This is a genomic window from Notoacmeibacter sp. MSK16QG-6 (assembly GCF_024158145.1).
In the GTDB taxonomy this organism is placed as follows: domain Bacteria; phylum Pseudomonadota; class Alphaproteobacteria; order Rhizobiales; family Rhizobiaceae; genus Notoacmeibacter.
The window spans coordinates 57,672-115,048 of sequence record NZ_JAMYXM010000004.1 but is presented as its reverse complement, the minus strand read 5'-3'; the positions used below and the strand labels follow the sequence as shown (position 1 = coordinate 115,048).

General features: G+C 60.1%; 53 protein-coding genes (2 of these 53 cut by a window edge). 27 read left to right on the top strand and 26 right to left on the bottom strand.

Translation table 11 applies throughout. The annotated features are described in order from the left end of the window. Positions 1-617, top strand: the 3' portion of a protein-coding gene (locus tag NIM86_RS13035) for an SDR family NAD(P)-dependent oxidoreductase (protein ID WP_253382777.1). Its footprint begins 157 nt before the window's first position; 617 of the gene's 774 nt are visible here — the last part of the coding sequence; the start codon falls outside the window, past its left edge; its stop codon occupies positions 615-617. Positions 618-673: 56 nt separating this feature from the next. Here NIM86_RS13035 and NIM86_RS13030 read toward each other — a convergent pair whose 3' ends face one another. Beyond that, positions 674-901 carry a hypothetical protein gene (locus tag NIM86_RS13030; RefSeq protein WP_253382775.1) on the bottom strand — a complete coding sequence of 76 codons (228 nt, stop codon included), beginning with the start codon at positions 899-901 and terminating at the stop codon, positions 674-676. A gap of 74 nt (positions 902-975) precedes the next feature. After that, on the bottom strand, positions 976-1,473 hold the full coding sequence (locus NIM86_RS13025) for a hypothetical protein (RefSeq protein ID WP_253382773.1): 498 nt from the start codon (positions 1,471-1,473) through the stop codon (positions 976-978). A gap of 261 nt (positions 1,474-1,734) precedes the next feature. On the opposite strand from NIM86_RS13025, the gene rpsU reads away from it, so the two are divergent. After that, positions 1,735-1,962: a 30S ribosomal protein S21 gene (rpsU, locus tag NIM86_RS13020; RefSeq protein WP_094077559.1), complete on the top strand. Its 228-nt coding sequence runs from the start codon at positions 1,735-1,737 to the stop codon at positions 1,960-1,962. Positions 1,963-2,203: 241 nt separating this feature from the next. Then, entirely contained in the window at positions 2,204-2,980 is a 777-nt protein-coding gene (locus NIM86_RS13015; protein WP_253382956.1) for a tetratricopeptide repeat protein, read from the top strand. A 90-nt stretch (positions 2,981-3,070) separates the two neighbouring features. Here the strand turns inward: NIM86_RS13015 and NIM86_RS13010 are convergent, their stop codons facing one another. From NIM86_RS13010 to NIM86_RS13000, 3 genes are all read right to left on the bottom strand, one after another. After that, positions 3,071-4,501 carry a trypsin-like peptidase domain-containing protein gene (locus NIM86_RS13010; protein WP_253382772.1) on the bottom strand — a complete coding sequence of 477 codons (1,431 nt, stop codon included), beginning with the start codon at positions 4,499-4,501 and terminating at the stop codon, positions 3,071-3,073. Between the two features lie 221 nt (positions 4,502-4,722). Further along, entirely contained in the window at positions 4,723-4,950 is a 228-nt protein-coding gene (locus tag NIM86_RS13005) for an aa3-type cytochrome c oxidase subunit IV (RefSeq protein ID WP_253382771.1), read from the bottom strand. Between the two features lie 121 nt (positions 4,951-5,071). Then, positions 5,072-6,424, bottom strand: coding sequence for an ABC transporter substrate-binding protein (locus tag NIM86_RS13000; RefSeq protein WP_253382770.1), 1,353 nt, complete (start codon positions 6,422-6,424; stop codon positions 5,072-5,074). A 154-nt stretch (positions 6,425-6,578) separates the two neighbouring features. Between NIM86_RS13000 and NIM86_RS12995 the strand changes: the two genes are divergently transcribed. From NIM86_RS12995 to NIM86_RS12985, 3 genes are all read left to right on the top strand, one after another. Further along, the gene (locus NIM86_RS12995; RefSeq protein ID WP_253382769.1) at positions 6,579-7,211 is read left to right on the top strand and encodes a TRAP transporter small permease subunit; all 633 of its coding nucleotides are present in this window, start codon (positions 6,579-6,581) and stop codon (positions 7,209-7,211) included. Beyond that, entirely contained in the window at positions 7,208-9,151 is a 1,944-nt protein-coding gene (locus tag NIM86_RS12990; RefSeq protein ID WP_253382768.1) for a TRAP transporter large permease subunit, read from the top strand. Before NIM86_RS12995 ends, NIM86_RS12990 begins: the two co-directional genes overlap by 4 nt. 81 nt (positions 9,152-9,232) lie before the next feature. Then, positions 9,233-11,335 carry a molybdopterin oxidoreductase family protein gene (locus tag NIM86_RS12985; RefSeq protein ID WP_253382767.1) on the top strand — a complete coding sequence of 701 codons (2,103 nt, stop codon included), beginning with the start codon at positions 9,233-9,235 and terminating at the stop codon, positions 11,333-11,335. A gap of 69 nt (positions 11,336-11,404) precedes the next feature. On the opposite strand, the gene NIM86_RS12980 is transcribed toward NIM86_RS12985, so the two are convergent. Then, positions 11,405-12,535 carry a TRAP transporter substrate-binding protein gene (locus NIM86_RS12980; protein WP_253382765.1) on the bottom strand — a complete coding sequence of 377 codons (1,131 nt, stop codon included), beginning with the start codon at positions 12,533-12,535 and terminating at the stop codon, positions 11,405-11,407. Between the two features lie 184 nt (positions 12,536-12,719). Here NIM86_RS12980 and NIM86_RS12975 point away from each other — a divergent pair, with 184 nt between their 5' ends. Further along, complete coding sequence (locus tag NIM86_RS12975; RefSeq protein WP_253382764.1) at positions 12,720-13,469, top strand: gamma-glutamyl-gamma-aminobutyrate hydrolase family protein; 750 nt, start codon at positions 12,720-12,722, stop codon at positions 13,467-13,469. A gap of 18 nt (positions 13,470-13,487) precedes the next feature. Here NIM86_RS12975 and NIM86_RS12970 read toward each other — a convergent pair whose 3' ends face one another. Beyond that, positions 13,488-13,901 (bottom strand): helix-turn-helix domain-containing protein, encoded by a 414-nt coding sequence (locus tag NIM86_RS12970; protein ID WP_253382763.1) that lies wholly within the window; start codon positions 13,899-13,901, stop codon positions 13,488-13,490. Between the two features lie 79 nt (positions 13,902-13,980). On the opposite strand from NIM86_RS12970, the gene NIM86_RS12965 reads away from it, so the two are divergent. Then, complete coding sequence (locus NIM86_RS12965) at positions 13,981-14,937, top strand: cation diffusion facilitator family transporter (RefSeq protein WP_253382762.1); 957 nt, start codon at positions 13,981-13,983, stop codon at positions 14,935-14,937. 54 nt (positions 14,938-14,991) lie between these two features. Here NIM86_RS12965 and NIM86_RS12960 read toward each other — a convergent pair whose 3' ends face one another. The 3 genes from NIM86_RS12960 to NIM86_RS12950 all read right to left on the bottom strand — a co-directional run bounded on the left by NIM86_RS12960 (position 14,992) and on the right by NIM86_RS12950 (position 17,104). After that, complete coding sequence (locus tag NIM86_RS12960; RefSeq protein WP_253382761.1) at positions 14,992-15,402, bottom strand: hypothetical protein; 411 nt, start codon at positions 15,400-15,402, stop codon at positions 14,992-14,994. Between the two features lie 84 nt (positions 15,403-15,486). Further along, positions 15,487-16,503: a LacI family DNA-binding transcriptional regulator gene (locus NIM86_RS12955; RefSeq protein ID WP_253382954.1), complete on the bottom strand. Its 1,017-nt coding sequence runs from the start codon at positions 16,501-16,503 to the stop codon at positions 15,487-15,489. Positions 16,504-16,597: 94 nt separating this feature from the next. Next, positions 16,598-17,104 (bottom strand): MarR family winged helix-turn-helix transcriptional regulator, encoded by a 507-nt coding sequence (locus NIM86_RS12950; protein WP_253382760.1) that lies wholly within the window; start codon positions 17,102-17,104, stop codon positions 16,598-16,600. Positions 17,105-17,195: 91 nt separating this feature from the next. Here NIM86_RS12950 and NIM86_RS12945 point away from each other — a divergent pair, with 91 nt between their 5' ends. The 5 genes from NIM86_RS12945 to NIM86_RS12925 all read left to right on the top strand — a co-directional run bounded on the left by NIM86_RS12945 (position 17,196) and on the right by NIM86_RS12925 (position 22,924). After that, positions 17,196-17,966 (top strand): creatininase family protein, encoded by a 771-nt coding sequence (locus NIM86_RS12945; RefSeq protein ID WP_253382759.1) that lies wholly within the window; start codon positions 17,196-17,198, stop codon positions 17,964-17,966. Between the two features lie 53 nt (positions 17,967-18,019). Continuing rightward, positions 18,020-19,099: a GTP-binding protein gene (locus NIM86_RS12940; protein WP_253382757.1), complete on the top strand. Its 1,080-nt coding sequence runs from the start codon at positions 18,020-18,022 to the stop codon at positions 19,097-19,099. Beyond that, on the top strand, positions 19,099-20,070 hold the full coding sequence (locus tag NIM86_RS12935; RefSeq protein ID WP_253382755.1) for a WD40 repeat domain-containing protein: 972 nt from the start codon (positions 19,099-19,101) through the stop codon (positions 20,068-20,070). Before NIM86_RS12940 ends, NIM86_RS12935 begins: the two co-directional genes overlap by 1 nt. Before the next feature lie 105 nt (positions 20,071-20,175). Next, a complete protein-coding gene (locus tag NIM86_RS12930) occupies positions 20,176-21,408 on the top strand; it encodes a putative DNA modification/repair radical SAM protein (RefSeq protein ID WP_253382754.1) in 1,233 nt (410 codons plus the stop codon). Between the two features lie 13 nt (positions 21,409-21,421). Continuing rightward, positions 21,422-22,924: a UdgX family uracil-DNA binding protein gene (locus NIM86_RS12925; RefSeq protein WP_253382752.1), complete on the top strand. Its 1,503-nt coding sequence runs from the start codon at positions 21,422-21,424 to the stop codon at positions 22,922-22,924. Between the two features lie 9 nt (positions 22,925-22,933). Here NIM86_RS12925 and pcaF read toward each other — a convergent pair whose 3' ends face one another. The 5 genes from pcaF to NIM86_RS12900 form a co-directional block, all read right to left on the bottom strand. Next, positions 22,934-24,139, bottom strand: a complete 1,206-nt coding sequence (pcaF, locus tag NIM86_RS12920; RefSeq protein WP_253382750.1) for a 3-oxoadipyl-CoA thiolase — start codon at positions 24,137-24,139, stop codon at positions 22,934-22,936. Between the two features lie 72 nt (positions 24,140-24,211). Continuing rightward, on the bottom strand, positions 24,212-24,346 hold the full coding sequence (locus tag NIM86_RS12915) for a DUF2474 domain-containing protein (RefSeq protein ID WP_253382748.1): 135 nt from the start codon (positions 24,344-24,346) through the stop codon (positions 24,212-24,214). Continuing rightward, positions 24,343-25,350: a cytochrome d ubiquinol oxidase subunit II gene (gene cydB / locus NIM86_RS12910; RefSeq protein WP_253382747.1), complete on the bottom strand. Its 1,008-nt coding sequence runs from the start codon at positions 25,348-25,350 to the stop codon at positions 24,343-24,345. The genes NIM86_RS12915 and cydB overlap by 4 nt, the downstream gene beginning before the upstream one ends. Further along, the gene (locus tag NIM86_RS12905; RefSeq protein WP_253382745.1) at positions 25,343-26,758 is read right to left on the bottom strand and encodes a cytochrome ubiquinol oxidase subunit I; all 1,416 of its coding nucleotides are present in this window, start codon (positions 26,756-26,758) and stop codon (positions 25,343-25,345) included. Before NIM86_RS12905 ends, cydB begins: the two co-directional genes overlap by 8 nt. Positions 26,759-26,904: 146 nt before the next feature. Next, on the bottom strand, positions 26,905-27,843 hold the full coding sequence (locus NIM86_RS12900; RefSeq protein ID WP_253382743.1) for a ChaN family lipoprotein: 939 nt from the start codon (positions 27,841-27,843) through the stop codon (positions 26,905-26,907). 271 nt (positions 27,844-28,114) lie between these two features. On the opposite strand from NIM86_RS12900, the gene NIM86_RS12895 reads away from it, so the two are divergent. The 5 genes from NIM86_RS12895 to NIM86_RS12875 all read left to right on the top strand — a co-directional run bounded on the left by NIM86_RS12895 (position 28,115) and on the right by NIM86_RS12875 (position 33,300). Further along, positions 28,115-29,473: a substrate-binding protein gene (locus NIM86_RS12895; protein WP_253382741.1), complete on the top strand. Its 1,359-nt coding sequence runs from the start codon at positions 28,115-28,117 to the stop codon at positions 29,471-29,473. A gap of 112 nt (positions 29,474-29,585) precedes the next feature. Further along, positions 29,586-30,611 carry a branched-chain amino acid ABC transporter permease gene (locus tag NIM86_RS12890; RefSeq protein ID WP_253382739.1) on the top strand — a complete coding sequence of 342 codons (1,026 nt, stop codon included), beginning with the start codon at positions 29,586-29,588 and terminating at the stop codon, positions 30,609-30,611. 1 nt (position 30,612) lies between these two features. After that, on the top strand, positions 30,613-31,764 hold the full coding sequence (locus NIM86_RS12885) for a branched-chain amino acid ABC transporter permease (protein ID WP_253382737.1): 1,152 nt from the start codon (positions 30,613-30,615) through the stop codon (positions 31,762-31,764). A gap of 4 nt (positions 31,765-31,768) precedes the next feature. Beyond that, positions 31,769-32,539, top strand: coding sequence for an ABC transporter ATP-binding protein (locus NIM86_RS12880; RefSeq protein WP_253382735.1), 771 nt, complete (start codon positions 31,769-31,771; stop codon positions 32,537-32,539). Next, the gene (locus NIM86_RS12875; RefSeq protein ID WP_371872893.1) at positions 32,536-33,300 is read left to right on the top strand and encodes an ABC transporter ATP-binding protein; all 765 of its coding nucleotides are present in this window, start codon (positions 32,536-32,538) and stop codon (positions 33,298-33,300) included. The genes NIM86_RS12880 and NIM86_RS12875 overlap by 4 nt, the downstream gene beginning before the upstream one ends. A gap of 30 nt (positions 33,301-33,330) precedes the next feature. Here NIM86_RS12875 and NIM86_RS12870 read toward each other — a convergent pair whose 3' ends face one another. The 6 genes from NIM86_RS12870 to hmgA form a co-directional block, all read right to left on the bottom strand. Beyond that, positions 33,331-34,083, bottom strand: a complete 753-nt coding sequence (locus tag NIM86_RS12870; RefSeq protein WP_253382734.1) for a TSUP family transporter — start codon at positions 34,081-34,083, stop codon at positions 33,331-33,333. Between the two features lie 100 nt (positions 34,084-34,183). Beyond that, on the bottom strand, positions 34,184-34,402 hold the full coding sequence (locus NIM86_RS12865; protein WP_253382733.1) for a DUF2783 domain-containing protein: 219 nt from the start codon (positions 34,400-34,402) through the stop codon (positions 34,184-34,186). A gap of 3 nt (positions 34,403-34,405) precedes the next feature. Continuing rightward, positions 34,406-36,031 carry an FAD-dependent oxidoreductase gene (locus NIM86_RS12860; RefSeq protein WP_253382732.1) on the bottom strand — a complete coding sequence of 542 codons (1,626 nt, stop codon included), beginning with the start codon at positions 36,029-36,031 and terminating at the stop codon, positions 34,406-34,408. 24 nt (positions 36,032-36,055) lie between these two features. After that, positions 36,056-37,006, bottom strand: a complete 951-nt coding sequence (locus NIM86_RS12855) for an MBL fold metallo-hydrolase (RefSeq protein WP_253382731.1) — start codon at positions 37,004-37,006, stop codon at positions 36,056-36,058. Between the two features lie 23 nt (positions 37,007-37,029). Continuing rightward, positions 37,030-38,052, bottom strand: coding sequence for a fumarylacetoacetate hydrolase family protein (locus tag NIM86_RS12850; protein ID WP_253382730.1), 1,023 nt, complete (start codon positions 38,050-38,052; stop codon positions 37,030-37,032). 40 nt (positions 38,053-38,092) lie between these two features. Next, positions 38,093-39,454 carry a homogentisate 1,2-dioxygenase gene (gene hmgA / locus NIM86_RS12845; RefSeq protein WP_253382729.1) on the bottom strand — a complete coding sequence of 454 codons (1,362 nt, stop codon included), beginning with the start codon at positions 39,452-39,454 and terminating at the stop codon, positions 38,093-38,095. 124 nt (positions 39,455-39,578) lie between these two features. Here hmgA and NIM86_RS12840 point away from each other — a divergent pair, with 124 nt between their 5' ends. From NIM86_RS12840 to NIM86_RS12800, 9 genes are all read left to right on the top strand, one after another. Next, positions 39,579-40,028 carry a MarR family transcriptional regulator gene (locus NIM86_RS12840; protein WP_253382727.1) on the top strand — a complete coding sequence of 150 codons (450 nt, stop codon included), beginning with the start codon at positions 39,579-39,581 and terminating at the stop codon, positions 40,026-40,028. 138 nt (positions 40,029-40,166) lie between these two features. After that, entirely contained in the window at positions 40,167-40,838 is a 672-nt protein-coding gene (locus NIM86_RS12835) for an ImuA family protein (protein ID WP_253382726.1), read from the top strand. After that, complete coding sequence (locus NIM86_RS12830; RefSeq protein ID WP_253382725.1) at positions 40,741-42,273, top strand: DNA polymerase Y family protein; 1,533 nt, start codon at positions 40,741-40,743, stop codon at positions 42,271-42,273. The genes NIM86_RS12835 and NIM86_RS12830 overlap by 98 nt, the downstream gene beginning before the upstream one ends. A 42-nt stretch (positions 42,274-42,315) precedes the next feature. Then, a complete protein-coding gene (locus NIM86_RS12825; RefSeq protein ID WP_253382950.1) occupies positions 42,316-45,561 on the top strand; it encodes an error-prone DNA polymerase in 3,246 nt (1,081 codons plus the stop codon). A gap of 262 nt (positions 45,562-45,823) precedes the next feature. Then, complete coding sequence (locus NIM86_RS12820; RefSeq protein WP_253382724.1) at positions 45,824-47,428, top strand: ABC transporter substrate-binding protein; 1,605 nt, start codon at positions 45,824-45,826, stop codon at positions 47,426-47,428. 55 nt (positions 47,429-47,483) lie between these two features. Further along, positions 47,484-48,488, top strand: coding sequence for an ABC transporter permease subunit (locus NIM86_RS12815; RefSeq protein ID WP_253382723.1), 1,005 nt, complete (start codon positions 47,484-47,486; stop codon positions 48,486-48,488). A 9-nt stretch (positions 48,489-48,497) separates the two neighbouring features. Then, positions 48,498-49,433, top strand: a complete 936-nt coding sequence (locus tag NIM86_RS12810) for an ABC transporter permease subunit (protein WP_253382722.1) — start codon at positions 48,498-48,500, stop codon at positions 49,431-49,433. A 2-nt stretch (positions 49,434-49,435) separates the two neighbouring features. Next, on the top strand, positions 49,436-50,458 hold the full coding sequence (locus NIM86_RS12805; protein ID WP_253382720.1) for an ABC transporter ATP-binding protein: 1,023 nt from the start codon (positions 49,436-49,438) through the stop codon (positions 50,456-50,458). Positions 50,459-50,460: 2 nt separating this feature from the next. Next, on the top strand, positions 50,461-51,486 hold the full coding sequence (locus NIM86_RS12800) for a dipeptide ABC transporter ATP-binding protein (RefSeq protein ID WP_253382948.1): 1,026 nt from the start codon (positions 50,461-50,463) through the stop codon (positions 51,484-51,486). A gap of 24 nt (positions 51,487-51,510) precedes the next feature. On the opposite strand, the gene guaD is transcribed toward NIM86_RS12800, so the two are convergent. The 5 genes from guaD to NIM86_RS12775 form a co-directional block, all read right to left on the bottom strand. Then, positions 51,511-52,893, bottom strand: coding sequence for a guanine deaminase (gene guaD / locus NIM86_RS12795; protein WP_253382718.1), 1,383 nt, complete (start codon positions 52,891-52,893; stop codon positions 51,511-51,513). Positions 52,894-53,030: 137 nt separating this feature from the next. Beyond that, positions 53,031-53,822, bottom strand: coding sequence for a crotonase/enoyl-CoA hydratase family protein (locus tag NIM86_RS12790; RefSeq protein ID WP_253382716.1), 792 nt, complete (start codon positions 53,820-53,822; stop codon positions 53,031-53,033). Next, positions 53,819-55,492: an AMP-binding protein gene (locus NIM86_RS12785; protein ID WP_253382714.1), complete on the bottom strand. Its 1,674-nt coding sequence runs from the start codon at positions 55,490-55,492 to the stop codon at positions 53,819-53,821. The genes NIM86_RS12790 and NIM86_RS12785 overlap by 4 nt, the downstream gene beginning before the upstream one ends. Beyond that, the gene (locus NIM86_RS12780; protein ID WP_253382712.1) at positions 55,486-56,343 is read right to left on the bottom strand and encodes a hydroxymethylglutaryl-CoA lyase; all 858 of its coding nucleotides are present in this window, start codon (positions 56,341-56,343) and stop codon (positions 55,486-55,488) included. Before NIM86_RS12780 ends, NIM86_RS12785 begins: the two co-directional genes overlap by 7 nt. A 5-nt stretch (positions 56,344-56,348) precedes the next feature. Next, positions 56,349-57,377: the 3' portion of an acetyl/propionyl/methylcrotonyl-CoA carboxylase subunit alpha gene (locus NIM86_RS12775; RefSeq protein WP_253382710.1), read on the bottom strand. 969 nt of this gene lie beyond the right edge of the window; the window shows 1,029 of its 1,998 coding nt (coding positions 970-1,998); its start codon lies beyond the right edge, outside the window — the gene reads right to left on this strand; its stop codon occupies positions 56,349-56,351.

Here is a 57,377-nt window from a genome sequence, read left to right as displayed (position 1 = left end):
GTTTCGTCTATGTCAGCGGCGATGTGACGGAGCCGACGCTCCATCAAGAGCTGGTCGCGACGGCAAAGGATCGCTTCGGCCGTCTCGACATCGCCGTCAACAATGCCGGCATCGCCCATCCCCATTATCGGATGCATGAGATACCGGCCGATATGGCCCGCAAGGTGATCGACATCGATCTGATGGGAGTCTTTCACGCGCTTTGCGCACAGATCCCAGCGCTGCAGAACGAGGCGAAAGCACATGACGGTTGCGCCATCGTCAATATCGCATCGGTCGCTGGTCTCGGTGGCGCGCCGGGGCTTGGCATCTATGCCGCTGCAAAACACGGCGTGGTGGGCATGACGAAAACGGCGGCGGCCGAGAATGCCCGCCGCGGCATTCGCATCAACGCCGTATGCCCGGCCTTTTCGCGCACGCCTATGGCGGTAGATGAGATCGCGCGATCCGATCTGCCCACAGCCGAAGCGGAAACGTTCATGACGCGCGGCGTACCGATGGCCAGACTTGCCGAAGTCAGCGAAGTGATCGCGGCGATCCTTTTCGCCGCCGATCCGGCCAATGGGTTCATGACGGGCCAAGCCATCGCTGTCGATGGCGGTATCGGCGCAATATAAAACCCCGCACCGACACGGCGCGGGGCAAAACGTCAATCAGCCAATTGGGCCTGGCGTCAGTCGGCTGCGCCGGCTGGTTTATCTGTTCGTGTCGGCGAGACCGGATCGGAAGCCGGGAAGGAGTCTTCCAGCCCTTCCGTCACCTCTTCGTCTTCCGTCATATCGCCCTTGTGCTTTTTGCGATCGTCCTTGAATTCTTCCGACGGTGACTTTTCGTCACCGAGAAACAGCGCGGCGATAAGGCCCGGTTCGATTATCGGCTGTGAAGCAATAAGATTGGTCATCGTAAGTCCCTCAATCATCTGGATTACAGGGAATAAACGCGACAATCACGGCTTTCGTTCCTCGTTTCCTGTGATCAGAAACCGCCCCATTGCAGTATGAACCCGTAAAAAAGGGCTGCACCGGTAAGAGCCCCTGCTATCAGCGGATAGTCGCGTCCATCCGCACCCATAGCGATACCGACCAATGCAAAGACCAGACCCGCAACCGTCGCCACAAGCCGACCGAACAGGAGGCCGATACCATATAGGCCGACCCAACCGAACAGAGCCGGCAGAAAGCCGGAGAGCCAAGCTATGAGCGAGGAGGCAGCCACGACAATGGCAGCGGTCAGAAGAAAGCGGAAGGCAGCCCGCGATGTCTTGACCGCGCCGGACAGTGGAGGCTTCGCCTTCTGTCGAGTGAGTTCGCCCATCGCTTCGGCTTCCAGAATTTCCGACACAAGGGTCGAGGCCTGCTCGGGAGGCAGCCCCTGCTGCTGGAGCCAAGCTGCAATGTCGGCCCGGTCGTAGCCATCTGCGTCCAGAGCGACGATACGTTCCGCCATGCCCGGTCCAATAGCGATCTGCGTCATCAGGCCCTCATGCCTCGTCGTTTTGTCTTTCTATGTGGGTTAAAAAGCAGGTTGCCGCCAGCGCCTCGACGCCAAACCATGGCTGGACAGATTGCACCGTCTTTGCTATAGGCCGCTCCAATTCGTAGTGCCGGGCGGCACTGCGGCGTTTGTCATACTCCTAAACCGCACTGTGGTTCGGGCGTTCCAGCAAGGAACGGACATTCGCTTATTCATCAACCGGCCCACCGCTTGGGCACGAAAGATAGGACGGTCGTTTAAGTGCAGGTACTCGTTCGAGACAACAATGTTGATCAGGCTCTTCGCGCACTCAAGAAGAAGATGCAGCGCGAAGGTATCTTCCGGGAAATGAAGATGCGGGGCCATTACGAGAAGCCGTCCGAGAAGCGCGCCCGCGAAAAAGCCGAAGCCGTTCGCCGCGCCCGCAAGCTGGCCCGCAAGCGCGCGCAGCGCGAAGGCCTGCTTGGCGGTCGTCCGGGCGCACGCTGATCGCGCCGCGTTTTTGACCGAATCAAACGGTATTGCCGATGGCGGTGGGGAAACTCGCCGCCATTTTCATATGATGCGACCGGGGCGCTCGACACCCAAAGCCGGGCTGTCCCGAGGGGGACGATAAAACGTGGTGAATCCGATTTTCCGCCAGACGCCATCCCGGCAGGCCATGCCGAATCACGATTGCAAACGCGTTACGGATCGCCCGTTTCGCTCTCTGCAAATCCTGGCTCTTTGCATGTTCGTGCCTCTTGCCGCATGTCAGACAGGCACCGGTCAGCAACTGACGGCGCTGAACACGGCGGAAGGTTCGACGGAAAATATCGGTTCCCTTTCGGCCGTCATCCAGCGCAGTCCCAATGATCCGGCTGCCTACAACGTTCGCGGCTCGGCCTATGGCAAGGCGGGGCGTTACGATGCCGCGCTTGCCGATTTCGACAAAGCGCTGCAACTGAACCCGAATTACTATCAGGCCTGGGCCAATCGTGGGTTGATCAAGCGACTGAAGGGCGACCGGACTGGCGCTCTGGCTGATTACAATCGTTCGATCTCGATCAATCAGAGCTATGATGCGGCCTATATCGGCCGTGGCAATCTATATCGGGACCTCAACCAGACCCAGGCGGCGTTTCAGGATTTCGAGCAGGCGATCCGGCTCGATACCACCGATGCGCGCGCCTATTACAACCGCGGCCTGCTTTACCAGCAGCAGGGCCAGCACAATTACGCCATCGAGGATTTCGCATCGGCAATATCGCTCCAGAACGATGCGCCAGCGCCGTATAACGGTCGCGGTCTCTCCTACCTGGCGCTGGGCGATGAAGATAACGCCTTCGCTGACTTCAATCAGGCCATCAAGCTCGATAATGACGTCGCCGAAAGCTGGGCCAATCAGGCGCTGATCTACGAACGTCGTGGCGACAATGCCCGCGCCCGCAAATCCTATTTGCAGGCCACCAAGCTCGATCCGTCCTACGCGCCGGCGCAGGAAGGTCTGCGGCGCGTCACCAGCTAGACAAGACTACGTTTATTTTCGATCACGAAAACGCCGCCACGATAATATCGAGGCAGCGCAGTCGATCAATCTTGGCAATATAAAATCCGCTTACTCTTCGTAGCAGACGATCTGATGGGTGTAGCTGCTCGCATCTTTCGCGACGGCGGATGCCCGCTTGTAATCGTCGCGTCGTTCTGCGGCATCGAAGCTGATGTTTTTGGACACAAGCCAATCACGCAAAACTGACGAGCGGATCGCAAAATTCATCGACTGCGGAATATCGCCTGTCGCATTGGCAACGGCCATGGCGTCGAGCTTTGCCGTAACCATACCAATTACGCGCCCCTCTTCGTCGACGAGCGGACCGCCAGAATTGCCGGGCTGCACGGATGCCGTCATGCGGAACTGCGTCGGCTCGGCGCGCAGGCCAACCATCGACGAGACACTTCCGCGCGAAAAGCCGATTTCACTGCCGAGCGCCTGCGGTAGCGGATAACCGAAGGCGAAAACGTCTTCGCCCAGCATCGGATCGTCCATGGCAATGGTGGCGTGCTTCAGTTCACGGGCGCCATCGACTCGAAGCAATGCGAGATCGAGACTTTCGTCCGCGATCATGACGGCCGCGTCGCCGACACCGCTGACTTCGATCCGGCCGCAACCGGCCACAACGTGAGCGTTGGTCAGTATCGATCCGTCCGCGTCGACAACAAAGCCCGTTCCCGAACCACTCGGGAACTCGCCATCGCTCGGTGCATTGGGCAGCGAGATGGCGCGCATCCCTTCATTCTCACCGGCATTGGCGGCAAAAAGAGGCGCTGTCTCGACCGGCGCCAGCTCGAGGCTGTTGGTCATTGCTGCCAGCAGATGGCGGTTCTCCTTGATGAGATCACGGTCCATCCATACGAAGATACCACGCAACTGATCGCCAAAAAGCTTGGCGTCCATACGCATGATCTCTGTGTGATCGCCGCCGCGTACCGTAAGATTGCCATTCTCGAAACGGACAACTGCGCTCTCGAAACCGGGGACGTCATCGAAAACCGTCGAAGCGAAAAGTTCGACCTTTTCGGCCGTCATATCGTCCATGCGGAACGAGGATACGCGCAGACGTTTTTCGTCGTCGGCGAAATTCAGCCCGTTCCATTCGTTCTCGCCGTCAACACTGACCAGAGCATAGGGAAGGCCGTAAGAGAGACCGGCATCGCCATCTGTCCCGACAGTGAACTGCGCGCGGCTATAGGCTTCGCGGGCCGCTTCGCCCATTGCCTCGGCTTCCAGCACCGCCAGTATGCCATCGGCCGCGTGGCCGTTCTCGGTCTGCCAGGCCTGAATCGCCGAAACGGTCTGCGGCCCGATAGCGCCATCGATCGGCGCATCGTAATAACCGGTCCATACCAGATAATCCTGGATGTTGCGCCGTGCCTCCTCGGGCAGCGTGTCATAGTAGCCGGCATATGCGGGTGTTGCGACGGCGACTGCGGCAATAAGGGCGACGCCCGCTGCCATCGTGCCCGTTCTTTGTCCCGCTACCAAACTCATTTCCCACTCCAGACGTCATGCGCTCTGTCCCCTAAGAACGCCGCTGGAGAGCAAAAGGTTCAATTTCCCTGTTCACAGTTTGGTTACCAAGCCCGTGATCGGCCACGAACACGGCCTGCAACAGTCAGATATCAAAACACAAAACCCCGCCGGAAGGGCGGGGCTGAAAAATGCAATCAGTCGGACTGACTGGCCGATTTTCACCTGATCGTGGCCAAGGCCTATTTGATGAAGAAGTATCCGACCGCCATCAGGATGATGAACAGAATGATGGATGAAAAGAACCCGGCAGAGGTAAAGAAGAAGAAAGCCATCGCGATCAGCAGAACGACATTGATGAGTACGCTCCATTTCGTCAGGCTGACGAACGTGGAATAGGTCTTCTCATGCTGACCATAGTCCATCTCGGCGCCTGTCTCGATTGCGCTATCGTGATGATGCTCGACCATGGATCGGTCTCCTCGCTGGCAATTTTTCGTCCGGTCCGCCAGCCAATAGCGAAATGCACCGAACGGAGCAAGCGGGCCTTTCAGCTACATCGAAAAATAGCGTGGCCGACCGCGCCTTCGTTTATCCAGAGCGATCGGTCGCCGGACAGGGCGGAGCGGCAGTTCGGTTATCCCCGATCTGTTCGGCAAACGCTTTGACGCGATCGCCGCGGCTAGCGACCATCGCGAGCGGCACCGCCTTTGCTTCTGGCGTAGCCCGTCGAACGAATTTTTCTCCATCCCATTGCAGAAGAGCAATCGGAAGCGATCCGGCATGGTCGGCGCAAGAGAGGCCAAAAGCAGCCGAAGGGTAAGCCAGATCGAGCGAACGCATACGCTGCGGCGACAGCCGGACGCGCTCAAGTGCATTTCTCACATCGGTTCGTGCCGGTGTGCGCGTTTCGCCCAGTTCCTGCGCTGCGCCCAGCGCTTCAATTGAAAATGCGCCTATCAATTGACCCGCCATCCGAACCGGTGAGACGGGCGCCGCATCGTCATCAATCGTTTCGGAATTTTCTGAGTTTTCGCTCTGTTTGTCGGGTTCGCCGAAAGCCGCAAGGGCCGCCACCCGCAATCCGGACGCGCGCGTTCCCAGGGCCTGCACAACCGCGTAGGCGCCATCGGCGAAGCCACCGAGAATACGATCGGTCGGATAGTTGCGCTTGACGGCCTCGCGCAGCACCGTTTCGGCAAGGCTGTCATTGCCCCAGACGATCAGCCGGTCCGGCGGGTTTCCGCCAAAATCCCGAAAGGTCGATACTACATCCTGTGCTTCGCCCGGACGTACGGAATAGGTTTGCAGCAGCGTGCCATTGAGATCGGCAGCGCCTATCATGGCATCGCGCATACCGACGCCCCAATCGTCTGTTGTGTGAAACAGCCCGATCCGACCGGCGGTCTCGCTGCCGGCAACCGGTGTCCCCGATATCTGAAGCAGCGCAATGGCCTGATCGGCCATTGAGGCCGGAGGCGCAAACGACCACCGCAAGCGCCCGCCATCGGCCAGAATATCACGGCTTGCCGGTGCAATTAGCGGCAAGCCGTCACGTTCACCCGCCAGAGCGAAGCGCTGTACGTCCTCTCGCGGCCAGACAATCGCCAGCAATGCCTCTTTCGCCTTGCCGCCGCAGCTATCGTCGTCGAAAAGTTGTTTCTCGTTTTCGCCAGACGAAGCATCACATTCAGTCAGGGCGAGGGGAACGTTATTCAATCCGCCATCACGCTGATTAATGGCTGCCACAGCGTCGGCAAGGCCTTCACCAAATATGGCGGCATCGTCGGCGCGGCGACCCGGCTGGCGGACATAGAGAAGGGTGAGAGGTTTATCGGGCGCAGCGACATCAGCCGGTTGGGCCGTTACCGCTACGTCTGGGCTCGATTTTTTGGATTGGACGATATCACTTTCGCTTTGCGCGGCCAGCGGGGTCACGAGCATCAACAATCCCGAAAACGCTAGGTAAAGTGCCCGCCCGAAGGCTTGGAAGCTTTGAAAACCAACTGGACAAGGGCGAAGTGCCCATGCCAATAGGTCTGACTGCGGGAGGGGTAAAAATCCGCGAATGTGACAGCCAGTTTCGGAGCAGGACGCCATGAAATTTCTCATCGGCCTGTCGTCGGTCATTGATGCGATAACACGGTTCGTCGGCAAGGCCGTCTCCTGGCTTGTTCTGGTCGCCGTTCTGGTATCGGCATATAATGCGACCGTTCGGTATCTAGGCGGCTCGGTGCCGGATTGGATACCGATCCCCCGCGCATCGAACGCCCTTCTGGAACTGCAATGGTACCTTTACGGCGCTGTATTTCTGCTCGCAGCGGCATGGACCCTTCAGGACAATGAGCATATCCGCATCGATCTGGTTTCCAACCGTCTTTCGGACCGCACACGAAACATAATCGACTTTATCGGTCATCTGGTGGCGCTGCTGCCCTTTGCCGGGCTTCTGATCTGGCTGGCATGGCCCTGGTTCTGGCGTTCCTACAATAGCGGCGAGATTTCCGGCAATGCCAACGGGCTGGTGCTTTGGCCAGCAAAACTCATTTTGCTGGTCGGCTTCATCATGCTGTTCGCCCAGGGTGTTTCAGAAGCGATCAAGCGGTTGGCCGTTCTGACGGGCAGGATGGAAGACCCGCATAAGGACGATTCAGATCTGCCACCCGCCGTAGCGGAGATGGAACGCGGCGGCGGGCTGAATGATGGCGATGCACCGGAGGGCCGGTCATGATCGATATTATCGCCCATCAGCTCGCACCCATCATGTTCGTTTCGGTGATGGCGCTGCTCCTCATCGGCTATCCGGTCGCGTTTTCGCTTGCCGCCGGCGGGCTTCTGTTCTTCGTCATCGGCGTCGAGATGAGCAGCATTTCCAGCGAAATCCGCCTGTTCTGGCCACTGCTCGGCAGCCATCCCGAACGCATTTACGGGGTGATGTATAACGACACTCTTCTGGCCATCCCTTTCTTCACATTCATGGGTCTGATCCTCGAGCGCAGCCGCATGGCCGAGGATCTTCTCGATACGATCGGCCAGCTCTTCGGTCCCATTCGCGGGGGTCTTGCCTACGCCGTCGTGCTTGTCGGCGCGCTTCTGGCCGCGACCACGGGGGTTGTCGCGGCATCCGTCATCGCCATGGGCCTGATCTCTCTACCGATCATGATGCGCTACGGTTATGACCGGTCATTCGCGACGGGCACCATCGCCGGTGCGGGCACATTGGCGCAGGTCGTGCCACCGAGCCTCGTCCTGATCGTCATGGCCGACCAGCTCGGCCGGTCCGTGGGCGATATGTATGTCGGCGCGCTGCTGCCGGCGGCGATCATTATCGGTCTCTACTGCCTTTACGTCTTCGGCATCACGCTGGCCAAACCCGAATGGGCCCCCGCCCTGCCGCCGGAAGCACGCACGCTCGGCAAAGGCGTCATATCCCTGCTGGTTATGATGGCGCTATCGGTCGCCATCTATTTCGCAGGCCGTCTCTATCTCTTTACCGATGCGCGGTTCGAAGTGTCCGTGGTCTGGTCCGCCGTGACGGCAGTTGCGTTCGCGCTGATCGTTTCGCTGGTCAACCGATACGCAAAGCTCGGCCTGATCAGCCGGCTGGCCGAGCAGGTCATCATCGTTCTTATTCCGCCTCTCGCGCTAATCTTCCTTGTCCTCGGCACGATCTTCCTCGGCATCGCAACGCCGACCGAAGGCGGCGCGATGGGCGCCACTGGAGCTCTTGTACTGGCGCTTCTGAAGCGTCGGATGGATGGTCGGGTATTGCGACAGGCGCTTTATTCGACGACGAAACTCGCCAGCTTCGTCATGTTCATTCTGATCGGCGCGCGCGTCTTCGGCCTCACCTTCTACGGCATCAACGGCAATGTGTGGATCGAGGATCTGATGCTAGCGCTGCCGGGCGGCCAGACCGGGTTCCTGATTGCCGTAACCATTATCGTCTTCATTCTCGGCTGCTTCCTCGATTTCTTCGAGATTGCCTTCATTCTGGTACCACTTCTCGCGCCAGTGGCTGAGCGGCTCGAGATCGATCTGATCTGGTTCGGCATCATTCTGGGGATCAATCTTCAGACGAGCTTCCTGACGCCACCCTTCGGCTTTGCTCTCTTCTATCTGCGGTCCATCGCACCGAAGGCCGAGTGGCTCGACAAGGTGACGAACAGGATCATGCCGGCGGTCAAGACGACCGAAATCTACAAGGGCGCAGTGCCCTACATCGTGATGCAGGCCATCGTGATCGGCCTGATCATCGCTTTCCCGCGCCTCGTCACGCACTATAAGGATGAGCCTGTCACGGTCGCGCCGCCACCCGAGCCCAATGCAGGCGGTCGACAGACCGAAGAGCAGCGCCAGCAGCCCGGCAATCCGATGCAACTGCCGCCGCTCAATCTCGGCCCATCATCCTCCAGTTCCGGCAACAACAGCTACGGCCAGTCCAGCAGCGGTACACCAGGCCTTCAGCTTCCCAACCTGCAATTGCCGCCGATCGGCACGCCAGGACAATCGCCATCCTCCGGCGGCAACCCGTCGCAGGACAATAACGAGAGTGGCGGCAATAGCGATACGCCGGCGGCTACCAACGGTTCGGGTGTCCCTTCAGGATTGCAACTGCCGGATCTCCAGCCGCTGGGCGCGCCGTTTTCCGGCTCTAGCGGTCAGAACTGAAGACGCGATAGCTTACAGATCGCGTCATGATGACGTTTTTTCGCTCCCAATTCGGGATCGTTCCGGCGCATGATAACAGCCATGAACCAGATTCAACGCATAGGCCATACGGCCTGCCCGCACGATTGCCCGTCCACCTGCGCGCTGGAAGTCGAAATCCTCGACAATGGCCATATCGGTCGGGTGCGGGGCGCCAAGGATAACAGCTACACCGATGGCGTGATCTGCGCCAAAGTCGCACGCTATGCCGAGCGTGTGCACCATCCCGACCGCCTCACGACCCCGCTTGTCCGCACCGGTCCGAAGGGTGGCGGCGAGTGGCGTGAGGTCGGCTGGGACGAAGCGCTGGAACTGGTCGCGGAACGTTTCCGTAAAGCCGCCGAAATGCACGGCACCGAAACGGTGTGGCCATATTACTATGCCGGCACGATGGGCATCGTGCAGCGCGACGGCATTCACCGCCTGCGCCACGCCATGCGCTGGAGTTACCAGTTCGACACGATCTGTATCAATCCGGCATGGACGGGCTATCACGCCGGCTGCGGAGCCATTCGCGGGCTCGACCCACGCGAAATGCACCAATCCGACGTCATTGTCATCTGGGGCACCAACGCCGTGGCGACCCAGATCAACGTGATGCGACATGCCACCCAGGCCCGCAAGGAGCGCGGCGCGAAGATCGTGGTGATCGACGTCTATGAGACGGAGACCATGCGTCAGGCCGATATGGGTCTGATGCTGAAGCCTGGCTCCGATGCCGCCCTGGCTTGTGCTGTCATGCACGTGCTCTTTCGCGACGGGATGGCCGATCGCGATTACATGGCCCGATATACGCGCGGCGCCGAAGCCCTCGAAGACCACCTTAAGACCAGAGGGCCGGAATGGGCCGCGCCGATCACCGGCCTTTCGGTCGAGCAGATCGAGGCCTTCGCGCGTCTCGTCGGACAGACAAAGAACAGCTTTTTCCGCCTGGGCTACGGATTTACACGCGGGCGTGGTGGCGCGATTTCCATGCACGCGGCTCTAAGCATCCCGGCCGTGACAGGCGCCTGGCAGGTGGAGGGCGGCGGCGCGCTGCACGGAAATGGCGATATTTTCGGCATGGATTCGTCGACCATCAAGGGCGCGCGGCTGGCCGATCCTTCCATTCGCCATCTCGATCAGAGCCGCATCGGCGCCGTCCTGACGAACGATCCGGACGCGCTGAACGGCGGTCCGCCCGTGACCGCGATGCTGATCCAGAATACCAACCCGGTGAACGTCGCACCCGAACAGTCTCTGGTCCGGCAAGGCTTCATGCGCGACGATCTTTTCACTGTCGTGCACGAACAGTTCATGACTGAGACGGCGGAACTGGCCGATGTCGTCCTACCGGCGACGATGTTTCTTGAACACGACGACATCTATCGGGGCGGCGGGCACACCCATATCCTGCCTGGCCCCAAGCTGATCGATCCGCCGGAGGGACCAAAACCGAACCATTTCGTTTTCGAGGAACTGGCGAAACGCCTTGGCGTCGGTGACAAGGAAGGCTTTGGCATGACCGAGCGGCAATTGCTCGACGATCTGGCAAAGCGAAGTGCGCTGGGAACCTACGACGACGTGGTGGAGCAACGCTGGGTCGACAAGGCGATCCCGTTTGAACAAGCGCATTTCCTGAATGGCTTTGCCCATCCAGATGGGCGCTTCCATTTCGATCCTGACTGGACCCGCATCATGAATGGACAGCGCCCTGCGGATAGCCTCGGCTTGCAGGGCCCGGTGAAGAAAATGCCAGCCCTGCCCGACCATCCCGGCGACCTGCTGGAACAGACAGACGAGGCCCATCCGTTTCGGCTCGTCACCGCACCGGCGCGCAACTATCTCAACTCCTCCTTTGCCGAGACCCCCACTTCGCGAAAGAAGGAAAATCGGCCGACCGCAATGCTGGACAGCGCGGATGCGAACCGTATCGGTATCGTCGATGGCGAACGCATCCTGCTCTCCAACAAGCGCGGAGAGGTGGTGCTGCATGCCGTCGTCGCCGACAAGGCAATGGCGGGCACGGTGATCGCCGAGGGCATCTGGCCGAACAAAGCGCATGAGAATGGCCAAGGCATCAATACGCTGATCGGCGCTGATCCGATCGCTCCGCATGGCGGCGCCGCTTTTCACGATTGCCGGGTGGCCATTCGCAAACTTTGATTTCGATAATGAAAAGCCCGGCAATCCAATGGATTGCCGGGCCTCTCTCTAATTTTTGATACGAGGTAATCAGAGCGCGTTGTTGCGCTGCTGGATCATCAGGAACGTATCATAGGTGTTTTCGCCGAGCTGCATCCACAGATAGGCGTCCTTCTTAAAGGCCAGCTGGTGATCGTAGATCTTCTTGAAGGTCGCGTTTTCAGCCGAGATTTCCTCATAGGTTTCCTTGGCAGCCTGATAGGCGGCTTCCAGAATTTCCTGGCTGAACGGGCGCAACTGGGCACCGTCCTCGAGCAACTGCTTCAGCGCTGTCGGGTTTTTGGCGTCGTAATTGGCCATCATGTCGGTATTGGCCGCCCGGCAGGCCACTTCCAGCACCGCCTTGTAGGCATCCGGCAGTTCGTTCCACTTATCCAGATTGATCATGGTGTTCAGAACGGGACCGCCTTCCCACCAACCCGGATAATAGTAGTACTGGGCCACCTTGTTGAAACCGAGTTTGGCGTCATCGTAGGGGCCGACCCATTCGGTCGCATCGATCGTGCCCTTTTCGAGCGCGGCGTAGATGTCGCCGCCGGCGATCTGCTGCGGCACGACGCCAAGCTTCTCGATGATCTTGCCGCCCATGCCACCGATGCGCATTTTCAGGCCGTCCAGATCCTGAAGCGAGTTGATCTCCTTGCGGTACCAGCCGCCCATCTGGACGCCGGTATTGCCGCACGGGAACGAGATGAGACCCTCGGTCGCGAAGAACTCGTTCAGCAGATCGATGCCGGAAACGCCATCCGTCGTCGGATAGTAATACCAGGCGTTCTGCAGGCGCGCGTTCAGGCCGAACGGAATAGCCGTGCCCAGCGCATAGACGGGGTCCTTGCCCCAGTAATAGTAGGATGCGGTGTGGCAAAGCTCGACCGTGCCCTGACTGGCGGCATCGGCAGCCTGAAGGCCCGGCACGATCTCGCCGGCGGAGAAAACCTGAATCTTGAATTTGCCGCCGGTCGCATCGGATACGAACTTGGCCATGGTTTCTGCAGCGCCGTAGATCGTATCCAGCGCCTTGGGGAAGGACGACGTACAACGCCAGGTGATTTCCGGCATATCCGTGTCCTGAGCGATTGCCGCAGCGGACGGCAGTGCGGTTGCAGCTGCTGCGCCGGCGCCGGCTACGCCTACCTTACGCAAAAAATCGCGACGATCCATATAATCCTCCCGGTTTGGTATCGTTCGTCTGTGTCACAGCCCGGATGGCGCTTGACCGCCATTCTCATAGCTGAAAGGGACCATAGGCATACAAACCAGCGCCGTCTATCCCTTTGACTTCCAACCGTGACAAGCTCACAAGGGTTTATAGATCGCTCGAGATCGCTATCCGGAATACGCCCTCATGACATCGCCGCTTATCGCAATTGTTGCCGACACGTTGGTCCATGAAAGCTATGTCTGGCACGCCACGCCCGACACCTATCTGAAAGCGGTCGTCGAGGTTGCCCGCCTTCAGCCGCTCATCGTACCGGCCTTCGGCAGGAAAACGAATTACGATGCAGTCCTCGCGGCGGTCGATGGCGTGATGCTGACTGGCGCGCGATCCAATGTGCATCCCGACAATTACGGTGTGGCGGCAACGGAAAATCACGGCCCATTCGACCCGGCGCGCGATGCGACGAGCCTGCCACTTATTCAAATGGCTCTCGAGCGGGGGCTGCCGCTGCTGGCGATCTGCCGCGGCCATCAGGAGTTGAACGTCGCACTCGGTGGCACCATCGCCGATGAAGTGCAGGAACTGCCTGGCCGCGCCGATCATCGCGCACCGGAAGCGGACACTCAGGATGAACGCTACATTATCCGACAGAATGTCGCCGTCCGGCCGGATGGCCCGCTGACGGGAATGTTGGGAGGTCAGACGATCGCCGTCAATTCGTTGCACCGCCAGGCCATTGATCGTCCGGCGGACCGCTTGTCTGTCGAGGCGACGGCTAGCGATGGCACGGCGGAAGCTGTGTGCGTAAAGGACGCAACCGCATTCGCATACGGATTTCAATGGCATCCGGAATATTGGGCGAGCACCGACGAGCCCTCACGCGCCATCTTCGAAGCCTTCGGCAAGGCCGTACGCGATCATGCCGCCAGCGCCTAAGCCCAGTGCAGATCGCCGCTAGTGATCACTCTCGCATAGGGCGTGATCGGCCAGCGACTGAATGACGTGACATTCGCCAACACAATCTGCATCGGATATTTTTACGATCCGCATAAGTTCGCGCTCCAGCTTTTTCAATTTGCGGATACGCGCCCGGACGGATGCAAGATGGGCCGAGGCAATGTGATGCGCTTCACCGCATGGGCGCTCCGGGTCAGACGCCAGTTCGACCAGTTCGCGTATGTCCTCAATCGAAAGGCCTAGCGCTCTTGCGTGGCTGATAAAGGAAAGGCGCTCTAGCCCGGATCGGCTGTAGCGTCGCTGGTTGCCGGATGTTCGCTCCGGCGCTTCCAGCAGCCCGGCATTCTCGTAATAGCGAATGGTCGGAACCTTGACCCCGGTCCGCAGCGATAATTCTCCGATAGAAAACATGAAATCACCTCTTGAACCTCTAGTGGCTGGAGGTTGTACATAATCTGCCGAACGCAAAGCCAGAACAAAGGAACTCGCAATGTCGCACAGCCATCACGGCCACGCCCATATCGATCCAGAAGCGGGCGATGCACGGGTTTTCTGGGCCGTTCTGGTCAATCTCGGCTTGACCGTTGCGCAGATCGTCGGCGGTATCTTGTCGGGCAGCCTGGCGCTGATAGCTGACGCCATTCACAACCTGTCAGATGCACTGGCGCTCATCATCGCATTTTTCGCCCGTAAAATCGCGCGGCGCGAGGCCGACGAGACCATGACCTTCGGCTATGGCCGTGCTGAAGTTGTTGCTGCGCTCATCAACTACACCACGCTCATCGTTATAGGCCTGTATCTTGTTTATGAGGCGGTGCTGCGTCTGATCGATCCGCAGGGGGTCGATGGCTGGCTGGTCGTCATCATCGCCGCCGTCGCCCTGGTGGTCGACACTGTGACGGCGCTTCTCACATTCTCGCTCTCCAAGGAGAGCGTGAATATCCGTGCCGCCTTCCTGCATAATGTCGCTGACGCGCTCGGCTCCATCGCAGTCATATTCGCCGGTACACTGATTATACTCTACGACTGGCGCCTGATCGATCCGATCGTCACGCTAATGATCGCCTCCTATATTTTATGGCAGTCTCTGGCGGAAATAGGCGGCGTCATTCGCATCTTGATGCTGGGTAGCCCGCCGAACATCGACGCACGCAAGGTGTTGGATCTTATGCAAGATGTCGATGGCGTAGCGGACGTCCATCACCTGCATCTCTGGCAGATGCAGGAGTACGAAAACGCAGTCGACGCGCATCTCGGCATCGAAGCCGGACGTTGGAGCGAGGCCGATGCAATCAAGCAGGCCGTCAAGACGAGATTGAAGAGCGAATTTGCGATCTCCCATGCCACGCTGGAGTGCGAATGCGCGGTCCATGCCTGTCCTTCGCCTGCAATCATCGGCCATGACAGACCGCACGATGATGAGAAGCATGAGCATCATCACCAATAGCGGAGGATTGAGCTGCAGTTTCCCTAAAGGAAATAAGCGGCGTCTTACGACCGCCTAGTCAAAGGTAGCGATCAAATCGATCAACTGACCGGCTTCGGGCGCGGCTTCCCAGCCATCGCCATCCGCGGAAAAGAAACGCAAAAGCGTTTTTCCCGCCCTGTCCATGACCTTCAGATCGCCAGAGCGCTCGACACCGACAGAGGCAAGCCCCGCCTTCTCGATGCCGAGTCGGCTGCATTCCGCCCCGACAAAGCGATAGTCGCCTTCGTTATGTTGCGTATTCAACCAGCACCTAACGGGTTCCCCCTCGACGGTAGCCTGATAAAGGCCGGTCGGACCTTCGTTCACCGATCCCGTCACCACCTCATCGAGCGATGACGGCGAAGACTGCCAGCGACTGCCATCGGCAAAAAAGGCAGCCGCGCCGAGTGCGAAAAAAAGACCGAAGCTCAGAACGACACGCATGATGAAAAAATCCGCAACCGATGAATGGCGTCATGCTCGCAGGGCTTTGGTTAAGGTGTCGTTACAGGCGGCCCGACGCCCAGCCTATCTCAGTGGCGCGGCCGTCGAGTTGCGGACGTGAAGCTCCGGTGAAATGAGTTGCAGACCCGAAATCGTCGGGTGTTTATTGATCCGAGACACAAGGGTCTTGGCGGCCATGCGCCCGACCTCCCTCTGGCCATTCCACACCGTCGTCAGCGCCGGCGTCGCAATGGCGGCCTCCTGCAGGTCGTCGTAGCCGGTAATGGAATAGTCCTTGCCCACCTGATGACCGGCCCGCGCCAAGCCATTCATAAGGCCGATTGCGACCAGATCGTTCCAGCAAACGGCGGCAGTCGGCCTGTCCGGCAGGTTGAGAAACGTTTCGGTCGCCTCGAACCCGGCCAGCTTGGTCCGCGGGCCTGAAATGCGCCAGTCGTCCCGCACCTCCAGTCCGGCCGCCTGCATCGCCATGCGGTAGCCCGAATAACGGTCTCGGCCAGTGGACGTCTGATCCGTTCCGCCGATATGCGCAATGCGGGTATGGCCAAGGCCGATCAGGTGATCGGTCGCAAGGCCTGTTCCGAAAGCGTCGTCACCACGAAAGGCCGGAGCCGAGATGCCTTCGACCGATCGCGCGATAAGAACCGCTGGCATGCCGTTCTTTTCTGCCAGTTTGATGTCGTCCGGGGGTGTCCCGATAGCCGGACTGATGATCATGCCGTCAGCGCCGAGTTGCAGCAGCGTTTCGATGAAATTTCGCTGTTTCTCGACCGAATCGTAGTGGTTGGAGAGGATGAACGTCTGCTGGCTTCGGTCCAGTTCGCTCTCGATCGACTTCAGGATTTCGGCAAAGAACGGGTTCATGATGTCGTAGACCACGACCCCGACGATACCCGACCGTGAAGTCCGCAGCGAAGCAGCCCGGCGATTGTAGATATAGCCAATCTCAAGCGCATGAGCCTTGACTCGCTCGCGCGTGGACTCCGCGACAAGCGGACTGTCGCGCAAAGCCAGTGAAACCGTTGCAGTCGATACGCCAAGCGCGTCGGCAATGGTCGATAGCTTGATCTTTTGTGCCAGAACCCGATCCTCGGCCCAGGGAATTAAACAATTTAATTATGACGCATTGGCAAACGAAATCAAATAGCAGAGGGTCCGAGACATTGGTGTAGTGCTATTCGCCCGACCGCTTGGCATTGTCGGACGCCAATTCATTGTCGAGAGTTTCCAGAAAACGCAGAAGCGTCTTCCTCTGCACCTTGTCGAGTGGTCGGAGCATCTGGCGCTCGACCTTCTTCACCGCTTTTTTCAGATCGCCGACAATTTCTCGGCCTGCTGGCGCCAGAGCGATGAAATTGACACGCCCATCTTCCTGACTGGGCGTACGAAAGACCAGGCCCTGCGCTTCAAGCCGTGCGATAGCCCGTGTGATGGTCTGCGCGCGCACGCCAAGCATATCCGCGATCGACGAAAGCGGCAGACGTTCTTCTTCGCTAAGCGCCAAGAGGATCTGCTCTTGGCCGGCGTGGAGGCCCAGTTCGGCAAGACGGGCGGATAGTGCTGTGCGGGCACGACGGGCGGTGCATACGAGCTGGTTGAGCATGGCGCCTTTCGGCACCTTGTTCATCTTCTTTGGATTGGCTGGCAGGCGTCCCATATCCTGCCTGTCGATCTTGGTCATTCCCGCCTTCAAACCTTTTTCTGGCTCTTGACCGGCAGCCCCATGAACTGGTGCAAATGAAATCAGCCGGCGAAACAATGGGTATCTTCTTATGACAGAGGCCAGTCAGAGGTCCACCGATGCAGGAACGATTGCCGTTCTGCCGCTCGGCGCGACCGAGCAGCACGGCCCCCATCTTCCGCCGGAAACCGATACGCTGATCGCCACAGCCATGGCCAAGGCGCTGAAGGACACCGCGCCGGATCTGCCGCTTGAGATTCTACCGGTCGAGCCGGTCGGCTATTCGCCGGAACATCTGGACTGGCCGGTCACCCAATCGCTTGGCTGGGACGAGGCCATTCGTCGCTGGATCGGTATCGGCAACGATCTGGCGACACGCGACATCCGCCGTCTCCTTCTTCTCAACGCTCATGGCGGAAATTCGCCGCTCCTTACGATCGTCGCAACCGAATTACGCTGGCGTCATAAGATGCTGTGCGTTGCCACCAACTGGCATCGTTTCATTCAGCCCGGCGAAATCGTCTCCGCCAAAGAACGTGCGCTTGGCATCCATGCCGGGCAGATCGAGACATCGGTGATGCTCGCCATAGCGCCGGATCGTGTGGCGATGAACAAGGTACAGGACTTTCCGAACGCACAGGCCGGTTTCGCCAAACGCTTTGCCCATCTGCGCGCATACGGGCCGCATGCGTTTGGCTGGATGATGAGCGACCTTAATCCCGATGGCGCTACAGGCGATGCGGCTTCCGCCACGGCCGAGGTCGGTCGGCAGCTCATCGATCAGGCCGGTAGAGGCCTTGCCGAGCTGGCGCGTGACATGTCGGAATTCGATCTTGCGCGCTTTTCGACGCCCGCCCTCTAGGAACGCTCCCCTCCCCTCGCCTATATGGGACCAAACATTTCCGAGGCTTTTCAATGACCGAAACCGCCCAGCAGCAACTCACCCCCGTCACCGTCCTCACAGGCTACCTCGGTGCCGGAAAGACCACACTGCTCAACCGCATCCTGTCCGAAGCGCATGGCAAACGCTATGCGGTGATCGTCAACGAATTTGGCGAGATCGGTATCGACAACGACCTCATCGTCGAAAGCGACGAAGAAATCTACGAGATGAACAATGGTTGCGTCTGCTGCACGGTGCGTGGCGATCTGGTGCGTGTGGTGCAGGGTCTCATGCGCCGGCCCGGACGCTTCGACGCCATCGTTGTGGAGACGACTGGCCTCGCTGATCCCGCGCCCGTCGCGCAAACTTTTTTCATGGATGATGACGTTCGGTCGAAAACCGCGCTCGACGCCGTGGTCGCGCTGGTCGACGCAAAACACCTGCCTCAGCGGCTGAAGGATAGCCGGGAAGCCGAAGACCAGATCGCGTTCGCCGATGTGGTCGTTCTGAACAAGACCGATCTTGTTTCAGCGGACGAACTTGCAGAAGTCGAACGTCTTGTCCGCGCACTCAATCCGGTCGCGCCGATCCACCGCGCCGAGCGATCCAATGTGGAACTCGCCAAGGTGCTGGATCGCGGGGCCTTCGACCTGAAGCGCGCGCTGGATAACGATCCGCATTTTCTCGATCATGACGACCCGGATCATGAATGCGGACCGACCTGCGATCACCACCATCACGATCATGACGATGGCCACCATGGCCATCACCACCACCATCATCACCAACACGGCCCGGCCGATATTCACGATTTGACGGTCAAAAGCGTGTCACTTCGCGCCGGGGCGATGGACCCGAACCGTTTCTTTCCATGGATACAAAACCTGACCCAGGTGAAGGGGCCGGATATTCTCCGTTTGAAAGGCATCATCGCCTTCGCGGGCGATGATGAGCGCTACGTGGTTCAGGGCGTACACATGATCATCGAGGGCGATCACCAGCGGCCTTGGCGCGAGGACGAAACGCGCGAGAGCCGCCTTGTCTTTATCGGTCGTGAGCTTGATGAGGATTCACTTCGGCGGGGCTTCGAAAACTGTCTGGCGGACAACTGATGCCATCCATCGCCCCGTTGGATATCGACGGCCATGTCGGTCATGTAGGCTGGCTGGGCGAAACTGCTTTTTTTGGCGACGCGGATGGCGTCTTGCATCGCCTCGGCAAGCAAACCGGCTCGTCGGAAGTCCATGACGGCCTGCTCTGTCTTGCAATTGATCCGAAACGTCAGCGCGCTCTTACAGGCGGCGAGGACGGCCGTGTCGTGGCCACGAACGCCGACGGAGCTTCGGAAGAGCTGGCGCTCGAAAAGGGCAAATGGATCGGCGCGGTCGCGGCCGCTCCGGACGGAACGGTCGCCTACGCCCATGGCAAGTTCGCAAAGGTCTTGCTGAAAAAGGGGCCAAAATCCATTGAGCACGAGCGCAGCGTCGAAGCGTTGGCGTTTGCGCCAAAGGGTCTTCGCCTGGCGTGTTCGCATTATAATGGCGTCAGCCTGCATTTCCCCGCGACCGACAGCTTGCCGACCGTTCTCGGTTGGGAGGGCGCACATCTGCTCGTGACCTTCGCGCCGGGCGGAGATAGCCTGATCACTGCCATGCAGGAACCGGCCCTTCATGGCTGGCGTATGGCCGATAGCCGCCATATGCGCATGGAGGGCTATCCGACAAAGGTGAAGAGCCTGTCGTGGAGTGCAAAGGGCAAATGGCTGGCGTCATCCGGGGCGAATGCCGCAATCGTCTGGCCGTTCCAGGGCAAGGATGGCCCTATGGGCAAAGCCCCGCTGGAGCTCGGCACGCGCGCCGATTCGCTCGTCACTGCCGTGGCCTGTCATCCGACCGAACAAATGGTCGCCATCGGCTATCAGGATGGCATGGTCCTGGCTGTTCGGTTCGAGGATGCCAAGGAAGCGCTGCTTCGCCGCCCCGGCAAAGGATTGTTGACGGCTATGGAATGGGACCAGCGCGGCAAGCGACTGGCCTTTGCGTCAGAAGCCGGCGATTGCGGCATCGTCGATATCGGCGACTGACAACCAACTCAATTCGTTTAACGCCTTCTTCAGATTCGCTTTTATCAATCACAAGCGAATCGCCGTTCCGTTGACGTGAACTTTACACGAACATATTATGAACGCATGACCAAGATGAGCGTTCGTGACAAATTGGCGATTCTGTCCGATGCCGCTAAATACGATGCCTCCTGCGCATCGAGCGGTTCGGCCAAACGCGATAGCCGCAAGGGCGGCATCGGTTCGACCGAAGGCATGGGCATCTGTCATGCCTACGCGCCGGATGGCCGGTGTATCTCACTACTCAAGATTTTGCTGACCAATTTTTGCATCTATGACTGCAGCTATTGCATCAACCGGTCCTCTTCGAATACGCGCCGCGCACGCTTCACAATCGAGGAAGTGGTCGATCTAACCCTGCAATTCTACAAGCGTAATTACATCGAAGGGCTGTTCCTGTCGTCAGGCGTGATCCGCTCACCCGATGATACGATGGGAGAGATGGTTGAAGTCGCGCGGCGGTTGCGCATCGACCATGGCTTCAAGGGTTATATCCATCTGAAAACCATTCCCGAATGCGATCCGGTTTTGCTTGAACAGGCGGGACTTTATGCTGACAGACTATCGATCAATGTCGAACTGCCGACAGATAGCGGCGTGCAACGGCTTGCGCCGGAGAAAAAGCCGCAGACAATTCGTCGGGCTATGGGCACGGTACGCGGTGCAATCGAGGAGCGCGGTGAGCGAACGATAAAGACAAAGCGCAAACCACGCTTCGCGCCGGCGGGGCAATCCACGCAGATGATTGTCGGCGCCGATCCCACACCCGACGCGATCATTCTGAAAAGCTCTGCACAGCTCTACAGTTCATACCATTTGCGGCGCGTCTATTATTCCGCTTTCTCGCCTATACCCGATGCTTCAGCAGCTCTGCCCTTGATGAAACCGCCGTTGATGCGTGAGCACCGGCTTTATCAGGCCGATTGGCTGATGCGGTTCTACGGTTTTGCCAATGACGAAATTCTCGAAGGCTCGTCCGATGGGATGCTCGATCTCGCGATAGATCCAAAACTGGCATGGGCGCTCCGCAACCGTCATTTCTTTCCCATCGATGTGAATAGAGCCGACCGAGAAATGCTACTGCGCATTCCCGGCCTTGGCACGAAGGCTGTGGCCAAAATTCTTCAAGTGCGGCGCTATCGCACTTTGCGGCTGGAGGATGTCGGGGCAATTGTGCAGTCGATCCAGAAAATCCGCCCATTCATCACGGCTGCGGGCTGGTCGCCGGGCGGGCTGACCGAAACCGAAAATCTCCGCGTGCGTCTAGCGCCACAGCCCGAACAGCTTTCGCTGTTTTAAATGAAGGTTTGGCATGAGCGAAAAGGCGCGGCAATTCGGAGAACAATTTACGGTTTCGCTTGAGAGTGAGACTGATTTCGTGGGCTGGCGCGCGGCAGCGCGGGCCTTGGCGCTGGCGGGTACGCCATCTTCGGCGGTGACCTTTCTCACTCCTTCGGCAACATCGCAATCCCTTTTCGCGGAGGCCTCCTCGCCGCTGCCCCGGCCCGACGACGATGTGACTTTCAGCATCTCCAAAGTCTTTGTGCAGAAAGCTGAGACGGCCAGCCATCATTCCGATCCCGACCGCTACAACTTTCTCTATCATCTTCTCGTCCGCGTCTTGGACGAGCCGAACCTGATGAAGATCGCTTCCGATAGCGACATTCGGCGGCTCGAGGCGATGGTGAAGTCGGTCCGCCGCGACGCGCACAAAATGCATGCCTTCGTCCGTTTCCGCAAAATCGGCGATGCGGATGCGACCGAGGATGATGGGCGCTACGTTGCATGGTTCGAACCGGACCATTTCATTGTCGAGCGAGAGGCCGGTTTCTTCATGCGTCGCTTTGCGCAAATGAACTGGTCTATTTTGACGCCGAAAGGTTCCATCCACTGGGATCGCGAGACGCTGAGCGTCGGCCCGCCCGCCAAGCGGTCAGATGCGCCGGCTGACGATGCGACCGAGGAGCTGTGGCGCACCTATTTCTCCAACATTTTCAACCCGGCCCGGCTGAAGGTGAAGGCGATGCAGGCGGAGATGCCAAAGAAATACTGGAAGAACATGCCCGAGGCGGCGCTGATTCCCGACCTGATCGCCGGGGCCGAAAACCGGGCGAAGGCGATGGTCGCAGCGATGCCAACCATACCGCCGCCAACCCACGCAGCGATCCGGGAACGGCATTGGAGTGCCGAGATGGACGACACCGGCGAGACCCCGCCGCCACCTGCCGATGATCTGGAAAGTCTTCGCAAACAGTCTGAAACCTGCCGGTTATGCCCGCTGCATGAACCGGCGACACAGACAGTTTTTGGCGAGGGACCGGCGAATGCGCGGCTCGTTTTCGTCGGCGAACAGCCGGGCGACAAGGAGGATATTGCCGGTAAACCGTTCATCGGTCCCGCTGGTCAGCTTTTCGACGCAACGCTGGAAGATGCCGGAATCGACCGCTCGACCGTCTATGTGACCAACGCGGTGAAACACTTCAAATTCCAGCCGCGTGGCAAGTTCCGCCTGCATCAGAAACCGAATGGCGACGAAATCCAGACCTGCCGGTGGTGGCTAGGTCAGGAATTGAAGCTGATCGATCCGGATCTGACTGTTGCACTCGGCGCGACAGCCGCACAAAGCCTATTAGGTCGCTCGGTTGCGGTCACGAAGGAACGCGGTCAGCTTCTGGAGAGCCGGGAAGGACAGCGGGTTTTCATCACCGTCCACCCCTCCTTCCTGCTTCGCATTCCCGATGAAAAGCGCAAGGCGGAAGAACGCGACCGCTTTCGCGACGATATGATCGCCGTGCGCGAACTTATGGCGGCGTGACGCGAACCGTCAGACCGCTTTCATGGCAAGCGCAATGCCTTGGCCCACGCCGATACACATCGTGGCGAGCGCAAGCTTTCCGCCACTTTCCTTGAGTTCGAGCGCTGCGGTGCCACCGATCCGTGCGCCGCTCATACCGAGCGGATGGCCGAGCGCGATAGCGCCGCCATTTGAATTCACATGTTCGGCATCTTCATCGATGCCAAGCTCGCGGAGCACGGCGATACCCTGGCTGGCGAAGGCTTCGTTCAGCTCGATCACGTCGAAATCGGTAGGCTTGATACCGAGCCGGGCGCACAGTTTTTTCGTCGCCGGTGCAGGTCCAATGCCCATGATGCGCGGCGGCACACCCGCCGTAGCACAACCCAGAATGCGGGCGATGGGTGTCAGGCCATGCCTTTTCGCCGCCTCTTCCGAAGCGATGATCAGCGCCGCCGCGCCGTCATTGACGCCCGAAGCGTTGCCGGCCGTCACCGTGCCATCCTTGCGGAAGGGGGTCGGCAGTTTAGCGAGCTTTTCCAGCGTGGTGTCGGCGCGAGGATGCTCGTCCATGTCGACAACAACCGCGTCTTTCTTGCGTTGGGGAATCGTAACCGCCACGATCTCCTTGGCAAAACGTCCATTCTTCATCGCCGCTGCAGCCTTTTGCTGGCTGCGCAGAGCGAAGGCATCCTGATCCTCGCGGCTAATGCCGAAATCGGCCGCGACGTTTTCGCCCGTCTCAGGCATGGATTCGATGCCATACTGTTCTTCGAGCTTCGAATTGACGAAACGCCAACCGATGGTTGTGTCGTAAACAGCATTGTCGCGGGTGAAGGCGCTGGTGGCCTTGGGCATGACGAATGGCGCGCGACTCATGCTTTCGACGCCACCGGCAATCATCAAATCGGTGTCGCCGGCACGAATGGCGCGGGCGCAATCGGCGATGGCGTTCAATCCCGACCCGCAAAGACGATTCATCGTTCCGCCCGGCACCGCGTCAGGCCAGCCCGCCAGCAGCACCGCCATGCGCGCGACATTGCGGTTGTCCTCGCCCGCCTGGTTTGCGCAACCAAGAATTACATCGTCGATGGCTTCGAGGTCCAGCGAGGGATTCCGTTCGGTTATGGCTTTCAACGGGACAGCCGCCAGATCGTCCGCTCGAACCGGTGAAAGTGCACCGCCATACCGCCCGATGGGTGTGCGGATATAATCGCAGATATAGGCCTCGGCCATTGTGGTCCTCCTCCGAACATCGCGGCTGACCTTCGGCCCGCCTATCGCCGACCGGTCGGTCAGCGATAGACTTCATGGCACGATCATGAGCCGAATGCCATAGGCAAGGAGCGAGACGCTGAGAACGCCGGAAAGCCAGAGTAGAGCGAACCAGGCGAGCTTGCGTGTGAGCCCGCCCGGCGTTTTGTCTTTCGGCTGTCCCGTCAATGATAACCGCTTTCCGGATCGATCTTACCGCGAAACACCCAGTAGGCATATGCGGTGTAGGCGAGGATCATCGGTATGAGAATGACCGCGCCGACAAGCAGGAATTTAAGCGAGCTTTCCGGCGCGGCGGCCTCTTCGATGGTCAGCGATCCGGGCACGATATAGGGATAGAAGCTTATCCCGATGCCTCCATAGCAAAGGATGAAAATGCCAAGCGCAGCGAGAAACGGCCACGCATCGCGTTCCTGTTGCAGGCCCTGCCACATGATCCACACGCAGAATAGGATCGCCAATGGCACGACGATCGAGAAGATCATCGTCGGAAAACGGAACCAGCGCTCGAAGTAGATGGCGTCGACGAATGGCGTCCAGAGGCTGACGACGCCGATCAATGCAAGTGTACCGAGCATCGTGAACCAGGCGAAGCTACGAGCACGGTCGCGAACCTCATCGGTTGTCTTCATGTTCAGCCAGGTCGCGCCAAGCAGTGCATAACCGACCACCAGTGCCAGACCGGTGACGACTGAGAATGGCGTCAGCCAATCCCACCATCCACCGGCATATTCGCGGTTCTCGATGGCAATGCCCTGCACCAGCGCACCGAGCGCGATCCCCTGCGCGAGAGAGGCGACCAGGCTACCGAAGAAGAAGGCGATATCCCAAACCCAGCGGCCGCGATGGGTGCGCCAGCGATATTCGAACGCCACGCCCCTGAAAACCAGACCGAGAAGCATGGCGATAATCGGCACGTAAAGCGCGGGTAGCACGGTGGCGTAGACAAGCGGAAAGACCGCCATCAGTCCTCCGCCGCCCAGAACCAGCCAGGTCTCATTGCCGTCCCAGACGGGTGCGACCGAATTCATCATCAGATCGCGTTGTTTGCCTGCCGGGAAGAAGGGGAAGAGGATACCCACGCCGAGATCGAAACCGTCGAGAATGACATAGGCGAGAACAGCAAAGGCGATCAGAGCCGCCCAGATGAATGCAAGATCGAGCTCAAACATGACCGGTCGCATCCTTCTCGTGGCTCGGTCCGGGCATAATTCCGCCGGAACGCAACGGACCGTCCTGATCGACAGGTCCGGTAATGGCGAGAGCCGGCCGGTTCATCAGCCGCAGGATGTAAAAAGTGCCGGCGCCGAAAACGGCCGTATAGACGGCGATGAAAGCGAGCAGCGATGTGCCCACCGCCGGTGCATCCAGTGGCGAAGACGATTCGACGGTCCGCAGCAGCCCGTAAACGGTGAAGGGCTGCCGCCCGACTTCCGTGGTGATCCACCCGCACAGCACGGCGACAAACCCCATGGGCGACATAAACAACGCCGCCCGATGCAGCCATGGTTCTTCGTAAAGGTGCCCGCGCCATCGCGCCCATAGGCTCCAGAGACCGAGCGCCAGCATCGCGAAACCGATGGCGACCATGATCCGGAACGTCCAGAAAATCAGTTCCGCCGGGGGTCGCTCGTCTTTCGGCCAGCTTTTCAGACCACGCAGAGCGCCGTCCCATTCGTGCGTGAGGATCAAAGACGAGAGTTTGGGGATACCGATCTCGTAATGGACGGTCTCTTCCTCATCGTCCGGCAGACCGAACAGGATAAGCGGAGCGCCGTCGGGATGGTCGTCGTAATGCCCCTCCATCGCCGCCACCTTTGCCGGCTGATGCTCCAGCGTATTGAGCCCATGCAGGTCGCCAGCGAAAATCTGGATCGGCGAGACGGCGACGGCCATCCACATCGCCATGGAGAACATCGTTTTCGCGCCAGGCGTATCGACATCGCGGCGCAGAAGATGCAGCGCTCCAACGCCACCCACCACGAGCGCCGTCGTCAGATAGGCGGCCAGCACCATATGAACGAAGCGGTAGGGAAAGGATGGGTTGAAGATAATCGCCCACCAGTCCTCCGGCACGAACTGCCCGGCCTCATTGATCGAATATCCTGCAGGTGTCTGCATCCAGCTATTCACGGACAAGATCCATGTCGCCGAAATAAGCGTGCCGAGCCCAACCATGGCGGTGGCGAAGAAGTGCAGCTTTTCCCCGACCCGTTCACGTCCGAAGAGCATGACGCCGAGAAAGCCGGCCTCCAGGAAGAAAGCCGTCAGAACTTCATAGCCCATCATCGGGCCGAGAACCGGGCCTGTCTTGTCTGAAAAAACGCTCCAGTTCGTGCCGAACTGGTAGCTCATCGTAATACCCGACACGACGCCCATGCCGAAGGCGACGGCGAAGATCGTCTTCCAGTAATCGAACAGCGAGCGATAGACCGGTTTGCCGGTAATCAGGTGGAGGCCGTTGAGAACGGTCAGATAACTGGCCAGTCCGATCGAGAAGGCCGGGAAGATGATGTGGAAGGAGACAGTAAAGGCAAACTGCAGGCGCGCCAGAAACGTGGCGTCGAATCCCTCGAACATTAAGTGCTCCGCTTCGCTTGGATAACCTCTACAGCACAGAGCGGCTGCCCGTCGGCACGACATTCAAGCCGCCCGACTCCTAGATTGGATGGTCTGGACCCAGGGTTCAATATCCCGTTCGGTGTCCAGATCGACTTCAACCGATTTTATCCCGCGTCGCCATCTTCCGTGGCGTCTGAATCGCCTTCTATCCGCGAGCGGATATCTTCGCAAGGGTCGCCGCGGTCGACTGGCTCGGTCAGATGAAACGCATCGAATATCTCGCGTTCTGCCGAAGGAGATTCTTCCGTCTCGAATTGCCCGATGACGTAACTGCTGCCAGCGGGCAGAAGGCGCGGCACGCCATGATCGCGCCTGACGTGCCCGTCGCCGGCGATCAGAACGGCTCCACTGGAGCCTGCCCTGATCATCTCGCGCGCCATCGCTCCATCCCGCGCCCTTTGAATCAGTATCATCGGTCCTGCAGACGCTTTATCCACCATGCCGCAATGGCTCTCGACAATCGTCGCCTGCAGCGTTTCCAGACCGGGTCCCGTTAGCTTCCGGTCAAGCATAAGCTGCTGGCGTCGCGCCGGATCGATGGTGTCCTCTCCGCTTCGGCCGATCGCCATGATTTCAGATCGTTCAAGGCCAGCCCCGCGCATTGTCAGTCCGTGACGGCGGGCCGCCTCGAAAATGGGGCGGTAGATCTCGAAGTCCGGCCAGCCCCGCTCGGCCCATTTCAGCGCCATATCGAGATCGGCCGGTTCGACCTCCCCGCCGATCCATCGGTCAAGAACGGGTTGAGCCGCTGGCGAGAGCATTTCCAGAATGACCACCGGACGCCTATCGCGGGCGACAAGCCCCTCAATCAGACGCGCCTGAAAAACATGGTGGGAAGCCGCTGTATGAATTTCGCCGACGAGCACGAAAGATTTGGATGCCGCCTGATCCAGTAAGGCATCGAATCCCAGCACGTCGCCGAGCGGCGTGACCAGTTGGCCTGTATCGCTTGCCTGCCGATCCTGCTCCGCCGCTGTGGCAGAAGCGAAAAAAGACAAAAGTGTAGCGAGGCCTAACAGGAGCCCGAACAGGCGCTTTCTCATCGACATCTCTCCTCGGTCATGGCCCCGACGAACATTAGTAGAGATGATTCGAAGAAGAACGCTTTGCAGCAAAATTTAACCCTGTTCAGAGGTAAAAGCCCCTTTTTTCGGCACGATATATTGCAGCGCAAATAAAACGAACAAGAAATATTGCATTGCACATAATACCTTCGCCGTAGTTTTGGCTTCTTCGCTTCAAATGCGGCAGCCGGCCACCTAGGGTCGCATGACCGACGGTCTTGGGAGGACCGAAGGACGAAACTCTGGGAGGATGATAATGTCCAAACTGAATCTATCGCGCCGTGGCCTGCTCAAGGCCGGCGCGGCTACCGGCGTCGCTCTCGGCGCACCGCTTCATTTCGTCAAGGGTGCCTACGCCCAGGATCAGATGTCGTGCAACATGCCGACAGGCAGCGATGTCGTCTTCGGCTTCAACGTTCCACAGTCTGGTCCTTACGCCGATGAAGGTGCGGATGAACTTCGCGCCTATCAGATGGCGGTTGAAATTCTCAATGGCGAAGGCGATGCAAGCGCTATCTCGTCCTTTTCCGGCGCCAGTAACCTGAAGGGCAACGGCGTTCTGGGCAAAAAGGTCACCTATGTGACCGGTGACACGCAGACCAAATCCGACGCCGCACGCGCATCGGCACAGAAGATGATCGAAGATGGCGGCGCCATCATGATCACCGGTGGCTCGTCCTCCGGCGTGGCCATCGCGGTCCAGTCGCTCTGCCAGGAACGCGGCGTTATCTTCATGGCCGCGCTCACCCACTCCAACGACACGACCGGCAAGGACAAGAAGCGTTACGGCTTCCGTCACTTCTTCAACGCCTATATGTCCGGCGAGGCGCTCGGCTCGGTTCTGGCCGAGGAGTATGGCAAGGAGCGTACGGCCTATCACCTGACGGCAGACTACACCTGGGGCTGGACCCAGGAGGAGTCGATCAAGAACGCCACGGAAAAGCAGGGTTGGAAAACGGCTCAGGCCGTTCGCACACCGCTCGGCGCGGGCGATTTCAGCCAGTACATCACGCCGGTTCTCAACTCCGGCGCGGACGTGCTGATCCTGAACCACTATGGCAAGGACATGGTGAATTCGCTGACCCAGGCCGTGCAGTTCGGCCTTCGCGAAAAGCAGGTCAACGGCAAGGACTTCCAGGTCGTCGTGCCGCTCTTCTCGGAGCTGATGGCTCAGGGTGCCGGCAGCGCCATTAAAGGCATTCTTGGCACCGCCAACTGGGACTGGAAGCTGGACAATGCAGGCACCAAGGCCTTCACCCAGGCCTTCGGCAAAAAGTATGGCCAGCCGCCAAGCCAGGCCGCGCAGACAGCCTTCGCGCAGACCATTCTATACGCCGATGCGTGCGAGCGCGCTGGCACCTTCTATGCGCCGGAAGTTATCGCCGCTCTGGAAGGCTACGAGCATGACGGCCTCGGCAATGGTCCGACCCTCTATCGCGCCGATGACCACCAGTGCTTCAAGGATGTGCTCGTGGTGCAGGGCAAGGACGATCCGAAGGATAAGTTCGATCTGCTCGAAATCCGCAAGATCGTCGCACGCGATCAGGTGACCTACGATCCGTCGATCTTCGGCGGAGATCTCGGTCCGGCAGACGCCAAACAGTGCTGATCGCCGGCCGATAGGAAAATGAGGAATCGGCCGCTGTTTCGAGGCGGCCGATTCTTTCCCTCTCCAATGGCTGGCTGCCGCAAACGCTGCATGTATCGGGGGGATCTGAACGATGGACGCGTTTCTTCTTCAACTTCTGAACGGGCTCGATAAGGGCGGCGCATATGCGCTGATCGCTCTTGGACTGACGCTCGTTTTCGGCACGCTGGGCGTCGTGAACTTCGCCCATGGCGCGCTGTTTATGCTGGGCGCGTTCTGCGCGGTGGTCTTCAACCGCCTTCTCAACATCGAAACGGTCACGATTGACGAAACCCAGACAACGCCCTGGGGCACGCCGATGGAAATTCGCGAGCCCTATGTCCAGTCAATGCTGGGCGATTTCGGCGCTTTCCTGGTCGATTATTCCGTACCCATTTCGATCATTATCGCCATCCCGATCATGCTTCTCATCGGCGTTATCATGGAGCGCGGCCTGATTCGCCACTTCTACAATCGGCCGCACGCCGACCAGATTCTGGTCACGTTCGGCCTCGCCATCGTTATTCAGGAAATCATCAAGCATTTCTTCGGCGCCAATCCGATACCGCAAGGCGCGCCCGACGCGGTCAATGGCAGTGCGAATATCGGGGCCATGCTGGGCTTGGAGGGTTTCATCTCCTACCCGTGGTGGCGCCTGATCTATTTCCTTTTCTCTCTCCTATGCATCGGCGGTGTCTTCGCATTTCTGCAGTTCACGACTTACGGAATGGTCGTGCGCGCCGGCATGCGGGACCGCGAAACGGTCGGCCTGCTTGGCATCGATATCGAGAAACGCTTTACCGTCGTATTCGGTATCGCCGCAGTCGTGGCTGGCCTCGCCGGCGTGATGTATACGCCGATACTGCCGCCCGACTATCACATGGGCATGGACTTTCTGGTGCTGTCATTCGTCGTCGTCGTTGTCGGCGGCATGGGCTCGCTGGCGGGCGCGGTGCTGGCCGGTTTTCTGCTCGGCATTCTGCAATCCTTCGCCTCGATGACCGAGGTAAAGTCTATTCTGCCAGGCATCGACCAGATCATCATCTACCTCGTCGCCGTCGCCATTCTGCTCATCCTTCCGCGTGGATTGATGGGTCGCAAAGGCGTCATGGAGGATTGAAATGTTCGGCAATATGACCGGAAAAGACTGGCTGCTCTTCATCGGCTTCACCATCGTGGTGCTTACCGCGCCGATCTGGCTGACGCCCTTGGGAGCCGCCTATCCCGCACTGATGCAGAAATTCTGCATCTTCGCCATCTTCGCGATTGGCTTCAATATTTTGTTTGGCCTGACCGGCTATCTCTCTTTCGGCCATGCCGCCTTTTTGGGCGTTGGCTCATATGCCGGCGTCTGGATGTTCAAGCTGTTCAGCATGAATGTCGTCATATCAACCGTCTTCGCGCTGATTTGCTCCGGGCTATTCGCGCTGGTGATCGGCTATATCAGCCTGCGGCGCTCCGGCATCTACTTCTCCATTCTGACGCTGGCCTTCGCCCAGATGATGTACAACGTCGCCTATTCGGTGCTGACGCCGATCACCAATGGCGAAACCGGATTGCAACTTTCGCTCAGCGACCCGCGCCATCTGGACCGCGCACTCGGCGTATCGGAAAGTATCGGCCTGCCGCGCACCAGCTTCTTCGGCATCGACATATCAGGAGGCGGAATGCCCGGCTTCTATTTCTGCGCGGTGCTGCTGATTATCTGCTTTTTCCTGTCGATCCGCATCTTCCGCTCACCGTTCGGCATGATGCTGCGGGCGATCAAGTCCAACCAGATGCGTATGAAATATACGGGGTTCAATCCTAAACCCTACCTGCTGGCGGCGTTCGTGATCTCTGGTCTCTATGCGGGTCTGGCCGGCGCCCTGATGGTCGCGACCGATCCATTGGCCGGCGCAGAGCGCATGCAGTGGACAGCATCGGGCGAGGTCGTTCTCATGACCATTCTCGGCGGTGTAGGTACGCTGGTCGGTCCGGTAATTGGCGCCACGCTCATCAAATATTTCGAAAACATCTTCTCGGCCTTCAATGAGAATGCGCTGAACGTGACCTTCTCGTTCCTGCCGGCCGATATTCGCGAACTGATCGTCGAACTGGCCAGCCTGTTCGTTGGCGAAGGCTGGTTCCTGACGCTCGGCCTGGTCTTTATGATCGTCGTCATCTTCCTGCCCGGCGGCATCATGGAAGGCGTCGGACGGATCAAAGCGCTTTTCTCGAGAAAGAAAACCCAGGACGACGCTGCCCAGGGCAGTGTCGTGGCGGCGGAGTGATCTGATGGAAACGAACAACAACGTCGTTCTGCACGTTGCCGACGTGAACAAGAGCTTTGGCGGCCTCAAAGCCCTGACCGACGTCGACCTCTCGGTCAGGGAAGGCACGGTCCATGCGATCATCGGCCCTAACGGCGCGGGCAAGAGCACTCTGCTCAATGTCTGCATCGGCCGCATTCCACCTGATACCGGACACGTTATCTTCGACGGCACCACGCTGGACGAGATCACGCCGCATGAGATCAACCAGCTCGGCGTCAGCCGCGTCTTCCAGACGCCAGAGATTTTCGCCGACCTGTCCCTTCTTGAAAACGTCATGATACCGGCGTTTGCCAGACGCGACGGGGCATTCAAGTTCAATCCGATCCGCGCGCTGGCTGCCGAAGCCGAAATCCGCGAACAGGCCGAAAGCCATCTGGAAGATGTCGGCCTTTACGCCAAGCGTCACACCGAAGCGGCATCGCTATCCCGTGGCGACAAACGCAGGCTCGAAATGGCCATGTCTCTCATCCAGAGCCCGCGTCTGCTTCTGCTGGACGAGCCCACCGCCGGAATGGCCAGGCACGACACCAACACCACGATCGAGCTTCTGAAAACGCTCAAGGATCGCGGCATGACCAAAGTCATCATCGAGCACGACATGCATGTGGTGTTTTCGCTCGCCGACCGCATTTCGGTTCTGGCGCAAGGGCGTATTATCGCTGAAGGCACGCCGGACGAAGTGCGCAACAGTCCGAAGGTCAAGGAAGCTTATCTCGGGGAGAGCCAGGAATGAACATCACGGCCGATCCCAAGGGTCTTGAGGGAGCTCGAACGATGAGCGAAGGCGACAAAGGGTTCTTCTCCGTTAGGGACATCCATGCCTATTACGGCGAAAGCTATATCGTGCAGGGTGTTTCCTTCGAACTGAAGAAGGGCGAAGTGCTGTCTCTGCTCGGGCGCAACGGCGCTGGAAAGACATCGACACTGCGTACCCTCGCCCGGCTCGACAATCCGCAACTGCGGCGCGGCGAAATCTGGTTGGATGGCGAACCATTGCATGAGCGCAAGGCGCATCACGCCGCCCGGTCAGGCATCCAGCTCGTGCCCGAAGACCGCCGTATCATCGGCGGGCTGACGGTCGAGGAAAATCTGGTTCTCTCGCAGGTCTCGGGTGAAAAAGGGTGGGAACTCGAAAAGATCTACAGCCATTTTCCAAGGCTGGCCGAACGGCGCCGGCAGGAAGCAACGACCATGAGTGGCGGCGAGCAGCAAATGCTGGCTGTCGCCCGTGCGCTTGCCCGCGATATCAAGGTCCTGTTTCTCGACGAGCCCTATGAGGGGCTGGCTCCCGTCATCGTTCAGGAAATCGAGGCCATCGTCCGCCAGATCCGCGATATCGGTATTACCACGATCATCGTCGAACAGAACGCGGTCGCCGCGCTTCGCCTGTCCGACCGAGCCGTTATCATGGATACCGGTGAGATCGTCTATGAGGGGACCGCGCAGGAGGTGCTCGATAATGAGCAGCTCCGCCATGAATATCTGGCGATCTGACCGGCGCTGATAGCTGGTCCGATGGAACTTTTACAGCGCGTCGAATAGAATCTTGCAGGCCAGAAGCGTCAGTAGCACCAGAATCGCGCGATCGAATTTTTCCGGCGAGATACGTTTCGCCAGCCATGCGCCGACGGGCATGAACAGAAGGATCGGGATCAGGGCGCCCGCGCCCAGAAGCGCACGCCAGGGCGTCAGAATCTCATAGGCGAACAGCATGGGAAGCTGCGGGATCGCCATCAGAAAAAAGAACAGCGAGATCGTGGCGACAAAATTGGGCCGGTTCAAACGTAATGCGTTGAGAAAGGTGAGCGAAACGGGAGCCGAAACGCCGGTAGCGCCATAGAGCCCGCCGGACACGATCCCCACCGGCACGACAATCCGCCGCGCGACCGGCCATGAAAGTTGCCAGGACGGTCGCGAAAAGCGAAACGCGACATAGGCGAAAACGACCAGTGCTACCGCCAGAAGCAGTGCCTGAGGCGGAAGGCTGGCCAGCATGAGCGTGCCGACGAGCGCTCCGATTGCGCCGGTCACGGCAAATGTGAGGGCAAAGCCCGGCGCATTCAGATCCTTGCGATAGGTCCAGGCCTGCCAGGCGTTGGAAATTACGTTCGGGATGGAAAAGACAGCCACAGCGAATGGCACATCGTAAAGCGTCGCCAGCAATGGAACGGCGATCAGTGGCGCGCCAGCGCCGGTTGCGCCCTTAAGCACACCGCCGAGACCGAACGCCACGAAGACGATGAGGATGCTGCCCCAATCGATCAATAACCTACCCACCCCGCTCTAAGATGATTCACGCAACACAGCAGCGATAGCGCCAGCCGTCTTAAACAGCGTGTGTCCTTCCGGTCAAAGATAACGGTTGAACGGTTTGCCGTTATAAAGCCTTGTGCCTCTCCTGTTGACCCGCCAGTGTGGCGACCTCCAGCGCTTCGCCTATCACGTCCGCATCGCCGATATGATTGAAGAGCGTCAGGATCAATCGTGCATTGAGGGCGGTGCTCTCTTCATCGGACAGACCCTCATGAGCTGCGATCAGCGCGGCATAGATGTCATCCGCATCCGAGAGATTTCGGCTTCTGTTCAGCTTGCCCATTGCTCAGCCTTTCTCTGCCATCCCGGTCGCCCTGCCGAACGCCTTGCAAACGGCATCGATACTCCAGTCGGCCCAGCGCCCGGCGACATGCTGGTCCGGGCGGATCAGATAAATCGCTTGCTCCGTTCCGCCGAGATAACGCTCCTCCAGGACTGGAAATTGCCCCTTTGAAAACATCAGACGATCCGCATCGATATCGCCTTGAAAGTCCGGCACATCGACCCCGATCGCCAGCACCGCAAAACGTCCGCCAAGGCGGTCCAGCAGAAAATCGCCATCGAGAGGTGCGTCGGGGCACACCGCGCCGGGCCGGCTCCGAGCGGGCGCGCCGGGCAGATCGTCCTGCGTGTTGAGCGTCGAGCCATCGAGCGTCGCCGGGATCGACAATCGCCCGGAATTGACGAATGGCCGTGCGAAGTCGTTCTCCTCCGACAGATCGAGCACGGCGTTGCGGAAAACCTTGCTTATAGTCGACTTCGGCGTGATGAAATCCGTCGATCGGGTCGAGTTCAGAATGTTTTCGTCAGTCGCCGCGATCCGCTCTTCATCATAGCTATCGAGCAGTTCTTCGGGTGACAGGCCGTCGATCACACGCTTCAGCTTCCAGCCAAGATTATCGACATCCTGCATCCCGCTATTGCAGCCACGTGCACCGAATGGCGAGACCTGGTGGCAGCTATCTCCAACGAAGATCACGCGGTCGTGCCGGAACTTCTCCATGCGCCGGCACTGGAAGGTATAGATCGACGTCCAGACGATTTCGTAATCGATCCCCATCGGAGAGAGCATGGCATCGAGCCGCGCTCTGATGTTCTCGTCCTGCAATTCCTTCTCACGGTCGATATGCCAGCCAATCTGGAAATCGATGCGCCATTCGCCATCCGGCTGCTTGTGCAGCAGAGCGGAATCGCCGGAGCCCTTGAAGGGTGGCTCGAACCAGAAGCGGCGCTCGACCGGAAAATCCGCCTTCATCCGCACATCGGCAATCAGGAAATTATCCTCGAACACTTTGCCGTCGAAGCCGAGGCCCATCATCTTGCGCGTTGGCGAACCGGCGCCATCGGCGGCGATGACCCAGTCTGCCGTCAGGCTGTATTGGCCATCTGGCGTCTCGATCTGAAGCGCGACTTTATCGCTGTCAGTATCGATGTCCGTGACCTTATTGCGCCCGCGAATTTCGATCGGCACGCCCTCGGCCTGCGCCTGGCGAATGCGCTCGACCAGATATTTCTCGAAATAGGGCTGCTGCAGGTTGATGAAGGCAGGGAAGCGATGCCCTTCCTCCGGCAGAAGGTTGAATTCGAAAACCTCCCGCTCACCGTGAAAGACACGGCCGAGGCTCCATTCCACGCCCTTTTCCATCATCGGTCCGGCTGCGCCCAGCCGATGAGCGATTTCGAGGCAGCGTTTGGAAAAACAGATTGCGCGGCTGCCCTGCCCGACGCCCTCATGATCATCGAGAACTAGCGTTTCGATACCCTTCAGACCGAGTTCGAGCGCCGCTGCCATGCCGACAGGACCGCCGCCGATCACGATCACCTGATGATGGGCCGGGGTCGCCGCATCCTGATCGACCGACCGTGAATAGGGGTAGAGCCGATGCGCCAGGTTGTAGCGGTCTTCAAGCATGTCCGCGGCTCCTCCCGCCTCGTCTCAGCCCTGCAACTCCGCCCACATTTCCTTGTCGCGTTCGGCCGTCCAGATGCGGGGATGCTCGATCCCCCGCGCTTCGTCATAGGCGCGGGCGACGTTGAACGGCAGGCAATGCTCGTAAATTGCGTAATCGCCGAATTTCGGATCGCAGGCCGCGCGAACGGCCGCCATTGCTTCTTTCAGCGATCCACCCCTGGCCGCAACCTTTCCTGCCGCGTCATAGGTCGAGCGGACGAAGTCGGCCGTATTATCGAGCGCCTTGTTGACCATGTCGGAACCGGTTAGCGCATCGCCGCGACCGGGGGCGATGGCGGCCAGATCGTGCGCGCGGATCGCTTCCAGCGTCGCCGGCCAATCGGCGAAATGACCGTCGCCGCAATAGCAGGCCGAGTGATATTCTACGATATCGCCAGTGAACATGACGTTCTCATCCGGAACATAGATCACCGTATCGCCGGCAGTATGGGCGCGGCCCACCTGCTTGATGTCGACGCGGCGATTGCCGAGCCAGACGGTCATCGAACCGGTGAAGGTCAGCGTCGGCCAGGTCAGACCCGGAATCTCCTCATGCCCCTGGAAGAGGCGCGGGAAGCGATCGAACTCGCTGTCCCAGTCCTCCTGCCCGCGCTCCACCACCATGGAGCGCGCCTTATCGCTCATAATGATCTCGCGCGCATCGAAAGCCGACGCGCCAAGCACCCGCACGGCGTGGTAATGCGTCAGAACCACATGGCTGATCGGCTTGTCCGTCACCGAGCGGACGCATTCGATCACCTTGCGGGCCAGACGCGGCGTCGCTTGCGCCTCGACGATCATCACGCTTTCGTCGCCGACTATGACGCCCGAATTCGGATCGCCTTCGGCGGTGAAGGCGTAAAGCCCTTCTCCGATCTGGCTGAAGCTGACATTCTTCTCCGCCATGTCGCCAGCGGACGCAAACTGCTTGCTCATCTGTTCATTCTGCCTTTTTCAGCTCAGCCCTGCCGTTCGACGGTCTGTTCGATCGCCCCAAAGATCGAATGGCCGTCCGCATCCTTCATCTCGATGCGAACCTGGTCGCCGAACGCCATGAAATCTGTCTGCGGCTTGCCGTTCTGTATGGTCTCGACCATGCGCACTTCCGCCAGACACGAATAGCCGGCGCCGCCATCGGCAACGGGCTTGCCGGGATCGCCTCCCGGGCCTTTGTTGGAAACGGTGCCCGATCCGATGATCGCGCCTGCGGACAAAGGACGGGTTTTTGCTGCATGTGCGATCAGCTTGCCGAAATCGAATGTCATGTCGGCGCCGGCATCCGCCTTGCCAAACGATTTTCCATTGAGAGAAACGAGAAGCGGCAGGCTGACCTTGCTTCCATCCCACGCATCGCCCAGTTCATCAGGCGTCACCGCGACCGGCGAAAATGCACTGGACGGTTTGGACTGGAAAAAGCCGAATCCCTTGCCGAGCTCGTTCGGTATCAGCCCTCGCAGCGACACATCGTTGACCAGCATGATAAGCCGGATGGCCTCTCGCGCCGTCTCTTCGTCAGCACCGAATGGAACGTCATCGACAACGACCGCGATCTCACCTTCGAAATCGATCCCCCAATCCGGCACCGCTTCGCTTGGGAAGGTGATTGGATTGCGCGGCGCGATGAAGGAGTCCGATCCACCCTGATACATCAGTGGATCGGTCCAGAAGCTTTGCGGCATCTCGGCATTGCGCGCCTTGCGGACCAGTTCGACATGATTGACGTAGGCCGAACCGTCCGCCCACTGATAGGCGCGCGGAAGTGGCGATGTCGCCTCATGCTCGTGAAACCGCCGACTGGGCTGGCTACCCGATTCCAACCCCTCCGCAACACGTTCGAGACGGGGGGCGACATGTGACCAGTCGTCGAGGGCATCCTGCAGTGTGCGGGCGATATGCGGCACTTCAGAGCAGCGGGTCAGATCACGCGAAACAACGACGAGCCGCCCATCGCGCGTCGAATCCTTCAGGGTTGCGAGCTTCATCGATCCTCCACAGCAGTCGATTTTTGGTTGGTGCAGCCGGTCACTTCAGGCCGGGCGTGCCGTCGAATTTCTTCTCGATGCTCTTCCAGCAATCGATGTAATCGTCCTGAAGCGGCGCTTCTTTCGCGGCAAAGGCTGTCAGATGCTGAGGAAAGCGCGTCTCGAACATAAAACTCATCGTGTTGTCGAGTTTCTGCGGCTTCAATTCGGACATTGATGCCTTGTCGAACGCCTCGCGGTCCGGCCCATGTGGCAGCATCATATTGTGCAGGCTCATGCCACCCGGCACGAAGCCCTGCGGCTTGGCGTCGTACTGGCCGTAAATATTGCCCATCAGTTCGCTCATCACATTCTTGTGGTACCATGGCGGGCGAAACGTATCTTCCATCACCATCCAGCGCTCGCGAAACAGCACGAAATCGATATTGGCCGTGCCAGCGACGCCCGATGGGGCCGTCAGAACGGTAAAGATCGACGGATCGGGGTGATCGAATAGGATTGAGCCGACGGGGCAATACGTTTTCAGATCGTATTTCACCGGCGCGTAATTGCCGTGCCATGCCACCACATCGAGCGGACTATGGTCGATCTCGGTGGTGTGGAACTGTCCGCACCATTTTACCGTCACGGTGGACGGTGCATCGCGATCCTCGAACGCGGCGACCGGTGTCTTGAAATCGCGGCGGTTCGCCATGCAGTTCGCACCGATCGGGCCGCGACCCGGCAGTTCGAATTTCTGGCCGTAATTTTCGCAGACGAAGCCCCGCGCCGGACCTTCGATCAGTTCGACCCGGTAAACCAGCCCGCGCGGCAGAACGGCGATTTCCTGAGGCTCCAGATCGATGATGCCGAGTTCGGTCGAAAAACGCAGTCGGCCCTGTTGCGGCACGACCAGCAATTCGGAATCGGCGGAGTAGAAATAGTCGTCCACCATGGATTCGGTCACAAGATAGATGTGGCTCGCCATGCCGACCTGCGTATTGACGTCCCCCGCTGTCGTCATGGTGCGCATACCTGTCAGCCAGGTCAGGCTTTCGTCCGAATGAGGCACCGCGTCCCAGCGATACTGACCGAGCGAGATCACGTCCGGATCGACATGCGGAGCACTCTTCCAATAGGGAAGATCGATCTTTTTGAAGCGGTGCGTATGCTTGACGGAGGGGCGGATGCGATAACACCAGGTTCGCTCGTTCTGATGGCTCGGCGCAGTGAAAGCGGTGCCCGACAATTGTTCGCCATAGAGACCGTAATTGCAGCGCTGAGGGCTGTTCATGCCCTGCGGCAGCGCGCCGGGCAGCGCTTCGGTCTCGAAATCATTGCCAAAACCCGGCATATAGCCTTCGGCTGTGCCGAATGGTGTCGCCGCCTGCGTTAGCGCCTCGATCTGGGTCTGCTTGTTCATGACGATGTCCTCCAGCCTCTCGTCAGGCAGATAATGGTTACTTTTGTAACTATCAACCCATAAGGTCGGTGGGAAGACGTCAGGGATACGATAGTGCAAGCAGTCAGGAACGAAAGGAAAATGGGTGGGGAAGAACGACCATTTCGATCTGAGGGAGTTTTTGCCTTATCTGCTCAATCTGGCGGCGGAAGAGACCAGCCAGCATTTCAGCGCCACCTATCGCGAACGTTACGGGCTGCTTCGGACCGAATGGCGGGTTCTGTTCCATCTTGGCCGCTATGGCGATTTGTCTGCGTCCGAGATCGGCGCCATGGCGAAAATCCATAAAACCAAGATTTCCCGCGCCGTCAGCGCTTTGGAAAGCAAGAATTTTTTGAAGCGGACGGCATCGCCGGAGGATCGGCGGCGTGAGATACTGTCCCTGCTTCCGTCAGGCCAAGCCGCCTATGACGATCTGACCGCCGCCGCTGAAAGCTACAATCGAGAACTGGCCAGTCAGTTCTCGTCGGAAGAATGGTCTTTGCTGCTTGCCAGCCTCGAGCGGCTGGCCCATCTGCCGCCCCCGAAGGAATAGGCGAGAAGGCCTTCGGCACTCATCTCCAATTGCTCTTTCCGCTTCGGCAGACCGGCCGGCGAAGACTCCGCTTGACTCCAAAATACAACCAGAATTAGAACATATAGAGAACATTGAATTGCAGCAGACCCATGCCTGATGACCGGATTTCGACCTCGAATTTCGGCAAGGGAGCCGTTTGCGCCCGTCCCCCTACCCGATGGACGGGCTCGGCTTGCCGAAGCCTTTTCCGCGCAGCCCTGCGATGGGGCGAGCACGGGATTCGTGCTGGCGCATCTGCGGTCGGCGTCGCAGCCCTTCCTCTGGATCACCGACCGTCTCACGCTGATCGAGACGGGCGAGCCCTATACATTGTCCACGCCCTTCATCCGCGCACGGCTGGCAAAGCCTGCCGATGTGCTGATCGCCGCCGAGGAAGGGCTTCGCTGCGGCGCACTTTCGGCCGTCGTCGCCGAGCTTTGGGGCAACCCGAAACCGCTGGATTTCACCGCCAGCAAGCGCCTTGCCATGCGCGCGGAGACGGCCGGCATTCCATGCTGGCTGATCCGCCACGACGCCACGCCCGACCTCAGCGCCGCGCGCGAACGCTGGCGGCTCCAATCGCTGCCGTCACTGCCGCTGCCGGACGATGCCAAAGCGCCGGGCGGCCCGCTCTGGCATGCCGAACTGTTCCGCTCGCGCGAGCGGCGGCCTGGCCACTGGGTGGCGTCCTATGACCATGCGGCGCATCGTCTCGATCTGGTTCCCGCGCTTTCCGATGGAGCGCTGGACAAAACTGCGGCAACGACAGCGCAACGCGTTGCCTCCTGAAGGGCCGCTTGCGCTGATCGCCGACGGCCCGAAAGGCCCTGTCATTCATGATCTCAACGAAGCCGCAAGAGAGGCCGGCATTCGCAGGGGCGCCCGAGCTGTCGACATGCGCGCCCTCTGTCCTGCGCTCCATTTCGAACAGGCCGATCCCGCCGGCGACAAGGTGGCGCTGGAAAAGCTGGCGCTCTGGGCGCGGCGTTGGTGCCCATGGAGCATTGCCGAAGGCCGCAGCGGCCTTTTGCTTGATACCACCGGCTCCGACCATCTGTGGGGCGGCGAGGCGGCCATGCTGGCGGATATGGAAGCGCGCTTCAAAATGCTTGGATATGGCTGCCGGCTCGCCATTGCGCCGACCATCGGCGCGGCCCATGCCTTTTCGTATTACGGCGAGAGTCACACGCTTTGCACGGACCCGGCGGCGGACCTTGCCCCTCTACCGGTCGCCAGCCTCCGTCTGGAGCCGGACACGATTCTTCTACTGCACCGGCTCGGCCTGCGCCGCATCGGCGATTTAATGGCCGTGCCGCGCCTGCACCTGACGCGGCGTTTCTCGCGGAGCGAGCTTGCCGCCAATCCGCTGTTGCGTCTCGATCAGGCGCTGGGAAGAACAGACGAACCACTGGATGCACCGGAGGAGGCGCTACCCTTCCACGCCCAGAAAAGCTTGGCAGAGCCGATTGTCGATCCGATGAACCATCTGCCGGACCTCTTCCGCCAGCTCTGTGCTCTTCTGCAGGAGGCCGGCCATGGCGCACGGCGCGTCCGCCTCACGGTCTATCGGACCGATGGCGAGATCGGCCGGATCGAAGCCGCCACCGCCGCGCCCACACGCGATCCGGCACACATGGCTTCGCTCTTTCGAGAGCGGGTTGAACATCTCGATCCGGGTTTCGGTTTCGATGTGATCGCTCTCGAAGCTCTGGCCGCCCACACGATGAACACCGTTCAAACCGATCTGACGGCTCCGTCCGACGACAGTCTGGACCTGCCGCGCCTGATCGACCGCCTCACCAACCGCTTCGGCGACGCCACGATCTACTGCCCGTTGCCCTATGAGAGCCATGTGCCGGAACGCGCCCGCCGCAATGCTCCGCCGCTGGCGAAAAAGCCTAAAGACGAAATGTCTGAACCATTTGCCGCCCAACGCCCGTTACGCCTGCTCGACCCGGCCGAGGAAGTCCGCGTTCTTTATGCCGTGCCGGAGGGACCGCCCGCGCAATTCGTCTGGCGTCGCCGCCCCCACCGCATCGCTCGCCATCAAGGGCCGGAGCGGATCGCCCCGGAATGGTGGCGTGATCGCGCCGGCACGCGGCTGCGCGACTATTACAGGGTGGAGGACACGACCGGTCGCCGCTTCTGGCTCTACCGCGAGGGACTGCATGGCGACGGGCGGGGCGGCGAGCCGCGCTGGTTCCTACACGGTCTGTTCGCGTGAGGGATCGCCATGCCGCTCAACGACAATCAGCATCCGAAGAAGATGGTGAAACCCCGCTTCCGACAAAATGCGCGCGCGTCTTATGTCGAGCTTGGGGTGACGAGCGCTTTTTCCTTTCTGCGCGGCGCGTCCGATGCGGCGGAACTGGTCGGCACGGCCCATGAGCTTGGGTATGACGCGCTCGGCATTGCCGATCTCAACAGCCTGGGTGGGGTAGTCCGCATCCACGCCAATGCGGTCCAGGCGCAGATCCGGCCGCTCATCGGCTGCCGTCTGCAACTCGTCACGGGCGAAACCTTCCTCGCCTATCCGGTGAACCGCGACGCCTATGGCCGGCTCTGCCACCTGCTCTCCAAAGGCAAGATGCACGATGCGGACGGCAACTGGCAGAAGAAGGGCGTCTGCGACATCGGTCTGGCCGATCTGGCCGCGCATGCCGAGGGCATTCAACTTATTCTCATGCCACCGGACGATCCGCCGGACGATCTTTCGCATCTGACATTGGCCCTGCCGACCCTGCGCCATATGGCCGCCTGCTACCATTATCGCGGCGACGACCGCGCTCGCATCAACCGGCTCGACCGGATCGCCCGGCGGAACGGCCTCGGCCTGCTGGCCACGAACGACGTGCATTACCATGAAGCCGCGCGGCGGCCCTTGCAGGACGTTATGACCTGCATTCGCGAGAAGACAACCGTTCAGAAGGCCGGCTTCCTGCTCGACGCCAATGCGGAACGGCATCTGAAATCTCCGGATGAGATGGTCCGCCTCTTCTCCGAATGGCCACATGCCATAGCCGCGACGCGGCAAGTCGCCGACGCATGCAAATTCAGCCTGACAGACCTTTCCTATCACTATCCAAACGAGACGGTGCCGGCGGGCGAGACGGCTCAGAGCCAGCTCGAAAAACTGACATGGGCCGGCGCGGCGCATCACTACCCAAAGGGCGTGCCGGACAAGGTTCGCACCACGCTGCAGAAAGAACTGGTACTGATCGCAAAGAAGAACATTCCGCAATATTTCCTGACCATTCACGACATCGTCCAGTTCGCGCGCAGCGAGGACATTCTGTGTCAGGGACGCGGCTCGGCCGCCAATTCCGCCATCTGCTACGTGCTCGGCATCACCGCCGTCGATCCGGCGGAAAACGAGATGCTGTTCGAGCGCTTCATCAGCGAGGATCGCGAGGAGCCGCCCGATATCGACGTCGATTTCGAGCATGAACGGCGTGAGGAGGTGATCCAGCACATCTATGAAAAGTATGGCCGCCAGCGCGCCGGCCTTTGCGCCACAGTGATCCATTACCGTCCGCGCTCGGCCATACGGGAGGTGGGCAAGGCGATGGGCCTGTCGGAAGATGTGACGAGCGCGCTCGCCCGCACCGTCTGGGGCAGTTTCGGTCGCGAAATGGGCGAGAAGAACGTCAACGAGGCCGGGCTCGACCTGTCCGATCCGGTCCTGTCCCGCACGGTCAAACTCGCCAGCCAGATGATCGGCATGCCGCGCCACCTCAGCCAGCATGTCGGCGGCTTCATCCTCACCGAGGGGCCGCTGACCGAGACCGTGCCGATCGGTAATGGCGCCATGCCGGACCGCAGCTTCATCGAATGGGACAAGGACGATATCGATGAATTGCGCATCCTGAAGGTCGATGTGCTGGCCCTCGGCATGCTGACCTGCATCAGGAAATGCTTCGATCTGATCGAGGCCCATTACGGCCAGCGATACGAACTCAATTCCTTACCCAAAGAGGACAAGGCCACCTACGACATGCTCTGCCGGGCCGACAGCCTCGGCGTCTTTCAGGTGGAAAGCCGCGCCCAGATGAACATGCTGCCGCGCCTGAAGCCGCGCTGCCTCTACGATCTCGTCATCGAAGTCGCCATCGTCCGGCCCGGCCCGATTCAGGGCGATATGGTTCATCCCTATCTGCGCCGGCGGAACGGCCAGGAAGAGGTCGAATACCCCAAACCCGCCCCGCCAAACGATCCGGACGAGTTGAAGAACATCCTCGAACGCACCCTCGGCGTGCCAATCTTTCAGGAACAGGCGATGAAAATCGCGCTGGAGGCGGCCAGGTTTTCGCCCGCCAAGGCCAATGAGCTGCGCAAGGCGATGGCGACCTTTCGCTCGCGCGGCACGATTGGCGCGCTACAGAACGATATGATCGACGGCATGGTGGCGCGCGGCTATGACGAGGCCTTCGCTCGCCGCTGCTTCGACCAGATCAAAGGCTTCGGCGAGTATGGTTTTCCTGAAAGCCACGCGGCGAGCTTCGCCAAGCTCGTTTACATCTCATCCTGGCTGAAATGCCATTACCCGGATGCCTTCGCCGCCGCTCTACTCAATTCACAGCCCATGGGCTTCTACGCCCCTGCCCAGATCGTGCGCGATGCGCGGGACCACGCTGTCGAAGTGCGCGAGGCGGATGTCAATTTCAGCGACTGGGACAACCGCCTTGAGCCCTCCGGCGCGGGCTGGGCGCTGCGCCTCGGCTTGCGGCAGATCGAAGGGCTGGGAAAAGAAACAGCAGCCCGCCTCATAGCCGCGCGTGAGACACCCTATGAGACCGTTGAAAGCCTGAAAAGCAGGGCGGGCCTCGGTGCAGGTGCGATCCATACGCTGGCCGCCGCCGACGCCTTCCGCTCGCTGGGGCTGGACCGCCGCGCCGCGCTCTGGGACGCACGCGCCATTCGCGACGCGCCGGATTTGCCGCTCTTTCGTCTGACCCGGGACGAGGGCGAGGAAGCGAAGGTCACCCTGCCCGCCATGGCGAGATGCGAGCATGTCGTCGCCGACTACCAGACCACGCGCCTGTCGCTCAAGGAACATCCAATGCGCTTCATGCGCAAATCCATGGCGCAGCAGGGTTATGTCACGGCGGCCGATCTGAAGACCACGCGGAATGGCAGTCGGGTGAAGATCGCCGGCCTCGTTCTCATCCGCCAGCGGCCCGGTAGCGCAAAAGGCGTCTGCTTTATTACGCTGGAAGACGAAACCGGCGTCGCCAATCTCGTCATCTGGCCGAAAGTGATGGAGGCGTTTCGCAAGACCGTAATGACCGCGCGGCTAATGGCGGTGGATGGGGTGATCCAACGCGATGCGGACATTATGCATGTGGTGGCGCGTAACATGACGGATCGGAGCGACGCGCTCGAGCGCCTATCCGAGGGGCCTCTCACGATTCAGATGTGCCGGGCCGATCACGTACGCAACCCGCTGCCGCCCTCGCCGCAGCGCCATCCACGCCAGGCGCGGATCATCCCGAAATCCCGCGATTTTCATTAAGATGGAATCGGCTGCCGCCACTGCTCACGGTACGTTTCTTATAATTTGTAAAGCGATAAAATTCTGCCCAAAAAATCAAATGAGCAAGAACGCCTTCTGTGGACAGACCGCCGAGCAATTCTTTGCTTACCCAGCGATACGCCTTGTCATCGCGACAATTCTGGCGTTTGCTGAACCTCAAGGCTACGCCCGCGCGGTTTTGTTCCGCGAAGAGACGAAGCCCTTGCAAGAAGCAAGACATTCAATCGGGAGACGTTATATCATGAAATTCAGCCGCAAAATTCTGGCAGCGACCGCTCTTTTCGCTGCCATGGCGATGGGTATGCCGCTGGCCGCGCAGGCCAAGACGCTGGTCTATTGCTCGGAAGGCTCGCCGGAGGGTTTCGACCCGGCGCTCTATACCGCCGGCACCACCTTCGATGCCTCGTCAAAGGCCGTCTATAACCGCCTCCTGCAGTTCAAACCCGGCACCACAGAATTGGAAAACGCGCTGGCCGAAAGCTACGACGTTTCCGACGACGGGCTGGAATACACCTTTCACCTCCGCCCGGGCGTGAAGTTCCACACGACGGATTATTTCACGCCTACCCGCGAAATGAACGCCGACGATGTGATTTTCTCCTTCGAGCGTCAGTGGAAAGAAGACAATCCTTATTTCTCCTATGTCGAAGGCGCGTCCTGGGAGTATTTCAACGGCATGAGCATGCCGGATCTTCTGGAATCGATCGAGAAGGTCGACGACATGACGGTAAAGTTCACGCTGACCCGTGCGGAAGCGCCGTTCCTTGCCAATCTCGGCATGGATTTCGCCAATATTCTGTCGAAAGAATATGCCGACAAGCTGGCTGAAGCGGGAAATGAAGCCGACCTCAATCAAAAGCCGGTCGGCACCGGACCCTTCCAGTTCGTCGCCTATCAGCCGGACGCCGTGATCCGCTACAAGGCCAATCCGGACTATTTCCGCGGCAAGCAGCCGATTGACGATCTGGTCTTCGCCATCACCACCGACACCTCGGTTCGCCAGCAGAAGCTGAAAGCCGGCGAATGCCAGGTCATGCCTTATCCGAACCCGGCCGATATCGAGAGCCTGAAGGGCGACGACAGTCTGCAGGTGATGGAACAGGAAGGCCTGAATGTCGGCTATCTGGCCTACAACACGAAAATGGAGCCGTTTGACAAGCCGGAAGTCCGCAAGGCTCTCAACATGGCGATCAACAAACAGGCCATTCTGGACGTGGTGTTCCAGGGCGCAGGCGAAGCTGCCAAGAACCCGATCCCGCCAACAATGTGGTCATACGATGAAGCGACCGAGGACGACGCCTACGATCCGGAGAAGGCAAAGCAGATGCTGGCCGATGCCGGCGTCGAGAACCTTTCGATGAAGGTTTGGGCGATGCCCGTGGCGCGGCCCTACAACCCGAACGCTCGCCGCATGGCCGAACTGATCCAGGAGGACTTCAGCAAGATCGGCGTCGACGTGGAAATCGTCTCCTATGAGTGGGGCGAATATCTGGAACGCTCCAAGGCGGAAGACCGCGACGGTGCGGTGTTGCTCGGCTGGACCGGCGACAATGGCGATCCGGACAACTTCCTCGCTGTCCTTCTCGGTTGCGATGCCGTTGGCGGCTCCAACCGCGCCCAATGGTGCAACGAAGAGTTCAACGACCTGATCACCAAGGCCAAGAGCGGCACCCAGGAAGAGCGCGCCGAGCTTTACAAGCAGGCGCAGGAAGTCTTCAAGCGCGAAGCCCCATGGGCGACCATCGCGCACTCTGTGACGGTCATGCCCATGAGCAAAAACGTGACCGGCTACAAGCAGGACCCGCTCGGAGGCCATGCCTTCGAGGGTGTGGACATCACCGAATAAGGCGACCAGGGGCCGGGTGGAGCGAACGCCCGGCCCCTGATCCATTTGTGCGATTATGCTTCGTTTTTTCCTTCACCGGCTCGGTCTTCTGATCCCAACATTCATCGGGGTCTCGATTGTTACCTTCGCTTTCATTCGTCTCATTCCCGGCGATCCGATTCTGATGCTGGCCGGCGAGCGCGGCATGAGCGCCGAGCGCTACGCCGAACTGCGTAGCCTTTACGGATACGACAAGCCGCTCATCGTGCAGTATTTCGATTATGCCTGGAGCGCGCTGCAGGGCGATCTCGGCACATCGGTCGTGACAAAGCGACCGGTCATCGAAGAGTTTTTCACGCTGTTTCCAGCCACAATAGAACTAGCCTTCGTCGCCATCATCATCGCGGTTGCCGTCGGCATTCCGCTCGGTGTTCTGGCGGCGGTCAAGCGTGGGTCCTGGCTCGACCAGGGGCTGATGGGGGTCGCGCTGATCGGCTATTCCATGCCGATCTTCTGGTGGGGCTTGCTGCTGATCATCCTGTTCTCCGGTATCCTGCAATGGACGCCGGTTTCCGGGCGAATTTCGCTTCTCTATTTCTTCCCACAGGTCACGGGCTTCATGCTGATCGACAGCCTGCTGTCCGGTCAGGAGGGCGCATTCAAATCCGCGCTCAGCCATCTGATCTTGCCGGCCATCGTTCTGGCGACGATTCCGCTGGCTGTCATCGCACGACAAACACGTTCCGCCATGCTGGAAGTTCTCGGCGAAGATTATGTCCGCACAGCCCGCGCCAAGGGCATGCCGCCGCGCCGCGTGATCGGTCTTCATGCGCTTCGTAATGCGTTGATCCCGGTCATCACCACCATTGGCTTACAGGTCGGCGTACTCCTAGCCGGCGCCATCCTCACGGAGACGATCTTTTCCTGGCCTGGCATCGGCAAATGGATGGTCGATAGCGTATTCAAACGCGACTACGCCGTGGTGCAGGGCGGCCTGCTTCTGATCGCCGGTATCGTCATGATCGTCAATCTTCTGGTCGACGTTGCCTACGGGCTCGTCAACCCGCGCATCCGGCACTGAGGAACCATCATGGTCCACGTCGAAGCACAGGAATCCGACGCCCATACCAAGCCTGCAGGTGAGGTGACCGTCTGGTCGATCCGTCGGCAGCGCGCGCTTGAATTCTGGCATTATTTCTCCCGCAACAAGGGCGCGGTCATCGGCCTTATCGTCTTTGTCGCCATCGTGCTGATTGCGATTTTCGCGCCGCTGATCGCACCATACAATCCCGCCGCCCAGGATCGCGGCGCGCTTCTGTTGCCGCCCTTCTGGCAGGAAGGCGGAAGCACAGCCTATCTTCTTGGCACCGACGCTGTCGGACGCGACCTTCTGTCACGTCTGATTTATGGCGCCCGGTTTTCGCTCTTCGTCGGCCTGTTTGTCGTTACGCTGTCGGTCTCGGTCGGCGTCATTGTCGGCTTGATCGCCGGGTGGTTCGGCGGCTGGATCGACACCGCGATCATGCGCGTCATGGACGTGATCCTCGCTTTCCCATCGCTTCTTCTGGCGCTGGTGCTGGTCGCTATCCTCGGCCCGGGGCTGGTCAACGCAATGATCGCCATTGCGCTGATCCTGCAACCGCACTTCGTTCGCCTGACGCGTGGCTCGGTTCTCGCCGAGAAGCGACGCGAATATGTTACGAGCGCCGAAGTCGCGGGCGCCAGCGCCTTGCGGCTGATGTTCGTGACGATCCTGCCAAACTGCCTTGCGCCGCTCATCGTGCAGGGCACCCTTGCCTTCTCGAACGCCATTCTGGACGCCGCCGCGCTCGGCTTTCTCGGCATGGGCGCGCAACCGCCGACGCCGGAATGGGGCACCATGCTGGCCGAAGCGCGCGAGTTCATCCTGCGCGCCTGGTGGGTCGTCACCTTCCCTGGCCTCGCCATCCTGACCACCGTTCTCGCCATCAATCTGATGGGCGACGGTTTGCGCGACGCGCTCGACCCGAAGCTGCGGGAGAGCTGAGAATGCCTCTTCTCGATATCGAAAACCTCTCCGTCACCTTCGCCACCGCTTCGGGGCCGTTCCGCGCGGTCGACAATGTCTCGCTCTCCTGTGACGGCGGCGACATTCTCTCCATTGTCGGAGAGAGCGGCTCGGGAAAATCGGTCTCCATGCTGGCGCTGATGGGGCTTTTGCCCTTCACAGCCACCGTCACCGCCGACCGGCTGGAGTTCGACGGCAACGATCTGCTTGCCATGAAGACGCGCGAGCGCCGAAAATTGCTCGGTCGCGACATTTCCATGATCTTTCAGGAACCGATGAGCAGCCTGAACCCCTGCTTCACCGTCGGCTTCCAGATCGGAGAGTCGCTGCGCAAGCACCTTGGCCTCGGCCGGGCCGAACGCAAGAAGCGAACCATCGAACTGCTGTCGCTGGTCGGTATTCCTTCACCCGAAACGCGCCTGTCGCAGTTTCCGCATCAATTGTCGGGTGGCATGAGCCAGCGCGTCATGATCGCGATGGCTCTGGCGTGCAATCCGAAATTGCTGATTGCCGACGAGCCGACGACTGCGCTCGATGTGACCATCCAGGCGCAGATCCTCGATCTGCTGGGTGACCTGCAGAAAGAGCGCGGCATGGCGTTGATCCTCATCACCCACGATATGGGCGTGGTCGCCGAAACCGCCCAGCGCGTGCATGTGCAATATGCCGGCCAACGCGTGGAGGAGCAGGATGTTCGTCCGCTCTTCGACAATCCGCATCACCCTTATACCGCGGCGCTGCTGTCGGCCCTGCCGGAACGGGCGACGAAACACGGCCGCCTGCCCGCCATTCCCGGCAAGGTGCCCGGCGCTGACGACCGGCCGACAGGCTGCCTGTTTTCACCCCGTTGCGCTTTCGCAACCGATCTCTGTAGGCAAACCGTGGAGCGACAGGGTGCGGAGCTTGGATATGCGCTATGCAATTACCCGCTGGAACATGGTGTGCCGCAAGGGCATCCGGACCCTGCCCCGGTCGGCCAGGCAATGGCGGAGTTGATGGAATGAGTATGGCGCAAACCACCAGCGAAGCGCCGGTTCTTCGCACCCGCCATGTCGGGGGCAAAGAACCGCTGCTGATCGCCCGCGATCTGAAACAGCGCTATAATGTGTCTCGCGGCCTTTTCCGAGAAAGCGGCACCGTTCACGCGGTCGATGGCGTCTCTTTCGATCTGCACGCTGGTCGGACACTTGCAGTCGTCGGTGAAAGCGGTTGCGGCAAATCGACGCTCGGCCGAATGGTCACGATGATCGAATCGCCCGCCGAAGGCACCATCACCATCGACGGCAAGCCGCTCGACCGCTCCTCCGCTGAAATGCGCAAGACAGTTCAGATCGTTTTTCAAAATCCGTACGGCTCGCTCAATCCACGCCAGAAGATCGGAGCGATCCTGGAAGAGCCCCTGAAAATTAACACGGACGAAAATGCGGCCAGCCGTCGCAGGAAAGCCAAGGAAATGTTGGAGCGCGTCGGTTTGCGCGCCGAGCATTACCAGCGTTTCCCGCATATGTTCTCCGGCGGGCAGCGCCAGCGTATCGCCATCGCCCGCGCGCTCATGCTCAACCCCAAAATTCTCGTCCTGGACGAGCCGGTTTCGGCGCTCGACGTTTCTATCCAGGCCCAGGTCCTCAATATCCTCATGGATCTGCAGGACGAGTTCGGCCTGGCCTATCTCTTCATCAGCCACGACCTGTCTGTCGTCCGGCACATCGCCGACGAAATCATGGTTATGTATCTCGGCAAACCGGTCGAAGTCGGCGAGGCGGAAACGGTCTTCACCCGGCCGCGCCACCCCTATACGGCTGCGCTTCTTTCGGCGACGCCGGTTGCCGATCCTTTCGCGGAAAAGAACCGCATCCGGCTGGAAGGCGAACTGCCATCGCCCTTGAACCCGCCGGAAGGCTGCAACTTCAATCCCCGCTGTTTCAACGTTCTGGACCGGTGTCGGAAGGAAGAGCCGCCGCTGGAAACGATCGACGAGCGCCTTTGCGCCTGTTTCAACCCGGTCGAAGCGAAGGCGAGTGACGCGGCGTAGCGATACTGCCTGCGACGCTACTGTTTATTGCCGATCAGGGTCGCCCGACCGATGCTTTCCGCCGACCCAGACCGAAGCGATATTCGCCCGGCTCGCTGTAAACAGGATCGTCTGGAGAATCTGGTCGCCCTCGTAAAGCTCGGGCCAGAGCCGGATTGTGCCTGACTTCGCTTCCGGATCGATCAGAATGGCGTCGAACTGATACCCTGGCGCGAAAGCACCGACCGGCAGACCGACGGCCGCGCCGCCCCCGGCTGTCGCCAGGTGAAACGCCTCGCGAAAATCGATACGGACATCGCCCTGCGTGGAGCGTTTATCTCGAGACAGGGAGGGATCGGTTCCACGTTCGAGTTGGCGCGCACTGGAGACCGTGCTGCGGACACTATCGAACATGCTGCATGACGGGCCGCCGGAAATATCGGTGCCGAGACCGACGCGAAGCCCCTTCTGCAGCGCGGCCTTCAACGGGAAAACCGCGTCGGAGAAATAGATATTGGAGAGCGGACAATGCGCAACTGCCGACTGGCGCATCTTGATGACTTCCATATCGTTGCTGAAGAGGAAGTTGCCATGCGCCAGGATCGTGCCGGCGCGGAGCAGCCCGAACCGATCGAGGCTTTCCGTGTCGCTCATGCCGTGCCGGTCGATGACGTAGCCGTGCTCCCAATCGCTTTCGGAACAGTGCGTCTGCGTATGGCAATCATGCTCTTTGGCGAGCGCGCCAAGTTCTGTCAGCAGATCGTCCGTGCAGGAGGGGATAAAGCGCGGCGTAACGATTGGCCTTACGAGCCCATCCTCATTGTCCGGATGTCCGCGGATATGGTCGATCAGACCGGTTGTCGCTTTCAGCGCGGCATCGATGCTCTCATCGCGGTAATAGTCGGGGCACTCTGCCGGGTTATCCATGGCGACTTTGCCCACAAAGGCGCGCTGACCCTTCTCGATGCAAAGGTCGGCAAGCAACCGGTTTGCCTCGTCATGGATGGTTCCGTAGTAAACCGCCGTCGTGGTTCCGGATGCCAGCAGGTCGTCGACCAACATGGAGTAGGAGCGCCTGGCGAAAGCGAGGTCGGCATAGCGCGCTTCGAGTGGAAAGGTGTGGTTCTGAAGCCAGATCTCGAGCGGTACGTCGAGCGCGGTGCCGAGCTGCGGATATTGCGGCGCGTGGATATGGAGATCGACGAAGCCCGGCAGCAAAATTTTGCCAGCGGGTAAATCGATCAGCCGTCCATCGCCCTTGGCAGCCGAAAGGGTTTGATCGTACGCCGAATCGCCAGCCTGATAGACGCTTTCGATAAGACCGTCATTGCTGATGGCGATGAGAGCGTCGGCAAAAGATACGATCTCGCCACAGACCGGCGCGTGAAAACCGGACGCTCGAATCGTCTTGCCTCGAAAATCCTTCATTTCCGCTCAGCCTGCTCTCTCTTCCGCCCGCAGGCGCTCATCACTCGTCGGACCATATACAGGCAAAGGGGCTTGGGTCAGCCTAAATCCCACGAAAGTGAATGACGGGCTTTTTGAAGCCCGACGAGAGGTTTACGTTATTGAGCCCAGACGGGCTTTCGCTTTTCCAGAAACGCGGAGATGCCTTCCCGCGCCTCGTCGGCCTCCCATGCATCGGCGAGTTGCTCGATGGTTGCCTCAATCGCCTTTTCGTCGATGGTGGGGCCGAGCGAGCGGGCAAGGCGCTTAGCCCGTCCGACCGCACCGCGGGGCAGCTTCAGATAGGAAGCGACTTCCGCCTCAATGGCGTCGGATAACTCGCCCGCCGGCACGGCACGCGCCACGATGCCGAGTTCCGCAGCCTCCACGCCGTTGAAGAGACGCGCATTCATGAAAACGCGCCGCGCCCGGCCCTCGCCCATCCGCGCCAACACATAGGGGCCGATGGTGGCGGGAATGATGCCGAGCCGCGTCTCGGTAAAACCGAAGCGGCAATCCTCGTCCGCAATCGCGACGTCGCATATGCAAGCCATGCCGACGCCGCCGCCCATGGCGACGCCCTCCACCTGGCCGATCAGCGGAACGGGCATCTCGTTGAGCGCTTTCAGCATGATGGCCAGACGCCGCGCCTCCGCCATCCGCCCTGCGCGATCGGCTTCGATCTGTGTCATCATCCAGCTCAGATCGGCTCCCGCGCAGAACGTGCCTTCCGAGCCGGACAATACCACTGCCCTGATGGCCTTGTCCCCTTCGGCAAACCGGGCGAACGCCGTCAGTTCGTCCATCATCGTCGCAGAAAGAGCGTTCTTCCGTTCCGGTCGGTTTAGCGTCAGCGCGGCGACCCCGCGCTCGTCGACGGCGACGGCCAACGTCTCGAAATCGGTTTTCATGACGAGGTCTCCGTTTCGTCCGAGGCGATCTGGCGCAGGCGCGCGCGAATGATCTTGCCGGTCGTCGTCATCGGCATTTCGTCCAGGAAGCGGATGACTCGCGGATATTCATGCGCCGCAAGCCGCGCCTTGACGAATTGCGCGATCTCTTCGGCCAAATCGTCGGACGGCGCGACGCCCTCGGCGGGCACGATGAAGGCAGCGACCACTTGGCCACGTAGCGCATCCGGCCAGCCGATCACGCCGGCAAGCTGAACCGCCGGGTGGCGCAGAAGGCAATCCTCCACCTCGGCAGGACCGATCCGGTAACCTGCGGACGAGATCACATCGTCGTCACGCCCAACGAAACGGATACGCCCATCTTCCTCCAGCACGCCGCGATCGCCCATCAGCATCCAGCCATCATGAACATCGCCGGTCACGAATTTCTCGGCAGTCGCATCAGGCCGGTTCCAATAGCCGAGAAACATCACGGGATCGGGGGCGCGCACCGCAATAGCGCCCTCCTGCCCTGTCGGCAGAACCTCACCGCTTTGCGCGTCCAGTACCGCGACCTCGTGACCGGGGGCAGGCCGGCCCATCTCACCGGGCTGCGCCGGCTCCAGCGCGGCGCAGGACGAAACCACCATGTTGCATTCGGTCTGGCCGTAGAACTCGTTGATGGTGACGCCCAGCGCCTCTCGGCCCCAATCGATCAGTTCGGCGCCCAGCGTCTCACCGCCACTGGCAACCGAGCGCATTGAAACCTCAGGGCGCTCATCTACCAGCACCTGCCGCATCATTTTCAGCGCCGTCGGGGGCAGAAATGCGTTGCGAATGCCGTGTTCGGCGATAAAGGCGAAGGCCGCCTCGCCTGTAAATTTGCGGAAACGATGGGCGACCACTGGCACGCCGTGATGCAGCGCCGGCAACAGCACGTCGAGCAGACCACCGATCCATGCCCAGTCCGCCGGGGTCCAGATGCGGTCCGCTGATTGCGGAAGGAAATCGTGGCTGATCTCGACACCCGGCAGATGGCCGAGCAACACGCGATGCGCGTGGAGCGCGCCTTTCGGCGAGCCGGTCGTGCCGGACGTGTAGATGATGAGTGCCGGGTCGTCTGCCGCCGTATCGACCGGCGTGAAGTTTTCGGGTCCGCCAGTACAAAAGGCCGCGTAGTCTTCGCAGCCCTCTTTTGGCCCGTCGACGCAGAGGACGACTTTGAGGTTCGGCAGATCGGCGCGCAACGGAGCAAGCTTGTCCGCGCCTTCCGCATCGGTAATCACCACCGAAGCGCCGGAATCGACCAGCCGGTGCATCAACGCTTCGGGACCGAAGAGCTTGAAAAGGGGGATGGAGATCGCGCCGAGCTTGAAGGCCGCAATATGCGCCACCGCCGTCTCGATCCGCTGCGGCAGTAGAATGCCGACCCGGTCGCCCGGAGCATTGTCGTCTGGCCGTCCGACACCCTGTGCGGCCAGTGCGCCCGCTAGCCGGTTCGACAGCGTTTTCAGGTCGCCGAAACTGTAGCGGCGCACCGCGCCGTCAGGCCCGACATCGACAATGGCCTCGCGTTTCGTTTCCGCATCTGCCCAGCGGTCGCAGACATCGACGCCGATATTGTAGCGCACGGGGATCTCCCAGCGAAACGCGCTGCGGACGGCCCGCCAATCCTCGCCCTTGGTCAGCATGTCGCTCTCAGCGTACGCGCAAAGCGACCCGCTTCGGCCAGCGCCGCCCGGTCGATACCGGTCACGAACCCCTCCGCGTCCAGCATATCCACCACCGCTTCCGTCGCTACATTGCCTTTCGCCCCCGGCGCGTAGGGACACCCGCCCAGCCCACCGGCAGAGGCGTCGAACGTCCGCAAACCATGTTCCAGACTGGCGCGAATATTGGCGAGCGCCCGGCCCGCCGTATCGTGATAGTGGCCGGCTAGCTTTTCCGCTGGCAGCCGCTCCAGAACGGCTTTCAGCATGGCGGACACACTTTCGGGCGTGCCCTGGCCGATCGTATCGCCCAGCGACACCTCGTACACGCCGAGCGCATTGAGATCGGCCGCGATCTTGGCGACAGCGTCCGGGGCGATGGCGCCCTCATAGGGACAGTCGGTGACGCAGGAGACGTAGCCGCGCACGGGCAGGCCGGCTTTCCGCGCCGCCTCGACGACCGGAGCGAACCGTTCCAGGCTCTCAGCGATGGAGCAGTTGATGTTCTTCTGGCTGAAGCTTTCCGAAGCGCTGGCGAAAATGGCGACCTCGTCGGCCTTCGCCGCGATGGCGCGTTCCAAGCCCTTCATATTTGGCGTCAGCGCAGTGTAGAGGGTGCCGGCGCGCCGCTCGATGCCTGTCAGAACCTCGGCCCCGTCGGCCATTTGCGGCACCCATTTTGGCGACACGAAACTGGCCGTCTCGATCTTGCGGAAGCCGCAGGCCGAGAGCATATCGACCAGCGCGATCTTCTGCTCGGTCGGGATCGGCACCGCTTCGTTCTGCAGCCCGTCGCGCGGCGCCATCTCAAAAAGAAGAACCTCGTCAGCCACGCGGTTCAGCCCTCCTCTGGTTCCAGTTGCAGCAACTGCGCGCCCTGCTCCACCTGATCGCCCTCGCCGACCATCAGTTCGGCGATCACGCCGTCACGCGGCGCGGTCAGCGAATGCTCCATCTTCATGGCTTCCAGCACGATGAGGGTGCGCCCCTTCTGCACACGGTCGCCGCTTGCTGCGTTGACCTGCCGGACGAGGCCCGGCATCGGCGCGATCAGCCCGTCCCCGCCCATGGCATCGTCGGCTGCCGCCGGATCGTGCCGGTGGAAACTATGCGACTGACCGTTTCGCGAAATGGTCACGGTCGCGCCACTACGAACCACGGTCGCGCGGCTCATGTGACCATCGCGATAAGCGGTCAGCAAGCCATCGCCATGGGCTGTCACGGCTTCGAAATCGACCGTGCCGTCCGCTAGCACGACATGGCGCGTGCCGTTCCGCCGTCTCTGCACCGCGATCTCGATTTGGCCGCCTTCGCCATCGTCGAAACGGACCATCTGCTGCGCCGGCCCGAAGAGCCGGAAATCCGTCAGCGTCGCAAAGGGATCGGTTTCGTCCATCGAAGCGCGATCCGGGGTCAGCATGGCGAGTGCGGCCAGCGCCTTCGTTTCCGCATCGGCGTCCGCCCGCGCCGTCAGCTCCTCCTGCTTGCGACCGATAAGCCCGGTATCGACATCGCCGGCTGCGAAATCGGCATCGTCTGCAAGCCTTGCCAGAAAGGCGCGATTGGTGACCGAACCGGTGATGATCGTCTCGTCCAATGCCCGTTTCAGCTTGGCGAGCGCGCTGGCGCGGTCAGGGCCGTAGGTGATGATCTTGGCGATCATCGGATCGTAATGCGGCGTGATCGAATCGCCCTGCCGGACGCCCGTATCGATGCGGACATCGTTCGTCTCCGGCGCGAAGACCAGCGTCGTCAGATCGCCCGTGGCGGGCAGGAACCCCGCTTCGGCATCCTCGGCATAGAGCCGGGCCTGGAAGGCGTGACCGGTCAGCGACAGATCGTCCTGCTTGAACGGCAGCTTCTCGCC

Bases quoted from the DNA above. Each gene is read 5' to 3' on its own strand.
- NIM86_RS12850 (WP_253382730.1), bottom strand. From the start codon at position 38,052: ATGAAGCTCGCAACCCTGAAGGATTCGACGCGCGATGGGCGGCTCGTC.
- NIM86_RS12820 (WP_253382724.1), top strand. From the start codon at position 45,824: ATGAAATTCAGCCGCAAAATTCTGGCAGCGACCGCTCTTTTCGCTGCC.
- NIM86_RS12860 (WP_253382732.1), bottom strand. From the start codon at position 36,031: ATGCTTGAAGACCGCTACAACCTGGCGCATCGGCTCTACCCCTATTCA.
- NIM86_RS12785 (WP_253382714.1), bottom strand. From the start codon at position 55,492: ATGCTGACCAAGGGCGAGGATTGGCGGGCCGTCCGCAGCGCGTTTCGC.
- NIM86_RS12835 (WP_253382726.1), top strand. From the start codon at position 40,167: ATGACCGGATTTCGACCTCGAATTTCGGCAAGGGAGCCGTTTGCGCCC.
- NIM86_RS12975 (WP_253382764.1), top strand. From the start codon at position 12,720: ATGACATCGCCGCTTATCGCAATTGTTGCCGACACGTTGGTCCATGAA.
- NIM86_RS12890 (WP_253382739.1), top strand. From the start codon at position 29,586: ATGGACGCGTTTCTTCTTCAACTTCTGAACGGGCTCGATAAGGGCGGC.
- NIM86_RS12945 (WP_253382759.1), top strand. From the start codon at position 17,196: ATGACAGAGGCCAGTCAGAGGTCCACCGATGCAGGAACGATTGCCGTT.
- pcaF (WP_253382750.1), bottom strand. From the start codon at position 24,139: ATGGCCGAGGCCTATATCTGCGATTATATCCGCACACCCATCGGGCGG.
- NIM86_RS12805 (WP_253382720.1), top strand. From the start codon at position 49,436: ATGCCTCTTCTCGATATCGAAAACCTCTCCGTCACCTTCGCCACCGCT.
- NIM86_RS12970 (WP_253382763.1), bottom strand. From the start codon at position 13,901: ATGTTTTCTATCGGAGAATTATCGCTGCGGACCGGGGTCAAGGTTCCG.
- cydB (WP_253382747.1), bottom strand. From the start codon at position 25,350: ATGTTTGAGCTCGATCTTGCATTCATCTGGGCGGCTCTGATCGCCTTT.
- NIM86_RS12965 (WP_253382762.1), top strand. From the start codon at position 13,981: ATGTCGCACAGCCATCACGGCCACGCCCATATCGATCCAGAAGCGGGC.
- NIM86_RS12825 (WP_253382950.1), top strand. From the start codon at position 42,316: ATGGTGAAACCCCGCTTCCGACAAAATGCGCGCGCGTCTTATGTCGAG.
- NIM86_RS12990 (WP_253382768.1), top strand. From the start codon at position 7,208: ATGATCGATATTATCGCCCATCAGCTCGCACCCATCATGTTCGTTTCG.
- NIM86_RS12865 (WP_253382733.1), bottom strand. From the start codon at position 34,402: ATGGGCAAGCTGAACAGAAGCCGAAATCTCTCGGATGCGGATGACATC.
- NIM86_RS12810 (WP_253382722.1), top strand. From the start codon at position 48,498: ATGGTCCACGTCGAAGCACAGGAATCCGACGCCCATACCAAGCCTGCA.
- NIM86_RS12950 (WP_253382760.1), bottom strand. From the start codon at position 17,104: ATGACCAAGATCGACAGGCAGGATATGGGACGCCTGCCAGCCAATCCA.
- NIM86_RS13000 (WP_253382770.1), bottom strand. From the start codon at position 6,424: ATGCTCGTGACCCCGCTGGCCGCGCAAAGCGAAAGTGATATCGTCCAA.
- NIM86_RS12895 (WP_253382741.1), top strand. From the start codon at position 28,115: ATGATAATGTCCAAACTGAATCTATCGCGCCGTGGCCTGCTCAAGGCC.
- NIM86_RS12905 (WP_253382745.1), bottom strand. From the start codon at position 26,758: ATGTTCGAGGGATTCGACGCCACGTTTCTGGCGCGCCTGCAGTTTGCC.
- guaD (WP_253382718.1), bottom strand. From the start codon at position 52,893: ATGAAGGATTTTCGAGGCAAGACGATTCGAGCGTCCGGTTTTCACGCG.
- NIM86_RS12875 (WP_371872893.1), top strand. From the start codon at position 32,536: ATGAACATCACGGCCGATCCCAAGGGTCTTGAGGGAGCTCGAACGATG.
- NIM86_RS12880 (WP_253382735.1), top strand. From the start codon at position 31,769: ATGGAAACGAACAACAACGTCGTTCTGCACGTTGCCGACGTGAACAAG.
- NIM86_RS12815 (WP_253382723.1), top strand. From the start codon at position 47,484: ATGCTTCGTTTTTTCCTTCACCGGCTCGGTCTTCTGATCCCAACATTC.
- NIM86_RS12985 (WP_253382767.1), top strand. From the start codon at position 9,233: ATGAACCAGATTCAACGCATAGGCCATACGGCCTGCCCGCACGATTGC.
- NIM86_RS12855 (WP_253382731.1), bottom strand. From the start codon at position 37,006: ATGAGCAAGCAGTTTGCGTCCGCTGGCGACATGGCGGAGAAGAATGTC.
- NIM86_RS13005 (WP_253382771.1), bottom strand. From the start codon at position 4,950: ATGGTCGAGCATCATCACGATAGCGCAATCGAGACAGGCGCCGAGATG.
- NIM86_RS12980 (WP_253382765.1), bottom strand. From the start codon at position 12,535: ATGGATCGTCGCGATTTTTTGCGTAAGGTAGGCGTAGCCGGCGCCGGC.
- NIM86_RS12830 (WP_253382725.1), top strand. From the start codon at position 40,741: ATGACCATGCGGCGCATCGTCTCGATCTGGTTCCCGCGCTTTCCGATG.
- NIM86_RS12885 (WP_253382737.1), top strand. From the start codon at position 30,613: ATGTTCGGCAATATGACCGGAAAAGACTGGCTGCTCTTCATCGGCTTC.
- NIM86_RS13030 (WP_253382775.1), bottom strand. From the start codon at position 901: ATGACCAATCTTATTGCTTCACAGCCGATAATCGAACCGGGCCTTATC.
- NIM86_RS12940 (WP_253382757.1), top strand. From the start codon at position 18,020: ATGACCGAAACCGCCCAGCAGCAACTCACCCCCGTCACCGTCCTCACA.
- NIM86_RS12960 (WP_253382761.1), bottom strand. From the start codon at position 15,402: ATGCGTGTCGTTCTGAGCTTCGGTCTTTTTTTCGCACTCGGCGCGGCT.
- hmgA (WP_253382729.1), bottom strand. From the start codon at position 39,454: ATGAACAAGCAGACCCAGATCGAGGCGCTAACGCAGGCGGCGACACCA.
- NIM86_RS12790 (WP_253382716.1), bottom strand. From the start codon at position 53,822: ATGAAAACCGATTTCGAGACGTTGGCCGTCGCCGTCGACGAGCGCGGG.
- NIM86_RS12925 (WP_253382752.1), top strand. From the start codon at position 21,422: ATGAGCGAAAAGGCGCGGCAATTCGGAGAACAATTTACGGTTTCGCTT.
- NIM86_RS13025 (WP_253382773.1), bottom strand. From the start codon at position 1,473: ATGACGCAGATCGCTATTGGACCGGGCATGGCGGAACGTATCGTCGCT.
- NIM86_RS13010 (WP_253382772.1), bottom strand. From the start codon at position 4,501: ATGAGTTTGGTAGCGGGACAAAGAACGGGCACGATGGCAGCGGGCGTC.
- NIM86_RS12935 (WP_253382755.1), top strand. From the start codon at position 19,099: ATGCCATCCATCGCCCCGTTGGATATCGACGGCCATGTCGGTCATGTA.
- NIM86_RS12800 (WP_253382948.1), top strand. From the start codon at position 50,461: ATGGCGCAAACCACCAGCGAAGCGCCGGTTCTTCGCACCCGCCATGTC.
- NIM86_RS12995 (WP_253382769.1), top strand. From the start codon at position 6,579: ATGAAATTTCTCATCGGCCTGTCGTCGGTCATTGATGCGATAACACGG.
- NIM86_RS13015 (WP_253382956.1), top strand. From the start codon at position 2,204: ATGTTCGTGCCTCTTGCCGCATGTCAGACAGGCACCGGTCAGCAACTG.
- NIM86_RS12900 (WP_253382743.1), bottom strand. From the start codon at position 27,843: ATGAGAAAGCGCCTGTTCGGGCTCCTGTTAGGCCTCGCTACACTTTTG.
- NIM86_RS12930 (WP_253382754.1), top strand. From the start codon at position 20,176: ATGACCAAGATGAGCGTTCGTGACAAATTGGCGATTCTGTCCGATGCC.